50 protein-coding genes (1 of these 50 cut by a window edge) are annotated in these 54498 nt (G+C 45.0%); 31 read left to right on the forward strand and 19 right to left on the reverse strand.

Features of this window, described 5'->3' with window-relative positions:
• Positions 1-330: the 3' end of a S9 family peptidase gene (locus ACHA99_RS11025; protein ID WP_105250652.1), read on the forward strand. Its footprint begins 1608 nt before the window's first position; only the last 330 of its 1938 coding nucleotides appear in the window; the start codon falls outside the window, past its left edge; the stop codon is at positions 328-330.
• Between the two features lie 83 nt (positions 331-413).
• Here the strand turns inward: ACHA99_RS11025 and nfuA are convergent, their stop codons facing one another.
• Both nfuA and ACHA99_RS11035 read right to left on the reverse strand, forming a co-directional pair.
• Entirely contained in the window at positions 414-992 is a 579-nt protein-coding gene (gene nfuA, locus ACHA99_RS11030) for a Fe-S biogenesis protein NfuA (protein ID WP_006079591.1), read from the reverse strand.
• Positions 993-1233: 241 nt separating this feature from the next.
• The gene (locus ACHA99_RS11035; RefSeq protein ID WP_393942717.1) at positions 1234-2025 is read right to left on the reverse strand and encodes a ComF family protein; all 792 of its coding nucleotides are present in this window, start codon (positions 2023-2025) and stop codon (positions 1234-1236) included.
• A 32-nt stretch (positions 2026-2057) separates the two neighbouring features.
• Here ACHA99_RS11035 and bioH point away from each other — a divergent pair, with 32 nt between their 5' ends.
• Positions 2058-2852, forward strand: coding sequence for a pimeloyl-ACP methyl ester esterase BioH (gene bioH / locus ACHA99_RS11040; RefSeq protein ID WP_393942719.1), 795 nt, complete (start codon positions 2058-2060; stop codon positions 2850-2852).
• Between the two features lie 61 nt (positions 2853-2913).
• Positions 2914-3471, forward strand: a complete 558-nt coding sequence (locus tag ACHA99_RS11045; protein WP_393942721.1) for a hypothetical protein — start codon at positions 2914-2916, stop codon at positions 3469-3471.
• Positions 3472-3570: 99 nt separating this feature from the next.
• Here ACHA99_RS11045 and ACHA99_RS11050 read toward each other — a convergent pair whose 3' ends face one another.
• The 3 genes from ACHA99_RS11050 to greB form a co-directional block, all read right to left on the reverse strand.
• Complete coding sequence (locus ACHA99_RS11050; protein ID WP_393942723.1) at positions 3571-5535, reverse strand: LTA synthase family protein; 1965 nt, start codon at positions 5533-5535, stop codon at positions 3571-3573.
• 218 nt (positions 5536-5753) lie between these two features.
• Positions 5754-8117 carry a Tex family protein gene (locus ACHA99_RS11055; RefSeq protein ID WP_393942725.1) on the reverse strand — a complete coding sequence of 788 codons (2364 nt, stop codon included), beginning with the start codon at positions 8115-8117 and terminating at the stop codon, positions 5754-5756.
• Positions 8118-8279: 162 nt separating this feature from the next.
• Positions 8280-8783 (reverse strand): transcription elongation factor GreB, encoded by a 504-nt coding sequence (greB, locus tag ACHA99_RS11060; protein WP_113940239.1) that lies wholly within the window; start codon positions 8781-8783, stop codon positions 8280-8282.
• A 394-nt stretch (positions 8784-9177) separates the two neighbouring features.
• Between greB and ompR the strand changes: the two genes are divergently transcribed.
• The 3 genes from ompR (at position 9178) to ACHA99_RS11075 (ending at position 13361) form a co-directional block, all read left to right on the forward strand.
• A complete protein-coding gene (gene ompR / locus ACHA99_RS11065; protein WP_006079507.1) occupies positions 9178-9903 on the forward strand; it encodes a two-component system response regulator OmpR in 726 nt (241 codons plus the stop codon).
• Positions 9904-9945: 42 nt separating this feature from the next.
• Positions 9946-11262, forward strand: a complete 1317-nt coding sequence (gene envZ / locus ACHA99_RS11070; protein WP_393942728.1) for a two-component system sensor histidine kinase EnvZ — start codon at positions 9946-9948, stop codon at positions 11260-11262.
• Positions 11263-11390: 128 nt separating this feature from the next.
• Positions 11391-13361, forward strand: coding sequence for a methyl-accepting chemotaxis protein (locus ACHA99_RS11075; protein WP_393942730.1), 1971 nt, complete (start codon positions 11391-11393; stop codon positions 13359-13361).
• A 37-nt stretch (positions 13362-13398) separates the two neighbouring features.
• On the opposite strand, the gene ACHA99_RS11080 is transcribed toward ACHA99_RS11075, so the two are convergent.
• Complete coding sequence (locus tag ACHA99_RS11080; protein WP_393942732.1) at positions 13399-14691, reverse strand: DUF5666 domain-containing protein; 1293 nt, start codon at positions 14689-14691, stop codon at positions 13399-13401.
• An 86-nt stretch (positions 14692-14777) separates the two neighbouring features.
• Between ACHA99_RS11080 and ACHA99_RS11085 the strand changes: the two genes are divergently transcribed.
• The 3 genes from ACHA99_RS11085 to ACHA99_RS11095 all read left to right on the forward strand — a co-directional run bounded on the left by ACHA99_RS11085 (position 14778) and on the right by ACHA99_RS11095 (position 17227).
• Entirely contained in the window at positions 14778-15446 is a 669-nt protein-coding gene (locus tag ACHA99_RS11085) for a response regulator transcription factor (RefSeq protein ID WP_131525518.1), read from the forward strand.
• The gene (locus tag ACHA99_RS11090; protein ID WP_393942734.1) at positions 15418-16683 is read left to right on the forward strand and encodes a sensor histidine kinase; all 1266 of its coding nucleotides are present in this window, start codon (positions 15418-15420) and stop codon (positions 16681-16683) included. The genes ACHA99_RS11085 and ACHA99_RS11090 overlap by 29 nt, the downstream gene beginning before the upstream one ends.
• Positions 16684-16837: 154 nt before the next feature.
• A complete protein-coding gene (locus ACHA99_RS11095) occupies positions 16838-17227 on the forward strand; it encodes a YgiW/YdeI family stress tolerance OB fold protein (protein ID WP_113940229.1) in 390 nt (129 codons plus the stop codon).
• Positions 17228-17298: 71 nt separating this feature from the next.
• Here ACHA99_RS11095 and ACHA99_RS11100 read toward each other — a convergent pair whose 3' ends face one another.
• Entirely contained in the window at positions 17299-17772 is a 474-nt protein-coding gene (locus ACHA99_RS11100) for a peroxiredoxin (RefSeq protein ID WP_113940228.1), read from the reverse strand.
• Between the two features lie 80 nt (positions 17773-17852).
• Positions 17853-18797: a choice-of-anchor H family protein gene (locus ACHA99_RS11105; RefSeq protein WP_393942736.1), complete on the reverse strand. Its 945-nt coding sequence runs from the start codon at positions 18795-18797 to the stop codon at positions 17853-17855.
• Positions 18798-19164: 367 nt separating this feature from the next.
• On the opposite strand from ACHA99_RS11105, the gene ACHA99_RS11110 reads away from it, so the two are divergent.
• From ACHA99_RS11110 to ACHA99_RS11155, 10 genes are all read left to right on the forward strand, one after another.
• Positions 19165-19467: a PepSY domain-containing protein gene (locus tag ACHA99_RS11110; protein WP_105250671.1), complete on the forward strand. Its 303-nt coding sequence runs from the start codon at positions 19165-19167 to the stop codon at positions 19465-19467.
• A gap of 2 nt (positions 19468-19469) precedes the next feature.
• Positions 19470-20165: a response regulator transcription factor gene (locus ACHA99_RS11115; RefSeq protein WP_105250672.1), complete on the forward strand. Its 696-nt coding sequence runs from the start codon at positions 19470-19472 to the stop codon at positions 20163-20165.
• A complete protein-coding gene (locus tag ACHA99_RS11120; RefSeq protein WP_393942739.1) occupies positions 20158-21522 on the forward strand; it encodes an ATP-binding protein in 1365 nt (454 codons plus the stop codon). The genes ACHA99_RS11115 and ACHA99_RS11120 overlap by 8 nt, the downstream gene beginning before the upstream one ends.
• A 148-nt stretch (positions 21523-21670) precedes the next feature.
• Positions 21671-23173 carry a DUF3300 domain-containing protein gene (locus ACHA99_RS11125; protein WP_393942741.1) on the forward strand — a complete coding sequence of 501 codons (1503 nt, stop codon included), beginning with the start codon at positions 21671-21673 and terminating at the stop codon, positions 23171-23173.
• A 259-nt stretch (positions 23174-23432) separates the two neighbouring features.
• Positions 23433-24083, forward strand: a complete 651-nt coding sequence (locus ACHA99_RS11130; protein ID WP_393942742.1) for an alpha/beta hydrolase — start codon at positions 23433-23435, stop codon at positions 24081-24083.
• Between the two features lie 69 nt (positions 24084-24152).
• Positions 24153-24326, forward strand: a complete 174-nt coding sequence (locus ACHA99_RS11135; protein WP_393942743.1) for a YezD family protein — start codon at positions 24153-24155, stop codon at positions 24324-24326.
• Between the two features lie 89 nt (positions 24327-24415).
• Positions 24416-25429, forward strand: a complete 1014-nt coding sequence (locus ACHA99_RS11140) for a sulfate ABC transporter substrate-binding protein (RefSeq protein ID WP_393942745.1) — start codon at positions 24416-24418, stop codon at positions 25427-25429.
• A 68-nt stretch (positions 25430-25497) separates the two neighbouring features.
• Positions 25498-26322, forward strand: a complete 825-nt coding sequence (cysT, locus tag ACHA99_RS11145) for a sulfate ABC transporter permease subunit CysT (RefSeq protein WP_011790693.1) — start codon at positions 25498-25500, stop codon at positions 26320-26322.
• A gap of 4 nt (positions 26323-26326) precedes the next feature.
• Entirely contained in the window at positions 26327-27178 is an 852-nt protein-coding gene (gene cysW / locus ACHA99_RS11150) for a sulfate ABC transporter permease subunit CysW (RefSeq protein WP_105250678.1), read from the forward strand.
• Between the two features lie 27 nt (positions 27179-27205).
• Complete coding sequence (locus ACHA99_RS11155; RefSeq protein WP_173248327.1) at positions 27206-28270, forward strand: sulfate/molybdate ABC transporter ATP-binding protein; 1065 nt, start codon at positions 27206-27208, stop codon at positions 28268-28270.
• A gap of 24 nt (positions 28271-28294) precedes the next feature.
• Here the strand turns inward: ACHA99_RS11155 and ACHA99_RS11160 are convergent, their stop codons facing one another.
• Both ACHA99_RS11160 and ACHA99_RS11165 read right to left on the reverse strand, forming a co-directional pair.
• Positions 28295-28771 (reverse strand): cytoplasmic protein, encoded by a 477-nt coding sequence (locus ACHA99_RS11160; protein ID WP_131525512.1) that lies wholly within the window; start codon positions 28769-28771, stop codon positions 28295-28297.
• Positions 28772-28868: 97 nt separating this feature from the next.
• Positions 28869-32516, reverse strand: coding sequence for an EAL domain-containing protein (locus ACHA99_RS11165; RefSeq protein WP_219235628.1), 3648 nt, complete (start codon positions 32514-32516; stop codon positions 28869-28871).
• A gap of 615 nt (positions 32517-33131) precedes the next feature.
• Here ACHA99_RS11165 and ACHA99_RS11170 point away from each other — a divergent pair.
• The 6 genes from ACHA99_RS11170 to cyoE all read left to right on the forward strand — a co-directional run bounded on the left by ACHA99_RS11170 (position 33132) and on the right by cyoE (position 38704).
• Positions 33132-33521 carry a hypothetical protein gene (locus tag ACHA99_RS11170; RefSeq protein WP_393942748.1) on the forward strand — a complete coding sequence of 130 codons (390 nt, stop codon included), beginning with the start codon at positions 33132-33134 and terminating at the stop codon, positions 33519-33521.
• A 188-nt stretch (positions 33522-33709) separates the two neighbouring features.
• The gene (cyoA, locus tag ACHA99_RS11175; RefSeq protein ID WP_393942750.1) at positions 33710-34813 is read left to right on the forward strand and encodes a ubiquinol oxidase subunit II; all 1104 of its coding nucleotides are present in this window, start codon (positions 33710-33712) and stop codon (positions 34811-34813) included.
• A 2-nt stretch (positions 34814-34815) separates the two neighbouring features.
• Complete coding sequence (gene cyoB / locus ACHA99_RS11180; RefSeq protein WP_173248333.1) at positions 34816-36795, forward strand: cytochrome o ubiquinol oxidase subunit I; 1980 nt, start codon at positions 34816-34818, stop codon at positions 36793-36795.
• A gap of 1 nt (position 36796) precedes the next feature.
• Positions 36797-37417 carry a cytochrome o ubiquinol oxidase subunit III gene (gene cyoC, locus ACHA99_RS11185; protein WP_393942753.1) on the forward strand — a complete coding sequence of 207 codons (621 nt, stop codon included), beginning with the start codon at positions 36797-36799 and terminating at the stop codon, positions 37415-37417.
• Positions 37417-37758, forward strand: coding sequence for a cytochrome o ubiquinol oxidase subunit IV (gene cyoD, locus ACHA99_RS11190; RefSeq protein WP_263162517.1), 342 nt, complete (start codon positions 37417-37419; stop codon positions 37756-37758). Before cyoC ends, cyoD begins: the two co-directional genes overlap by 1 nt.
• A 13-nt stretch (positions 37759-37771) precedes the next feature.
• Positions 37772-38704: a heme o synthase gene (cyoE, locus tag ACHA99_RS11195; protein WP_259524424.1), complete on the forward strand. Its 933-nt coding sequence runs from the start codon at positions 37772-37774 to the stop codon at positions 38702-38704.
• Between the two features lie 110 nt (positions 38705-38814).
• Here the strand turns inward: cyoE and ACHA99_RS11200 are convergent, their stop codons facing one another.
• The 6 genes from ACHA99_RS11200 to ACHA99_RS11225 form a co-directional block, all read right to left on the reverse strand.
• Positions 38815-39339: a protein disulfide oxidoreductase gene (locus ACHA99_RS11200; RefSeq protein WP_263162522.1), complete on the reverse strand. Its 525-nt coding sequence runs from the start codon at positions 39337-39339 to the stop codon at positions 38815-38817.
• A gap of 25 nt (positions 39340-39364) precedes the next feature.
• A complete protein-coding gene (locus ACHA99_RS11205; RefSeq protein ID WP_198572442.1) occupies positions 39365-40249 on the reverse strand; it encodes a DsbA family protein in 885 nt (294 codons plus the stop codon).
• A gap of 136 nt (positions 40250-40385) precedes the next feature.
• Positions 40386-42497: a protein-disulfide reductase DsbD family protein gene (locus ACHA99_RS11210; RefSeq protein WP_393942757.1), complete on the reverse strand. Its 2112-nt coding sequence runs from the start codon at positions 42495-42497 to the stop codon at positions 40386-40388.
• Between the two features lie 400 nt (positions 42498-42897).
• Positions 42898-43326, reverse strand: a complete 429-nt coding sequence (locus ACHA99_RS11215; protein WP_393942758.1) for a hypothetical protein — start codon at positions 43324-43326, stop codon at positions 42898-42900.
• A 37-nt stretch (positions 43327-43363) separates the two neighbouring features.
• The gene (locus ACHA99_RS11220) at positions 43364-43696 is read right to left on the reverse strand and encodes a hypothetical protein (protein ID WP_393942760.1); all 333 of its coding nucleotides are present in this window, start codon (positions 43694-43696) and stop codon (positions 43364-43366) included.
• Between the two features lie 33 nt (positions 43697-43729).
• Positions 43730-44479 (reverse strand): 3-oxoacyl-ACP reductase family protein, encoded by a 750-nt coding sequence (locus tag ACHA99_RS11225; protein ID WP_393942762.1) that lies wholly within the window; start codon positions 44477-44479, stop codon positions 43730-43732.
• Positions 44480-44664: 185 nt separating this feature from the next.
• On the opposite strand from ACHA99_RS11225, the gene ACHA99_RS11230 reads away from it, so the two are divergent.
• Entirely contained in the window at positions 44665-45585 is a 921-nt protein-coding gene (locus ACHA99_RS11230) for a LysR family transcriptional regulator (protein WP_393942764.1), read from the forward strand.
• Positions 45586-45631: 46 nt separating this feature from the next.
• On the opposite strand, the gene ACHA99_RS11235 is transcribed toward ACHA99_RS11230, so the two are convergent.
• The 3 genes from ACHA99_RS11235 to ACHA99_RS11245 all read right to left on the reverse strand — a co-directional run bounded on the left by ACHA99_RS11235 (position 45632) and on the right by ACHA99_RS11245 (position 50283).
• Positions 45632-46279 (reverse strand): CatB-related O-acetyltransferase, encoded by a 648-nt coding sequence (locus ACHA99_RS11235; protein ID WP_393942766.1) that lies wholly within the window; start codon positions 46277-46279, stop codon positions 45632-45634.
• Between the two features lie 525 nt (positions 46280-46804).
• The gene (locus ACHA99_RS11240) at positions 46805-47797 is read right to left on the reverse strand and encodes a hypothetical protein (RefSeq protein WP_393942768.1); all 993 of its coding nucleotides are present in this window, start codon (positions 47795-47797) and stop codon (positions 46805-46807) included.
• On the reverse strand, positions 47794-50283 hold the full coding sequence (locus tag ACHA99_RS11245; RefSeq protein ID WP_393942770.1) for a hypothetical protein: 2490 nt from the start codon (positions 50281-50283) through the stop codon (positions 47794-47796). The genes ACHA99_RS11240 and ACHA99_RS11245 overlap by 4 nt, the downstream gene beginning before the upstream one ends.
• A gap of 661 nt (positions 50284-50944) precedes the next feature.
• Between ACHA99_RS11245 and ACHA99_RS11250 the strand changes: the two genes are divergently transcribed.
• The 5 genes from ACHA99_RS11250 to ACHA99_RS11270 all read left to right on the forward strand — a co-directional run.
• Positions 50945-51427, forward strand: a complete 483-nt coding sequence (locus tag ACHA99_RS11250) for a HEPN family nuclease (protein WP_393942772.1) — start codon at positions 50945-50947, stop codon at positions 51425-51427.
• 134 nt (positions 51428-51561) lie between these two features.
• Positions 51562-52449, forward strand: a complete 888-nt coding sequence (locus ACHA99_RS11255) for a hypothetical protein (protein WP_393942774.1) — start codon at positions 51562-51564, stop codon at positions 52447-52449.
• Positions 52450-52575: 126 nt separating this feature from the next.
• Positions 52576-53475: a nucleotidyltransferase gene (locus ACHA99_RS11260; protein ID WP_199355857.1), complete on the forward strand. Its 900-nt coding sequence runs from the start codon at positions 52576-52578 to the stop codon at positions 53473-53475.
• A complete protein-coding gene (locus ACHA99_RS11265) occupies positions 53475-54107 on the forward strand; it encodes a hypothetical protein (protein ID WP_069217128.1) in 633 nt (210 codons plus the stop codon). The genes ACHA99_RS11260 and ACHA99_RS11265 overlap by 1 nt, the downstream gene beginning before the upstream one ends.
• A 150-nt stretch (positions 54108-54257) precedes the next feature.
• Positions 54258-54498, forward strand: a 241-nt coding sequence (locus tag ACHA99_RS11270) for a DUF998 domain-containing protein (RefSeq protein WP_393942778.1), incomplete at its 3' end; no start/stop codon positions are given.

Consider the following 54498-nt stretch of genomic DNA (forward strand, 5'->3'; position numbering starts at 1 on the left):
TACCTAGTAAAATCAAGCCGCAGACATACCAACTATGAAGTGGTTAAAGAACAAATAGGAGATGATCTCGATGCCCTCTATGAGCGCTCACCTATCAGTAAAGCAGATAAAATTAACATCCCAGTATTACTGCTACATGGCGATAAGGACAGAGTCGTTAAGGTTCAACATAGCCGAGAAATGTATGACGAGCTCAAATCACTGAATAAACCAGTGGAGTATATTGAGTTGGAAAATGGTGATCATTACCTGAGCAATAACGACAACAGACTCGCGACGTTTAAAGCCTTAGATAAGTTCTTAGCTGATAATCTCAACCCTAAGTTATAACTTAACAGCTGCACTTAAAGCGAAAGCCAAATATAAAAAACGCGACTCAAGGTCGCGTTTTTCATTCAGCTCAACAAACAAGATTAAGCGTAAGAATGTTCACCGTGTTGGTGATCTGTCACGTCACGTACGCCAGTCAACTCACCTGGGAACATGTCTAACAATTGTTTTTCGATACCATCTTTCAGGGTGATATCAACTTGAGAACAACCGTTACAACCACCGCCGAACTGCAGTACAGCCACGCCTTCTTTAGTGATTTCAACCAGCATGATATTACCACCATGGCCAGCTAACTGAGGGTTGATTTCAGATTGGATCACGTATTCGATACGCTCGACTAAAGGTGCATCACCTGACACTTTACGCATTTTTGCGTTAGGTGCTTTGAGCGTGAGTTGTGAACCTAATTGGTCAGTCACAAAATCGATAGTGGCATCTTCAAGGAAGGGTGCACTCTTCTCATCGACCATAGCATTGAAACCAGTGAACTCGATTTCAATATCATCACTTTCTACTGCATCCGGTGGACAATAAGACACACCACACTCGGCTTGCGAGGTACCAGGACTGATCACAAATACGCGAATATGAGTGCCTTCAGGTTGATCTGCTAACAACTTAACAAAATGGGCTTGAGCCGCATCGGAAATGGTAATCATGAAAACCTGCTCCGTCAGGGGATACCTGAGTGTTTTAGTAAGAATTAGCCGTATGATACTCCGACTCACCTTCGCTTTGTAGTCCTTTGGATAGCAAGTTTATGGATTTTTGCCATAGCGATCACGATTTGACTTAGTCATTTGGACTAATTAAACGATAAAAACTCAACGCATCAAAATCGAATAATGCTACTAAGACAGTCACTTGAGCGGATATTATAAGACGTTATCAACATGCTTCTCATTCATTATCGTGATCATCCAACAAGCCTGGCGCCTCTGCCCTTGCCAAACACCATACTTGAACATGCACATAACGCGCTTCGAATAAGCGAGCAATTTCAGAGACTGTAGTGCCAGTGGTGACCACATCATCCACCAATGCAACACGCTGGAACGCAAAATCATCCGCTAACATAAAGGCATCATGTAAGTTGCGTCGTCGCTGTGCACCCGAAAGCCCCGCCTGCGATCGAGTGTCTTGTTGGCGCGTTAACCCTTCGCTCACTAACGGCAGTTGCAAGAGCTGTGATAACTCATAGGCAATTAACCAAGCCTGATTAAATCCCCGTTGTTGCAAACGTTTTGGATGTAATGGAACTGGCACTATCGCTTGAGGCAGCGAGATTAATCCTTGCTGTTCTAATACCTTAATGCGTGCCACTAAGGCGCTACACAGCACGGGCAAAGCGGCAAGTTGACCTTGATATTTAATCGCACCAACCCAAGCCCCCAAACCTTGATGATAACTACAAGGCGCAATAACTTTACGTGGCTGGCGCTTTTGGCATTCACCGCAATAATCAACTTCTATTTGCATCGACTTACCGCAACCTAAGCAAATAGGCCCATGATATAAGCCAGATTGAAGACAAACGGCGCAAATGCCAGTCTCGGGAAGTGATATGGATTGGTGGCACAGCAGGCAACGGTTAGGTAAACTGCCCGCCAACCACCTTGTACCGAGTTGATAGCCTAAACGCATTATCCGTAAAGCAGATTGCGGCCAAATCCTTTTGACAAAGTACGGCATACATTCACCTAATCCATTTTTGAGGCACTCAAGTGAGCCAAGTCACATCCACAAACCAAGCAAATTTGCATATTGAAATCAGCGGCCAAGGGCCAGATCTGGTGATGCTTCACGGTTGGGGAGTGAATAGCGCTGTGTTTACGCCATTAAATGAGTCACTGTCTCAGTATAGGGTGCACTATGTAGACTTGCCGGGCTTTGGCCATAGCCAAATGGTTGAAGGTGGCCTATCAACCTGGGTCGATACCTTAGTCGCTGCATTGCCTGAACACGCTATTTGGGCCGGCTGGTCACTCGGTGGGCTCGTTGCGACTCAGGCAGCGTTAAGTTATCCACAAAAAATCAAAGGCTTGATTACTATTGCCTCATCCCCTTGCTTTATGGCAAGGGAAGACGAAGCATGGCCGGGCATTCCGCCACAAGTCCTTCATCAATTTAGAGAACAACTCGGCCAAAATTTACCTAAAACTATAGAGAGATTTCTGGCGATTCAAGCCATGGGTAGCGAAACCGCCAAGGAAGACATCAAACAACTGCGCGATCTTGTCCTCGCACGTCCTTTACCCAATACCAGAGCCTTAACTCAAGGCCTAAATATGCTAACCGACGTCGACTTAAGGCAGCAACTGACAGAGTTGCAACAACCTTGGCTAAGGATCTGGGGCCGACTCGACGGGCTAGTGCCCAAACGCGTACCACCTAAAATGCCCATCACAGCTCAAAGTGAAGATGTGATGCTCGCCAAAGCTTCTCACGCGCCCTTTATTTCCCATCAACAGGAGTTTTTGCAGGTATTTATGCCTTGGTTAGCGTTACAGACACGTTAACGCTTTATCTTTGAGCGATTAATGTCTAGTATTTAACCATTAATGTGCCAAGGAATTTTCCATGTTAGTTGTCAGTAACTACCCCCAAGTCCCGCTAGCGACCAGTAATGTCGCGACGGACTCGGCTCGGGTCGACAACCAACTGAAACCTGTAGTCATCCCACCACAAGCGGCAACTAAAGGTCACGAAGAACGCGCCTTTAATCCACAGAATGAACGCACTGCGGATCAAGCTCAACAACAGGCAAAAACGCTCGAGCATAATCAGCAGCAAGTTCAAGAAAAACAGCAGCAACAGCAATCCTCACAGCAACAGAACCAACAACAGCAAGAGAAAAAAGCGCCCCTTGTAGTGGCTGAGCGTGTTTTACCTAAAACGCTAAAAATTGCAGCAAGAGGCCAAGCGGCACTGCAACGTAAAGATATACGCTTAAAGGTCAGTCAAGGTGCGGCAAATTATGCCAGCAGTAACGCCAAAGCGAATACCAGCAGTACAGCAAGGCAATCGCTTCAAGGCGAATCGAGTCAATTTTATCAACAACTTGGGCAGCGTATTGGTCAGTTTTATCAGCAGCAGACTCAGCCAGAGCAAGAATCTATTATGTCGACGTGGATTTAACCTATTCCAATCGTATGAATCCGTTTGCGCACAAAATTAACCTGAATGATAAACAAAAATGCCGCTAAAAATAGCGGCATTTTCCATTCTGTTTAACGCTTATTTAGGCAAACGATACAGCTCTTGCTGGTAGGCCAAACTGCCCCACAATGCCCAACTTAAGGCTTTCTTCTCTAGCGCTGCAGCGGCTGGCGCATAAGGCGTTAACTGCTCAGTTTTTTCATTGTATTCGAAACCTTGAGCCGCTTTTTCTGGCTGTAGGATCACTACATCTTTACCTTCCATCAGGGCAAAGTTTTTATCGTATTGCATTAACGCGCGCCCAGGCCAATCATCGCTGACTTGGGTCAAATCTCGGCCCAGCATAGGGTAAGAATCTGAAATACCAATCAATGATAACAGTGTTGGCGGTAAATCAATCTGGCTCACAATACGATGATCGCGTTTTGGTGCAACATTATCCCCAAGAATTAATCCCGGAATACGAAAACGTGATACTGGCACCAGATCCGCACCACCCACTCGACTGTCATGGTCGGCAACCACGATAAAAATCGTATCTTTCCAATAGTCCGCGTTTTTCGCCAATTTGAAAAACTCACCAACCGCATAGTCGGCATATTTCGCCGCATTATTGCGAGTTTGCTTAGGTTGTTCATAAAGTTCGATACGATCATCTGGGAATTCAAATGGATCATGGTTGCTCGAACTAAACACTAAACTAAAGAAAGGCTTACCTTCGCTATGCAGACGCTCAAACTCACTGTTCGCCTTGCGCATTAAATCTTCGTCTGACGCGCCCCACGAGCCCACGAAGGCCGGAGATTTGTAATCTTTCTGATCTATGATGTCACTAAAGCCGTTGCCCAAGAAGAAGCTACGCATATTGTCGAAATGGCTCTCACCACCATAAATAAACTGCGTTGTATAACCATGATTTTTAAGTAATTCAGCAATACTGAAAAAGCCAACTTGGCTCTTACCTAGCTTCACCACAGCGCGAGCTGGCGTTGGCGTAAAACCTGTTGTCACGGCTTCGATTCCGCGTACAGATCGTGTACCAGTAGCGTACAAGTTATCGAAATACCAACCTTCTTTAGACAAGGCATCGATATTCGGTGTCAGGGGTAACCCACCTAAACTACCGACAAAACGTGCGCCTAAGCTCTCTTGCAGTAGGATCACTAAGTTCTTTGGCTTACCAGTATAACTGGCTTGGTTAAAGCTCAGTGATGGGATATCCGTTGAAGTAAAGGCACTTTCAGGGCGACCACTTTCCTGCCGAATCGTTGCAATAACCTCCGCATTATCTAGCTTGCCATATACTTTAGAAGCGTCTTCTTCACTATCCATCTGCTTGATGGCAAACACCAAGGAATAAGCAGAGTTAATCACTAAAGAGTTCACTAATGGATCGTCAGCAAAAGCCACCAGAGCGGGGTTAAGCGGACGATGACCCAAGGTTGAACGGGCACCTAATATCGTAATTGCGATAACGATTAACGCTAATACTGGACGCCAATACCAGCGTGGAAAGCGCAGGTTTCTCGTCAGTTTACCGCTGAGAACCCAACCGCCCCAGAGTGTACCTATGGTTAATAATATTGAGAAAATAAGCTCAAGCTTACGACCCGCCCACAGCATAGAAAGCACTTCTTTCGGGTAGATCAGATATTCCACATACAAACGATTCGGACGAAAACCGTATTCTTCAATAAAAGCGGGGGTCGATGCTTCTAAAAACAGCATGATCCACAGACCGACGGTTAACCACACCCGTAAAATCGGCTGCCATAGACGGCCAATAAAATGATCACCTGAAAATAATGCAGTCCCTAAGGCAGCAATACCCCATAACCAGCACAGGGTAGCGATATCGACGCGTAAACCTTGGATTAAGAGATGCGACCAACCATCAACAGCGGCCACGCGATCGGCTTGCCACAGCCCTAAAGCGATACGGCTCGCGGTGGCAATGAAAAGCACTAATAACGAAAAAATAAAGATGGCGCGAAAAGGCCCATGGGCATTGTTTCGCCCGCGAGGTGATAAACCAGATTGCATGTGTTACCCCAAAACGTGTAAAAAGAGCCACTCTGCTTTGGAGTGTCAATTTGAAAAATCGGTGAATAAGCTGTGCTATGACAACCGATTTTGCTTAACGTTGCATTAAATGCCGACTTTATATTCCCTAAGACGACATTTATGCAACAATTTTGTGAGTAACAGGTTAAAAAGTCGACTCGGACATGACGTATGTCCGAGTATTAACATTACAGCGTCTACTTTTTCAGCTTAGCGAAGGCATCGGCAAAGGCATTGCCCATGGCCGCGTTTGCTGGCGCTTTAGGTGCTTGCTTTTGCGCAGGACGCGCAGCCGGTTTCGCTGACTGCGGTGTTTTACCATGATTAGTTCTGGTAGGATTGTGCGGTCTTTGCTGCGGCTTGATCTGATCGATAGCTTCATCCAAACGCATGCTCAAACCGATGCGGCGGCGCTCAACGTCAACTTCCATTACTTTGACTTTCACCACATCTCCCGCTTTCACCACAGTGTGCGGGTCGCTGATGAACTTGTCGGTTAGAGAAGAGATATGCACGAGCCCATCTTGATGTACGCCAATATCGACGAAGGCACCAAAATTAGTCACGTTGGTCACTACGCCTTCGAGTACCATTTCAGGTTTCAAGTGCTTAAGTTCTTCAACACCATCTTTAAACTTAGCGGTTTTGAACTCACCACGGGGATCGCGTCCTGGCTTATCCAGTTCGGCTAAAATATCCGTCACCGTCGGCAAGCCAAATTCCGCCGTAATAAACTCTTCAGCCTTGATGCTGCGAAGTAAATCAGAGTTACCCATCAGGCTCGCCAACTCTACTTGCTTAGTTTTAGCGATAGTTTCCACTAGTGAATAAGCCTCTGGATGCACAGACGAGGCATCGAGTGGATTGTCCCCTTCTCGAATACGCAAAAAGCCCGCCGCTTGCTCGTAGGCTTTAGGCCCTAAACGCGGTACTTTCAGCAGCTCTTTACGATTCTTAAACTGACCATTGGCATCGCGATAATCGACCACGTTTTTCGCTAACGTCTTATTTAAACCAGCCACTTGTGACAATAACGGCACTGAGGCCATGTTGAGATCTACACCCACGCCGTTTACACAGTCTTCCACCACGGCTTCCAACGAACCCGATAATTGGCTTTGACTCACGTCGTGTTGGTATTGACCGACACCGATAGACTTAGGCTCAATCTTCACTAATTCGGCTAATGGATCTTGCAAGCGACGGGCGATAGACACTGCACCACGAATCGACACATCAAGATCAGGAAACTCCAACGCCGCCAATTCCGATGCAGAATACACAGACGCACCCGCCTCACTGACCATCACTTTGGTCAAATGTGGATGGGTATCTTTCACTTCGGCAATCAGCTCAGCAGCCAGTTTGTCAGTTTCCCGTGATGCAGTGCCGTTACCAATCGCAATCAGCTCAACCTTATGCATTTTGACTAAGTTAGCCAAAGTACGGATCGACTTTTCCCACAGATTTTGCGGTGCGTGTGGGAAAATAGTCGCATGGCACAACAACTTACCCGTGTTATCGACCACAGCGACTTTAACACCGGTACGTAAACCAGGATCGAGTCCCATGGTGGCTTTAGCGCCCGCAGGAGCGGCCATCAATAAATCACCTAGATTACGGGCGAAAACTTTAATCGCTTCGGCTTCAGCGCGTTCGCGCATTTGCGAAATAAACTCGGTTTCCATCTGCAGGGCAATCTTAATACGCCATGTCGCCGTCACCACAGTTTTCAACCATTGATCAACGCTGCTATCGCCTAATTTCAGCCCTAAATGATCACAGATAATCACTTCGCAGTAACTACCTTGGCCCGCTTCAGCGGCTGGGTCGGCATTCATAGATAAGGTTAAGAAACCTTCATTACGCCCACGCAGCATAGCCAGCGCACGGTGTGATGGGATCTTAGCTAACTGCTCTGTATGCTCAAAATAATCGCGGAACTTCGCGCCGTCTTTTTCTTTGCCAGCAATTAAACGGCTTTCTAACACACTGTTTTGGCTTAAATGCTCACGCACTTTACGCAGTAATTCAGCGTCTTCGGCGTAGCGCTCCATCAGAATATAACGCGCGCCCTCGAGCACAGCCTTAACATCGGTAAAACCCGCTTCGCTATTGATATAGCCTACCGCTGTAGTCTCGACATCTACGCTACGATCAGCCAGTAATGCATCGGCTAATGGCTCAAGCCCAGCCTCGATAGCGATTTGGCCCTTAGTACGACGCTTAGGTTTGAAGGGCAGGTATAAATCTTCGAGGCGTGTCTTACTGTCTGCCTCGTCAATCGCCCATTGTAATTCTGGCGTTAACTTACCCTGAGCTTGGATGCTAGACAGGATCACTTGGCGTCTGTCGTTCAGCTCACGCAGGTAACCTAAACGCGTGTACAAGGTACGCAGTTGTGTATCGTCTAAACCGCCCGTGGCTTCTTTACGGTAGCGGGCAACGAAGGGAACTGTCGCACCATCGTCGAGCAGAGTGATGGTTGCGGCAACTTGTTGCTCACGAACATTCAGTTCTTGAGCGATAATCAGAGCGATGTTATGTGCATTAGTTTGCATAAATAAAGTGTCGTGCCTAACTGTAAAGTAAGTCGTTATTGCGCCAAAGATACCACAGGCGCCCCGTATGTTTCATGCTAAAGCCTAGGTCAAATCAGAGAGTTTGATCTTTCCCGCAATCCCGTGACTACCGCCGCTATTTTCACAGCAGTAACTCTGTGGTTAATTCGCCTCGCTGGCGAGAGTAGTTTCAAAAGGGGTATAACGGATCTGATTGATATACCACTCTTTTGGACCCGATGGCGTTTGCACTAGCACCTCATCATCCACTTGCTTGCCGATTAAGGCACGCGCCATGGGCGAGTCGATGGTGATATAGCCTAATTTTGTATCGAGCTCATCTTTACCGACGATCCGATAACGCACTCGATCACCGGCTTCATTTTCAAGCTCAAACCAAGCGCCAAAGAATATTTTGCCTTCCTGCTGCGGCGAGTAATCGACGATTTTTAATTCTTCTAACCGCTTAACCAAGTAACGAACACGGCTATCTATTTGACGTAAAAGCCTTTTATTGTATGTGTAGTCCGCGTTTTCACTTCGATCTCCCTGCGCCGCGGCCTCTTGGACTTTAAGGGTGATTTGCGGCCGATATTCCTTCCACAAATACTTCAATTCTTTATCTAAAGTTTGCCAACCCTGACGGGTGATCAAATGCGCTTTCATACTCATTACTCAATCGTTGGATTAAACGACCACAATTGATGCGGGATAATATATTGGACTGATGATACTCAGACTGGACGCTAAAGTTAACCCACTAAATCATCTCTGTGCATAATGGCTTTTAAATCACCTCTTTTGCTGATGCCAATTTAGTTACAATTTCAGCTATAGCGTGAATAAACGCGAGTATTCCCATGCAATTTCATTTGCTTAGTATTAACATTGGGCAATCAATGTCAGCATTTATCGCATTCAAGTTACTAAGGTGAGCTAGTCGCCTTGGTTGAATGCGGCTATATTAGGCAGATTCGTTTTCAATTTCAGCCAGTTGGTTAATCTTAACTGTTTCTCGTCAGTAGAATAAGCACCAACCTGAGCAATTAAAGGACATCCCATGGGACAAGAAACCTCGAAAATCCTCGTCGTCGATGATGATATGCGCCTGCGAGCGTTACTCGAGCGTTACCTGATGGAGCAAGGTTATCAGGTGCGCAGCGCGGCCAATGCCGAGCAGATGGACCGCCTATTAGAACGCGAAAACTTCCATTTACTCGTGCTCGACTTGATGTTGCCCGGTGAAGATGGCCTGTCTATCTGTCGCAGGCTGCGCCAGCAAGGTAACCCCATTCCGATCGTGATGCTGACGGCCAAGGGCGATGAAGTCGATCGTATTATTGGCCTAGAGTTAGGCGCCGACGATTATCTGCCAAAACCTTTCAATCCACGGGAATTACTCGCACGGATCAAAGCCGTGATGCGTCGCCAAACCCAAGATGTGCCCGGTGCGCCCGCCCAGCAAGAAGCACAGATTAGCTTCGGTGAGTTTTCGCTGGATTTAGCCACCCGTGAGATGTACCACGGCGACGAATCCATCGCACTCACTAGCGGTGAGTTTGCCGTACTTAAAGTGCTCGTCACCCATCCACGCGAGCCCTTGTCTCGGGATAAGTTGATGAACCTCGCCCGTGGCCGCGATTATTCAGCGCTAGAACGCTCCATCGACGTGCAAGTGTCACGTCTGCGCCGCTTAATCGAAAAAGATCCCGCGAATCCTCGCTACATTCAAACGGTTTGGGGTTTAGGTTATGTGTTTGTACCCGATGGTGCCGCGCGTCGATGAGCCGCGCTGCCATCTTAATCTCCTGCGGTTATTGAGCCCACGATGAAACCTAAGTTTTGGTGGCGGTTTGTTCCTCGCAGCGCATTTAGTCAAACCGTGATGCTGATTGGTTGTCTATTACTGATCAATCAGCTGGTGTCTTACGTCACGGTCGCCGTCTATGTACTCAAGCCAAGTTACCAACAAATCAATCAGTTAATCGCTCGCCAAGTCAAATTACTGTTTGTCGACGGCATAGATATTGGCCGCGAACACTTAACCATAGTCGATGCCCTTAATGCCAAAGTCCACGACGATGGCATGAAAATCTACAATCAACAGCAAGCGCATGAAGCGGGTATTGAGCAAGCCACTTACTATGGTTTCTGGTCATCGCAGATGTCGGAATATCTTGGTGGCGATGCTGAAGTCCGCGTCACCCATGGCAGCGTATTACAGATTTGGATCCGTCCACCACAGGCGCCCTCGATTTGGATAAAAGTGCCACTTATCGGCCAAAATGTTTCAGATCTTTCGCCACTCACCCTTTATTTAATGGTGATTGGCGCACTTAGTGTCGCTGGGGGATGGTGGTTTGCTCGCCAACAAAACCGCCCACTTAGGCGATTACAAAAAGCCGCGATTGCCGTTTCCCGCGGTGAATTTCCCGATCCCTTGCCGCTAAAAGGTTCGAGTGAAATCGTCGAAGTTACCAATGCTTTCAACCAGATGGCACACAGCATGAAGCAACTGGAGCAGGATAGAGCGCTATTGATGGCGGGGATCTCCCACGACTTGCGCACACCGCTCACCCGTATTCGCCTCGCCTCTGAGATGATGGTTGAGGAAGATCAATATCTTAAAGATGGCATAGTCAATGATATCGAAGATATGGACGCCATCATCAGCCAGTTTATTGCGTATATTCGCCAAGATCAGGAAACCAGCCGTGAGCTAGGCCAAATCAATAAACTTATTCAAGATGTCGCTCAAGCAGAAGCCAATCGCGCCGGTGAAATAGAAGTGGTGTTAACTGACTGCCCCGAAGCACAATTTCAAGCGATTGCCATTAAACGGGTACTGAGTAATTTAGTCGAAAATGCCTTTCGCTATGGCTCTGGCTGGATCCGCATTAGCTCGCAGTTCGATGGCAAGCGTATCGGTTTTAGTGTTGAAGATAATGGACCAGGGATCGATGAGTCGCAAATTACCAAACTATTTCAACCTTTTACCCAAGGTGATATCGCCCGTGGTAGTGTTGGTTCGGGCCTAGGCCTCGCCATTATCAAACGGATTATCGACAGACACCAAGGGCAAATTACCCTCTCCAACCGCGCCGAAGGCGGTTTAAAAGCCCAAGTGTGGCTGCCGCTGGAATAACGCGAGATCACATATTTGCAAATCAAATGACAACGCTGACATCCAAGTGAGCACTTGTCATATTAATGTCACCTTAAATTCATAAACTCAGCACAGTTACTGGCTCTGACCATTATGAAGATTGCAAAATGAAAATTTCAACGCTGTCGCTTTCTGCTTCTGCCCTGTTGTTATTGCTCGCGGGATTGCTAGCAGCCGTAGTGCTGTGGAGCAGTGATCAGCGGCAACAAATTGAGCAGCAAACACTTACATTACAAGCTATTCAGCAGGATTTCCTCGTCGGTGTACGCCGCGATCTCGATGGCTATTTAGCCAGTGGCAACGCTAGCCAACTTGAACAAGCGAAAACCAAACTCAGCGCCATTAAAAACCAGCTCACGCAGCTTAACCTCGCAGCCATGGGCGCTACTGACAATGACTTGCAAGCCAGCCTAAGCAACTTCATTCAAGATTTAGATACCAAGTACCGCGCCGCGGGTAAACTCGCTGGCAATCCTAGGCAACTGCTCGCCCACGCGGAATCTGAAATGCTCGACTACAACCGTCGTCTGGGCAGCTATGCCGATAAAGGCTTAGCCACAAATGCGGCGGTCGCCGAACAATATCTGCAATTGAGCCGCAATTTACCTTCTATCGTCTACCAACTTTCCCAACTGACCGATGGTTATCTGATCGGTAAAAATCAGCAGCTCAAGGGCATTTTAGACAGCACCAGCAAAGAGCTAAATACGTGGCACGACTCCCTCAGCGCACTGCCGTTAATCGGCGTATATGAACAGCAAGAAGCCGATGAGTTTGCCCTCGGTGCCAGCGAACCAGAACAGATTGAAGTCGGCGAAAGTGACCGCAGTGAACTGCTGAGTCTCGCCAATCGATACAACAAAGAAGTCGCCAATACGCACCAATTGCTGCAAACCAACCAAGAGATGCAAGATCAACTCATTCATGCGATTAGCAATGTGGAACAACAGCTTATTGGCTTAGGTGAGGCTCAGGCAGCAAAGAACCAGCAGCTGAAATATGAGTTACAGCTAATCCTCTACACTATGGTTTCCATCATGGCCTTGTTTGCCATTGGTTATTTAGTCCTGCAGCAAAATCGCGTCGTCAAACCGCTAAAACGTCTCAACCAAGCTTTTATGAAATTAAGCGAATCGAACAGCCGCGAGCGTTTAGATATTAATCGTCGCTGCGAGACGGGCCAAATCGCAGGTCATTTCAACCAGTTACTGCAAAGATTTGAACAGGAAGACGAGGCACAGCGCCAGCAAATCACTAAGGTTTCTCAATCATTAAGCCAACTGGTTGCGCGCATTACTCAGCTATCACAACACACAGAGCACACCCAAACGATTGTGGCCGATACGCAAACACAGACCGAGCATATCCGCAGCCTCGCCAATGAGGTGAGCCACACTTCGGCACTCGTGGAAGACAGCGCAGCCGAAACCATGCGCCAAATGCAGTCGAGTCAAGCACAAGCAGAGGCGGTATTGAGCGCAACCGAGCAAACACAAACCGCGGTAGGTCTGTGCCATTCGTCCCTTGAAAGCCTAAATAACTCAGTGACGGATGTATCGAAAATCATTGATGTGATTGGCAATATTGCCGAGCAAACTAACTTACTCGCCCTTAATGCTGCCATCGAAGCTGCGCGGGCTGGCGAGCAAGGTCGCGGCTTTGCCGTGGTGGCCGATGAAGTGCGTAATTTAAGCCAACGCACCCAAGTGTCTTTGAATGAGATCGTGAAAATTCTGCAACAACTTACCCAATCAAATCATGCCCTCAGTGAGAGTGTCGATGGCATAGCACAGGCCACCAGCAGCCAGAAACTGCGTGCTCAAAGCCTGTGGCAAGTGGCGCAAACAGTGCAAAACCAAGCAAGTGAAATGGCTAATACCGCCAAACAAGGCTCGCTCAATGCCAAAGAGCAAGTCGATTATCTCGATGAATTTGTTCGCACTATGGATAGTTTAAAAGAACAAGCGCAAACCAGTTCACAGCAGAGTGAGGTCATCGCCCAAGAAGTACAGCAGAGTGTAGAAGATATTGAAACCAGCTTGGGGATTGGACAAAGCCAAATAAACCGTGCGGCCTAAAACCGCACGTTTATTCACTTAATTTCTCTATTTGTGTTTAATCGTCGATTCGACAATTGTGGATATTGGAGCCATCGAACTGACATTCGACATCAACCCATTTGCCTTCAAATGGCGTTAATGAAGCATCAGTCGCTTGATAGCCCCACAAGGTCTTTTGCATCACTAAACCCGACAAATCAAGCTCATTGCTTCGCACTTCAAGATCAACTTCTTTCACTAACCACTGGTTGTCTGCGAGTTCAACACCTTCTATTTGAATCCATTTTTGGTCAAGTGTCGCTAAGGTTAAACCGTCATCGAATTGAGTTCTGGCATCAATATCAAATGTAAATCCATTAATTTGTAGCTGATTATTGGTGGTCAGTGTCGCCAGACCTTCTAGCTCGAACTTTTTACCTAAGGTTGGAGGTATTCCGCCATTATCATGTGATATTTCAAATTCAACTTCTCTGGCCCATAAACCCTGCGGCATAGATTGAATATCTACATCGACTAGCTTGCCTTCAACCAGGTTAGCTTGCTTGCCATCTTCAAATTGAGTATTTGTAGTGACATAGAGTCGAGTACGGGCATTAAGCTCAAACTGCGTTTTATCTTGGTTGACCCAAGTAATAGTCCCTTCTAGCTCCATATCATTAAAAGACGCCGTATCTTCCACCTCGACTTCAGAAGCCAAAAATGAAGCACCACTTTGCTGGCCTTCCACTTCAACCCATGCGCCTTCCTGTAAGCTGCCTTCTAAACGTGCGGTGGCATAATTAATCACTGCCGAACCGATATTGAATTGTTGCGTGGCCTTGTTTAATCCAGAGACACGTCCCTCTATTTCAGCAAACACAAAATTGGGGATAAGGTTTATAGAATTAACCTGCCATTCTCCCATTACCGTTGGATAACCATTCACCGCCACCCAATCGCCTACTTTATACTGGGTCGCGTCCGCTGGTTTAACGACTAAATTAATCCCATTAACGGCAATAGTATTTTGATTAACGGAACTGATTTCACCCACGAGGCTTGGATCTAATATGACATTTTTAGCCTGTTGGCCTTCATTATCAATTTTGACCCTCATCCCCATTTGAATGGCATTAACCTCTAACGGCTGTTGACCATAGTGAATCTTAGCATTAGCGATATTTACGTTATATCCGTTGACCGTAATCGAATTATTGTCAGAAGCAATATTTGTTACTGTACCGTTAATTTTTGCGGGTAACGTGGGTTGTGGAACGATAGGATCGGGTTTAGAGGTATCTGTTGATGAATCATTACCACCGCAACCTGCCAGCAAAATGGCCGTAATACAGACTAAGAGTTTATTCATTTTCTTCCCTATTATGTCTTGTTAAATCAGTGCTGGGCATCTTAGTATGAAGATCGTCAAGCAAATGTGAAGAAATGAATTAACCTATGAAAGTATTAATTGTTGATGATAATCATGATGTTATTGAAACAATCATGGATTATTTAACCCTAGAGGGTATTATTGCCGACTGTGCATATCACGGGGAAAGTGCAATCAATTTAATTCAACAAAACCATTACGATGTCATCATAATGGATATTATGATGCCCAAATTAGACGGTATTAATACGGTCAAAAAACTGCGTGAAGAAATTTATTGTAATACACCGATTATATTTTTAACCGCCAAAGATAGTCTGCAGGATAAAATTGATTCTTTTACATCAGGTGGGGATGATTTTTTAAATAAACCTTTCGCGATGGAAGAATTATGCTTACGACTGCATTCACTGCATAATCGTGGCCCACGTTTAGATGTGGGTATTTTGCGCTTCAGTGATATCAGTTTAAATTTGCAAACCCATCAAGTTACCCGTGCTGGTAAAGAAATTAAGCTCAGTAAAATTCAGCGCACCATTCTTTCACTGTTACTAAAACATGCGCCCGCTATCGTGAGTAAAGAGCAATTGGTAGATACAGTATGGGGAGATGATGCACCTTCGAGTGACTCACTTCGCAGCCACATATACAGCTTACGCAGTGCACTCGATAAAGGTTTTTCAGACTCAAAATTAGAGACTATCCATGGCCAAGGTTACCGACTTATCCCCTGAGCATTTTCCGAGTTTATATAAAAAAATCCGCCTCACTTTTTTAGTATTAACTAGCTTGATGTTTGCCATTTTTTGGAGCCTCATTTATATCGCCGAAGAACAAATTGAGAAGATTAGCCTCGAGCAAACGCTGGCCACAGAGACTCGCGAATATCTAAAGAATTATCAAAGGTTTGGTGATAAAGCACAGCTCCCCGATATCAATGAATTGAAAACATATTGGAGCAAAGAGTTTGTACCAGCTTGGCTGCAACCTTATGAAAATACCGGATTTTACGAACATCAACTGGGTGACGAAGATAAACACTTTTTAATATCCGCTCATCCTTCTGGGCAAGGGCTGTTGTATGTGGTTTATAAGGATGACGCGGACGATTTCCTTGATAGCTATGAAGATAGAATGCACATTTTGATCTCTATTATGGGGATCGGTTTGCTCCTGTTTATCATGGCGTATGGATTGTATTTTGTACGTCTGCTATCCAGTCCACTTGCTGAGATTGAAAATAAAATCAATCAACTATCACCAAAAAGACCAACATCAACACCGAGTACTTCATACCGTGAAACCCGCCAGATTGAGCAAACCCTATTAAGCAACAAAGCTAAAATTGCCGCCTACTTCACTCGGGAACAAGAATTTAGCCGTTTTGCCTCCCATGAACTACGCACGCCCATTATGGTGATCCAAGGTTCGGTAGAATTGCTCAAAAAAATCCCCAATGCGACAACCGAGGCTCAACAGTTAATGGTCAAAAAAGCCATTACACGTATTGATTACGCAGGGCATCAAATGAAAACGCTCACCGAAGCCTTTTTACTTCTCGGAAAAGAAGACATTGAATCCCAGCACTACAGCCAAATTGATTTAGCACCACGCCTTGAACACATTTTAGCTGAAATGGCGCAGCATTTTGCCAAGCAAGAAATCACCTACAGCTTAACGCTTAAAGATTGCTTGAGCATCAAGGCGCCACTGAGCTTTATTGACATAGTGATAGGTAATTTAATTAAAAATGCTTTCAATTACAGTGCCGGAAACATTGAAATTACGATGCAAAGCAACCAATTATGGATACTGAATCCACTAAGCACTCAAAGTACTGATACATCAGGCTATGGCTGCGGATTAATTATTATTGAACGTATTTGCGAGCGAATGGGCTGGGCATTTTCAACCCAAAACGATGGTGCTAGCTATCAGGCTTATGTTCAGTTTATAGATAATGCCCATTAACTGAAGTTAGCTTGGATAAATGACCTCGTTTTAGCAAATTCTGAGTTGCAAACCCAATCTTCACAACCGCTTCACGCTTGTCTTGGCACTATGCTCGCAACACTGTAATAGCCATTGAGGCTGAGTTACATAAAACCATAGAAAGGACAAACAGATGAATAAAATGACTCTTACCGTTTTCGCAATGGCACTTTCATTCACGACTATGGCCAGCCAAGCAGGCTTTCAACCTACAACGGGTGAACCTCAAATACAGGGTGGCTTCCAAGGGCCGAGCGCAAGACAAGTGATTCATGATGTGGTGAGCGCGCTCAATGCCAGTGATGACGCCCAAATTGAGTTAACGGGCCATATCATTTCTTCCATTGGACACGATGATTATATTTTCCGTGACGCTACGGGTGATATTAAGGTCGAAATTGATGATGATTTATGGCGCGGCAACACAGTAACACCTGAGACTCAGGTCATTATTCGTGGTGAAGTGGATAAAGATTGGTCTGAAGTGACCATAGATGCAGACAACATTCAAATCGTACAATAAATGGATTTAGTTAAAGCCAGCCAATGAATGGCTGGCTTTGGTCACATCCAAACTTCATGTCTTAAATACGCTTAGATAGCAGCCAAAACAACTTCAGCTTTACTGGCTTCAAAAGCCTTTGGCTCTTCTACATTCAGTAGAGTCACTACACCGTTATCGATGATCATGGCATAACGTTGTGAACGCACCCCACCAAAACCGGCAGTATCCATCTCCAAACCTAAGGCTTTAGTAAAGCTGGCATCGCCATCGGCTAACATCATTAATTCAGAGGCATTTTGTGCTTCGCCCCACGCTTTCATCACAAAGGCATCGTTCACAGCAACACAGGCAATCAAATCCACGCCTTTCGCTTTAAATTGATCGGCTAATACCACATAGCCAGGTAAATGCGCTTCAGAACACGTTGGAGTAAAAGCACCTGGCACTGCAAACAATACGACTTTTTTACCCGCGAACAATTCGGTAACTTGGTGATTCACCATGCCATCTTTAGTCAGTTGACCTAATGTGGCAGCAGGTAATGTTTGACCTTGAGCAATCATGTCTTTCTCCATTTAGTTAAAATAACTCATCCATACTAGCCCTATTTACCGCAGATAAACACCGAGAGAAATAAGGGCGATTAGACTCGAGTTCGATTCAACCGCAGCCCCGCACACAAACTAAGACATAACAAACCTAATACTGAGAAGGCGCCGCCACTTTCCTCAACAACGATAATGTCGGGCTCTCTGTCTCGATCGCTACTCTCCAATGGCAGCGCATACAAACTATCGGTCTCATCGGCGCTAATGGTCGCAACAATATCGCTGTAACCCACTTCATACACATCAATCAATACATCATAGTGATCCGTCGCATAACCTGTGTAGAGCGTGGTCAACACTTCGTAATCGTCCTGTGTCGAATCACCGTAAATGGTAAATACGTCGGTGGTGTAGTAATGCACCCAAGGGCCACCATCACGACTGAGATAAAGCTCGGCAAATAAATCAGCTCTTTCATTAAGATATGCACCATTGACATCAACGTCGAAGGTCACGCTAAACGTTTGATAAAACCCATCGTAGTCAAAATCTTCAAACAAACGACTGCTGGCATCAAAAATCGAAAAGCTGTGATACACAGGTGCCCGGTAGGGATCTTCACTGGTCGCGCTCGAACTCGGAATCCCTTGGCTCGCATGTTTCGCTGTCACTTGCTCACGCGTCATCGGCGAGGCGCCCATAAGTTGCACTCGGTTTGCCGTCGGCGCTTTGGATGATAAGGCTGGCGCCAAGGATTTCACGGCCGCAGCGGCGACTTCAGTGACATTTTTTGCGGGCGCGGCTTGCTGTAACAAAGCTAAGGCTTGCTGCTCCTGCTCAGCAGCTTGCTCGCTATTTTCTGCTTTTTTGGCAATACCAACACTGGCGGCAGTAAATGGCGTTAAGCTTTGCGATGACTCCAGTTCGCGGGGCTGAGCGCTAGCAACAGAGGACGCTAAAAACAACGCAGCAATAGCCGTTGCCATAAACAGCTTAACATTAACTGTGGCTGCCATATCTTGCTTATTGAGTGTGTTCATCTTGAATATCCTATGGATAACCCGTTCAAATTGGAGCTATTAAAGTGCAATGAAGGTGAACATAAGCTGAACATCAACGCCCACTGTTCTCAGCCAGAAGATACGTTCAGCCCGAGTTCATCTGGAATGGGTAACACTCACAAAACTTAAACGATACAAGCGCGAGCATAGAGATAGACTCGCCAACAGAACTTCAGTTCTGTCACGAATAACAAAATAACTGCCAGAGTTAATTTTGAAGGAATTGTGCCAACCAATTGGCTGATCTCTATGTGTTTGTTAAGGTGATGAGGTATTCTTAGTCGACTCGATAAGTTATCCATCTCACTCATTAACTTAAGATCGCTGAACATTGCGGGTACCCGATATGAAACTTGGTTTGACCTTGGCCCTAATCACTTGCTTATCAGCCTCCTTTGGTTGCATAGCAGGTAATGATAGACATGATGATCGCAATCAGCCTCGTAACCAAGGTGCGAAGAATGAGCAGCGCCGTCTAGCGGTCAATAGCCCTGATCAAGCGGTGGCAATGGCGCAACGACAATTTCAAGGCAAAGTATTGAGCGTACAATCCAGCGGATCGGGATATCGTATTAAAATCCTCAATAATGATGGCCAAGTATTTTCTGTTTCAGTAGATGCCGCAACGGGCCGAGTCTCGAGGAACTAACGATGCGATTGTTACTAGTTGAAGATGATATAGAACTACAGACTAACTTAAAGCAACATCTGCTCGATGCCCATTACAGTATCGATGTGGCGAGTGATGGTGAAGAAGGCTTATTTCAAGCGCTCGAATACAACTATGATGCAGCAATTATCGATGTCGGCTTGCCTAAACTCGATGGTATCGCCTTGATCCGTAGCGTGCGTGAACAAAAACGCGACTTTCCTATCCTGATTTTAACCGCAAGGGACAGTTGGCAAGATAAGGTTGAAGGACTCGACGCCGGTGCCGACGACTATCTGACGAAACCTTTCCATCCCCAAGAACTCATCGCACGACTAAAAGCCCTGATCCGTCGCTCTGCCGGTAAGGCCAGCCCCCTGATCTACAACGGCCCCTTTAGCCTTAACACCAGCAGTCTAGAAGTACGTAAAGGCGAAGAACTGGTTAATCTCAGTGGTTCTGAATACAAGCTATTCGAATTTTTTATGTTGCATCAAGGCGAAGTCAAATCAAAAACTGTACTCACAGAGCATATTTACGATCAGGATTTTGATTTAGATTCTAACGTCATCGAAGTCTTTATCCGCCGGTTACGCAAAAAACTCGACCCAGATAATCAATACAACTTAATTGAAACTCTGCGCGGCCAAGGTTATCGCCTAAAAGCGTTAACGTCCGGGCAAGCAGCCGATGAGTAAACGCGCCATGGCGTGGCAAGTGTTGAACTCCCTAAAAGCACGCTTAGTTGCCAGCGCGCTATTATTTATCTTAGTGTTATTACCTTTGATCGGCGTTGCCTTAAACGATGCCTTTACCGAACAAGTTAAAAGCGCAACCAAGAATGAACTCAGTGCCTATGTCTATTCGATTCTCGCGGTGACTGAAGTCGAAAACAAACAAATCTCCATCCCAGAGTTAGTGTTAGAGAATCGTTTTAACCTCATTCAATCAGGGCTGTATGCCATTGCAACCACTGAAGACGCCAGCGGCAAACAAGATATAGTGTGGCACTCGCAATCTTTTATGGGCATTACGCCACCGCCACATTTTACCATCCCAGCCACGGGTCAAAGCGCATTTGAGCAAATCGAGCTCGCCGATCAACTCTATTTGATTTATAGCTTTAGTGTCAGTTTTGCCAGCCAAAATCAAAACGTGCCTGTGACAATCCACATCATTAAAGACGAGCGGGAATTTCAGCAGCAAATTGATCAGTTTAATCAACAGCTTTGGACTTGGCTGCTGATCTTAATGTTAGTCATGTTGGTGTTTCAATTGAGTTGGTTACTGTGGACGTTGCGGCCTTTAGCACGCTTTACCCAAGAGCTACATTCCGTCGAGCAAGGTAAGTCGATGCAGCTAAGTAGCCAGTACCCCACTGAATTACAAGCGGTTGCTCGGCAGCTTAATATTTTGCTCAATACCGAACAAACCCAACGAAAACGCTATCGTAATGCCTTGGCCGACCTAGCCCATAGCCTCAAAACACCACTGGCGGTGATCAAGAGTCAGGCCGACTTAAGCGAATCCTCCAGTGAGCAAGTATCAGTGATCAGCAGGATCATTGGCCACCAGCTAAAACGCGCCCAAACCGCAGCGGCGGCCTCGTGGCATTTAGGTATTCGTGTCGATGAAGTCGCCGCTAAGTTATTACGCACATTAGCTAAAATTTATCGAGAGCCACAAATCAATCTCAGCGGCGAGATGGTAGAACACGCAGTATTCAAGGGGGATGAAGCAGATCTGACTGAAATTCTAGGCAATTTACTCGACAACGCCTGTAAAGCCGCGAAGTCTACGGTGACATTAACGGTCACAGGCGATGCCTATCAACTGCTAATCTGTATCGAAGATGATGGCCCAGGGATCAGTGAAGCCCTGCAAAATCAAATCTTTGAACGTGGTATTCGCGCAGACTCCTACCTTCAAGGTAATGGTATTGGGCTTGCTATCGTGCGCGATTTAGTCGACAGCTATAACGGCAGAATTTCTGTCTCTCGCTCAGAAACCTTAGGTGGTGCCAAATTTAGCATCAGCTTTGCACACTCAGTTTAAGTCTTTATTTTCAATGTGATAGATTTATTACTTCTCTTAAAACTTGGCTATAAATAAATATTTAACCGCAAAACACTTTCAGCTTATGTTCATATTCACACGCCTAATATGCCCATAACATCCTCGAACAGGATTATTGGAGCAAACCATGAACAGACTACATCGATGGAATTGGCTAGTGTTAACGGCGGCATTAGTGGCCTTGCCTTTCACTACCACAGCACAGGCTGCGGGCATATCTGCGAGCCAAGGATCGAGCACAGCGGCAAGCCAAGCCGAACTCGAACAAATGCTGGCGCCTATTGCCCTGTATCCCGATAGCTTATTGACCCACATACTTATCGCTTCAACTTATCCACTCGAATTAGTGCAGGCGCAGCGTTGGTTAACCCTGCGCCCCAAATCATCGATCGACCAAATTATGTCGCAAGCCGAAGATCAGGACTGGGACCCGAGCGTCAAAGCCTTGCTGGCCTTCCCGACTCTGCTGCAAAAAATGAGTGAAGATCTCGAATGGACTCAAAGACTCGGTGAAGCCTTCTTAGAAGATGAAGGCCAAGTGATGAACAGCATTCAGTCCCTAAGACAACAGGCTGATAAAGCGAATAGCTTAGCAGACATGGATAACATGGCAATTACCCGCGCCAACAATCAGATCATCATAGAACCCGCTAAGCGAGAAATCGTCTACGTCCCCTATTACGATCCACGCGTGGTTTACGGCACATGGCGTTGGGGTGTGGCTTATCCTCCTGTATATTGGGAATTTGGCGGCTATGCTGGCTATCCCTATCGTCCGAGTCATAACCATTTCTACTGGTCACCGGGCATCCATATTTCCTTTAACTACTTCTTCAGTTCGTTCCACTGGCACAACCATAAAGTGGTGGTGATCGACTATCGCCATTCACACCGATATCGCCCACGGGAAAGATACAGTGTTAGCCATGGCGCACAACCTTGGAAACATAAACCCGAACATAGACGCGGCGTGAGTTATCACAATCCAGTGGTGAAACAACGCTATTACCATGATGATAAATATCGCGGCAGAGATTCACACTCAAGCGGCAGTAAACAGCACTTCAATAGCCAATATTCGAAGTCTAAAGAACGCCAAGATACCCATAGTAATCTGGGTAATATGAGTAATCAGGGCAATAAAAGTCGTGATAATAGAGACTATCATAACGTCAGCCGTGAACGTGATAACCGCGCGCCGAGTTATCAGAAAACGCAAGCCGAGTTAAAGGAGCGTCGCGCAGCGACTATGGTACAAGCGCCGACTCACAAGGAGCGTAATGACATGCAATCAAGACCCGTGCAGTCAAAGCCAATGCCATCAAAGGAGCCGCAGCAAAGGCAATATCAAACTCGGGAGTCACAACCGCGTAATATCGATCAACAAAGGGCAATGTCACAAAGGCAAGAAAAACCAAGAACTATGACCCCAAGAGTTGAAACGCCACGGCCTGAAACAAGACGTACAGAACCACAACAGATTGAACAACCAAGACAAGTAGCGCCTAGACAACGCGAAGAAGTGAGAGTGAGACAAAGTGAGCCACGCCAAAATGCGCAAACCGCTCGCTCGGTAGAACATAACCAAGGTCGATCAACTCAAAGTCAAGAACGTCGTCATAGGGAATAACAAGATATAAACTGAAAACGAGTGCCCAGAAGACTCACCCTCTTACTGGGCATTTTTATGGATTATTTATCTGTAACATCACCTCACAAAGGCAACTTCCTCCAGAGTTAATACCCTAAATATATCTCATATTCCAAAATGAACTATAAATAACAATTTTAATAACCAAATTTGTAGATATAGTCAGAGTGCGAGTCAAACAGGCTTCATCCGGTCGTCATTTGGCTCTCTTATGAACTCACATCTTGGAGGATGAAATATGGCAACCTTATTAATTGTGCCAGGGTTTGGTGGTAGCGGCCCTTTACATTGGCAAAGTTGGATTGCACAAAAATATGAATCAGCTATATGGGTCAATGACTTACCACTATTGGAGCCTAAGATTCATATCTGGGCCAATGCCATTTACCGCGCAATCGATCAAATCGAAGGTGAAATCCTCATCCTCGCCCACAGTTTTGGCTGTTTAGCGACAAGTCTTGCTATCGCTCATCATCCACAGCGGGTAGCAGCAGCTATTTTAGTCGCGCCAGCATCACCAGCACGATTTTCTGAGAATGGACACATTCTGCCTGAACACGATGGCACTCAAACGATCAAACACTTGTTGCCAAAACATCCCTTAGGTGTCACTGGACTTGTCATTGCCAGTGAAAACGATCCTTGGATGCCCTTTAATCAAGCTGCAAAACTGGCAAAAAAATTTGGATTCCCAACAATCAACTTAGGGTTAAGTGGCCACATTAATGTCGATTCCGGACATGGACAGTGGCCCCTCATTGATGTGCTTATTGGTAATCTTATCTATCAAATAGAAAGTGCAACTCAGAGCCAGTCTAACGATCTCGTAAACTCAAACACACAAAAGACACACTTATTACATAAAAGAATATCAAATCACAAAATGTAACTTTTTAGTTATCAATATTTGATTATAATTCCAATTACGTTGTCAAAAACCACTTACATGAGGACTTATATGGTAACCAAAGAAGATCTACAAACCGTGATCCCCGTGCTCGTCAATAGTTTAGAAAAACTACTGGGTAGAATTGAGTTTGGGACAGTGGAATTAACCTTTCACCATGGGAAATTAGTGCAATTAGAAAAGAAAGAAAAAATTCGTTTAGGCCAAGTTACACCGTCAAAATAAAAACGAAATTTACCACCCAATCAACACAGTTAGACCACATCGCTGACCGGTCAACCGGAAGCCTTATTAAATAATATGAGGATTTCGGTATGAATATTTTATCTCACCTACAAAAAGCAACACTCACCTTAGTTTTGGCCTCTACTAGTTTTCTCGCACTCGCTGAAGATACGCTATTGAATGTTTCCTATGATCCAACCCGTGAATTCTATCGGGAATATAACCAAATCTTCAGCCAATACTGGCAAAAACAAGGCCATAAAGCCCCAACCATACGTCAATCTCACGGTGGTTCAGGCTCGCAAGCTCGCTCAGTTATCGATGGATTAGAAGCGGATGTGGTCACTCTGGCACTGGCCTATGACGTTGATGCATTAAGACAAAAAGCGGATTTAATTCCTGAAAATTGGCAAAGTCGCCTGCCACACAATAGCTCGCCCTATACCTCGACCATAGTGCTATTGGTTCGCAAGGGAAATCCCAAAAATATCCATGACTGGAATGACTTAGTTCGTGAAGGTGTAGAAGTCATTACCCCAAATCCTAAGACTTCAGGCGGGGCACGCTGGAACTATCTCGCTGCTTGGGGTTATGCACTGAAGCAATACGGCTCAGAAGAAAAAGCGTTAGAGTTTGTCACTCAGATTTATAAAAACGTACCTGTGCTGGACTCAGGCGCCCGTGGCGCAACCAATACCTTTGTACAGCGTAACATTGGCGATGTGTTCATCGCTTGGGAAAATGAAGCCATATTATCTGTTGAGCAGTTAGGAAAAGGTGAATTTGAAATTATTGTTCCAAGTGTCAGTATTCTTGCCGAGCCACCAGTGACAGTGGTAGATAAAAATGTCGATCGCAAAGGGACACGTAAGTTAGCAGAAGCTTACTTAGCACATCTCTATACTGATGAAGCACAACACCTAGCAGCAAAACACTTTTATCGCCCGACAAACCCAGACGTTGCGTTGCAATACAAAGACAAGTTTCCACAACTGACGCTCTTTACCATTGATGAGGTTTTTGGTGGCTGGAACAAAGCACAAAAAACTCATTTTAATGATGGTGGTCAATTCGATTCTATTTTAACCAAGATTAGCAAGTAATCTTTTACGCGGTTTCACTCATACGAAACCGCCCATGAGTTTCACTTATCTCGCGACGGAATAATGATATGAGCAAGGTTGTCATAAAATCTGTGCTACCTGGATTTGGTATTACCTTAGGCTTCTCAGTTTTATATTTAAGTTTGCTATTTCTTATTCCTGTAGCCGGATTAGTTCTGTTTACGCTGCAAATGAGTTGGGCTGACTTTTGGGTCGCCATTAGTCATCCTCAGGTTGTAGCCTCATACAAGCTGTCATTTACGGCGTCTTTTATTGGCGCCAGCATTAATGCCATTTTTGGGACTCTCGTCGCTTGGGTGTTAGTACGTTATCAATTTTTTGGTAAAAAAGTCGTCGATGCTTTAGTCGATCTGCCTTTTGCCTTACCGACGGCTGTCGCAGGTATCGCGCTCGTAACGCTTTATTCGACTACCGGGTGGGTAGGTCAATATTTACACTTATGGGGTATTAAAGTCGCCTACAGTCAAATTGGTGTTGTGATCGCCTTAACTTACATTGGATTGCCCTTTGTCGTACGAACAGTACAACCGGTTTTGGCTGATTTTTCGAAAGAACTGGAAGAAGCTTCTGCATCCCTCGGTGCTAATCGATTAACCACCATAAGAAGAGTGATCCTACCTGCGGTATTACCTGCATTATTAACGGGTTACGCCTTAGCCTTTGCACGTGCAGTAGGCGAATATGGTTCCGTCATTTTTATCTCGGGCAATTTGCCCTATCGCACCGAAATTACTCCGCTACTGATAGTGTCCAAAGCTGAGCAATATGACTATAACGGCGCTGCGGCTATCGGCGTGGTCATGCTCGCAGCAGCTTTCCTCTTATTGTTATTAATTAATAGCCTACAGTGGTGGGCGAGTAAAAGAGGTTAAGTCTATGGGCCAAATATCGACTGTAAATTATCAAGCTACCACTGAGGCACCTTGGATAAAGTGGAGTTTAATCGGGATCGCATTAAGCTTTCTCGCACTGTTTCTGGTTTTGCCATTAGCGGTTGTGCTCTACGGCGCCTTTGAAGCGGGTCTCAAGATCTGGTGGCAAGCCGTGACCGATCCCGATGCGCTCGCTTCCATTCGCCTCACCTTATTAGTGTTAATTATTGTTGTACCCACCAATGCTATTTTTGGTGTCGCCATCGCTTGGGCTATTGCTAAATTTGAGTTTAGAGGCAAAACCATACTGATCTCGATAATCGATATGCCCTTCGCCATTTCACCCGTCGTGGTCGGGCTGATTTTTGTGATCCTCTTTGGTGCCCAAGGCTGGTTTGGGCCTTGGCTTGCTGCCCATGATTTAAAAGTGATTTTTGCCGTTCCGGGCATAGTCATTGTCATCATGTTTGGCACTTTACCCTTTATTGCCCGTGAACTCATCCCACTGATGCAGCAACAGGGCAAAGATGAAGAAGAGGCCTCACTCACCTTAGGCGCCAGTGGTTTAAAGACCTTTTGGTACGTCACTTTACCGAATATTAAGTGGGGCTTACTCTACGGCGTGATCCTGTGTAATGCCCGCGCTATGGGCGAGTTTGGGGCAGTAGCAGTAGTCTCAGGGCGCATTCGAGGTGAGACCAATACTATGCCGCTACACATAGAAGTGCTTTATAACGAATACATGTTTACGGCCGCGTTTGCCGTGTCATCCCTACTCACAGGTTTAGCACTGGTCACTATCGTGCTGAAAAGCCTTGTGGAGTGGAAAGATGAGCGCAAACATCAAATTAACTAAACGCAAAGTCCTTAGGAACAGAGCATTATGAGCATACACATTCAACAAGTTAATAAGCGTTTTAGTGATTTTGTTGCCGTGGACTCGGTCAATTTAGAGATCAAAACCGGAGAGCTGACGGCCCTTTTAGGTCCATCCGGCTCAGGCAAAACAACTTTACTCAGGATTATTGCCGGACTCGAACAGGCCGACAGTGGCATAGTCAGATTTAATGGCGAAGACATTACCACACAGCATGTGAGTGAACGCGGTGTCGGTTTTGTATTCCAACATTACGCCCTATTTAAACATATGACTGTATTCGAAAATGTCGCCTATGGACTCACAGTCAGACCACGAAAAACACGTCCGAGTAAGGCAGACATTGCCGATAAGGTGCATTCATTACTCAAACTCGTCCAATTAGATTGGACTGCTAATCGCTATCCATCACAACTTTCAGGCGGTCAAAGGCAACGCATCGCACTCGCCCGCGCGCTTGCGGTCGAACCTAAGGTTCTACTGTTAGACGAACCCTTTGGCGCGCTCGATGCAAAAGTGCGCGCAGAATTACGCCGCTGGTTAAGACGCTTACACGATGAGATTAATGTCACTACCGTATTTGTGACCCATGATCAGGAAGAAGCACTCGAAGTCGCAGACAAAATCGTGGTGATGAATCAAGGCCGTATCGAGCAGCAAGGTACGCCAGAAGAAGTCTATGATAATCCAAGCAATCCTTTTGTGTACGAGTTTCTTGGCAATGTGAACCTATTTCATGCCCGAGTAAAACAAGGGCATAGCACTATAGGCAATATTCACATTCCCTCACCTGAGCACACGATTAACGAAGAGCAACAAGGCTTAGCCTATGTGCGCCCACACGAAATCGAAGTACTGACACAACCAACTGAAAATGCCCTTAAAGTCAGTTTAGACTTAGTGACCATAGTTGGCCCAGCAGTGAGATTAGAAGTCCTAACTGAGCTAGATAACCAACTGATCCATGTTGAATTATCTAAAGTGCAATTTAAACAGCTTGGCATAAACAAAGGTGATAGCGCTTGGATCCAGCCGCGCTATACCAAAGTCTTTTTAGGGGAAGGTATTTAGCCACTCACCGCCCTAATCAATAGATTAGAACTTCAAGGTCAAGGACTGACCTTCTCCCATTCCCTGCCACTCAACACTCAAATCCATAATCTCATTGAGAATATGATCAAAATCTGTTTGGTTAACAGTAGGAACGGCCAAGTCTCGACTGCTACAGGCTTGCTCTAACAGATAAATAAAGCCGTCATAGGTTGGCGTTTCACCCGACCACAGTAGCGACTGCAGGGTCTCAACTATGGATTCGGTTTGCCACACCTCCGTTTTATCAGCGATGCCGCGGGAGGTTTCATTATGCTCTAAGGTAAAGCTGATATCGGCGCCAGCTCTGATCTGCGAGAAGAAAGCGCCTTGAATATGCAGGCGTTTTTCAACCACATAGTGGATCATATCGTGAGGTGCTATACCTTGTTCTGGCATTTGGGTTTGTGTCGCACTACCGTCCATGCGCACACAACGCAACTGGCCATAACGCTGAGTACCTTTAGTGAAGATGACTTGCATAAAACCATCCTTAGTATTTTGATTAACGCATGCATAATGCAAACTCAAGTATAGTCCAACTCTGCGCCAGCATTAGAAAAACAACAACACTCTGCCGTTATAAATTACGCTGGATAAAGCGGAAACACTCTTCTGCCGCTAAGGGTTTACTAAAGTAAAACCCTTGCACTAAGTCGCACCCCATACTCGACAATAATACCAATTGCGCCTCGTTTTCAACCCCTTCAGCGACCACAGTTAACCCCAATTCATGGGACATAGAAATAGTTGCAGCGCTAATGGCTGCATCGTTCGAGTCGGTCTCAATATCCTTCACAAAGGATCGGTCGAGCTTTAACCTGTCTAAGGGCAAGAGTTTCAAATAGGATAAAGAGGAATATCCTGTACCAAAATCATCGATGGCGAGCTCGATACCATGTTGGCGCAATTCCGCTAATAGGCGCGCATTCTGCTCAGGATATTGCATCGCCACACTCTCGGTAATCTCCAGCTCCAGCGCTCCTTTGCCCAACTTATGCTTCACCAGCACATTGGTAATATCGGCGACTATCGTATCCTTACGGAGTTGATGTGCCGACAGATTCACCGCCATTCGTAACTCAGTGGCACCCGCAGCACGCCAGACAGCAAGCTGCGCCATCGCCGTTTCTAACACCCATTGACCAATTGGGATGATCATGTCGATCTCTTCGGCAATGGGAATAAAACGGTCAGGCGCTATCATGCCAAATTCGGGATGCTGCCAGCGCACAAGCGCTTCGACACTGACCACTTGCCCGCTTCTAATATCAATTTGTGGCTGATAATGCAGTCGTAATTCGTCATTTGCTAACACTTGCCTCAGGCCCGTTTCAATATGCTGGCGCTCAGTGATCAAGGTGTTCATTGCCGCAGTAAAGAATTGATAGTTATTGCGTCCAGCCGCTTTTGCGCGGTACATGGCCATATCGGCATTTTTCATCAAGGCTTCAACACTGTCACCATCATTGGGGAATAAACTGATCCCTATACTTGGCGATGAATGTAATGCTTGATTATTAATCACATAGGTTTGACTCAAACCACTGCGCAGCGCCTCGGCTAAACTGGCCACTTCATCATGGTTTGTATCGGACAAGGCAACCACAAACTCATCGCCCCCCAAACGCGCCACAGTATCATTATCACCAACGATGTATTTCAAACGTCGGGCAACTTCTAACAACAGTTGATCGCCCACATGATGGCCCAAGGTATCGTTGATATTTTTAAAGTGGTCCATGTCGATGAACATTACCGCTATTTGGCTGTGGGATACCAGAGCATCCTTAAACACCACTTCGAGGCGCGACTGCAAGCTCAGTCGATTAGGCAATAAGGTCAAAGAGTCATGATGGGCAAGGAAATGAATGCGTTCCTCACTGACTTTACGCTCACTGATATCGGTAAAGCTGCCAATATAGTGACTCACGGCACCAGAATCATCCCGCACCACAGACATCATCAACCATTTCGGGAAATCGTAGCCTTGTTTATGCCTGTCCCAGACTTCACCTTGCCAGAAACCCGTTTGCTCGAGGGCAGCACGGACTTGAGAATCGATACTTTTATCCGTTCGTTCAGCCTCTATAAAACGGCAGTTTTTACCAATAATGTCCTCTCGGGAATAACCCGTGATCTGAGAAAATGCACTATTCACATCCACAATGATATCGTTGGCATCCATAATCGTGATGCCTTCACCACTCTGCTGAAATACTTGCGCCAAGAGATTTACCCGCGCAACGGTACGCTCCTGCTCGGTAATATCTTCGACAATAAACAAAATTAGCTGTTCACCATTAGCACCAGTAACTAAAGCCCCGTTGAGGCGCACCGCCACTAATTGGCCATTTTTATGTAAATAATGCTTCTGATAGGGGCCGTAACGGCGCGTCTGCTTTAAGCGCTCTAATTGCTCTTCTTCACTTAATTGATAACGCTTTGGGGTAAGATCCCAAGGATCAAGTTGATTAAGCTCATCGAGCGAATAACCCGTAATCGCTTGAAAGGCGGGGTTAATCGCCACAAATTGACCATCGTCTAAACGTTTAAGCACATGCCCCACTGGGGCCTTATCAAATAGGTTTCGATATTTTTGCTCACTTTCGACCAAGGTAGCTTGAAAAGCCTGACGGCGGGCAATTTCCTTCGACAATGCCATGGTTTTTTCTGTCACTTTTTCGGCAATACGTTGACGCTCGCCGGAGGAAACCAGTGTCATGCCGCCCACGACCGCACAAGTGATAAATGCGAGCAGAAGCATCAGTAGCGATAAGCTAAAAGTATCGCCCATCAGCACCGCATAGGATTGATAAATCACTATATGCCAATGACGATCCGCTAACATCAGGTTTGCCTGAAAATACTGCCCAGTTTTATCGCTGAAGAGCTTACTGCTAAATTCGGGAAACGATTTTTGAGTATTGCTATAAAGTAAGGTACCGCCCGCACTCATATCTGTCAGTTGCCACTGCAACCCTTTTACACTATCAACATCATCAATAATACCTTGCAAATCAATTACAGCTGAACAAAACCCTGAGATCTTACCCAATCGGTCAAAAGCAGGTGCAATGAGTAAAGTGCCACCAGGACCATTGGGATCTTGTGCTAATTGAATCTTGGCTGTCATCACGGGTGCTAACGTCGCACGCACTTTTGCTATGGCAGCAGCTCGCGTCGGCTCACTATTGAGATCCAATCCCAAGGCCGCTTCGTTACCTATCTGCGGCTGAATATACATCACAGGGACTAGCCAACCATCAGTATTCGCCTGCCAGCCTTCGGGACGAGTCACTTTGTAGGAACCACCAACCACAGAACGAATGGATGCCTCAAAACTTTGCTGATCGGCTGCCGCCACAAGCGGTGACCAAGACCAAGCTCTAAAGCCATCCTTCATCAACATATTGCGTTTGCCAAACTGTACAAACTCATCCTCAGAAACCTGCTCGCTATTATCGAACAAGCTTGCTAAGGCAACAATTTGTTGGAGGTTAGCATCTTGAAAACTTTCAATATTGCTAATAATCGCATTAGATTGAACCAGAAACTTATCCCGTAACTGTTGGCGCTGATTCATATCTGAGTAGTAATAAATCCCCACGCAAAATAAAAAGCCCACCAGCAAAGGCACACCCGTCTGAATGCGGCGAGAACGCCAAATAACTCGCTTATCAAACAACAACATAGTCAGAGGGATAAATATCACGGCACCGAGCAAATCCCCAGTCCACCAATTTATTAAACTACCCAGTAAATCGGACTGTGGAATCGTACCGTTAATCACTAAGGAGAAATTGCCAAAAACAGTCGCTACAGTACAAGTTAAAGCTAAACTCAAGCAGGATTTAATGACGGCGTTAGGATTATCTAGGGTGAATAAATGATCGACCCGCCCAAGAACATAGGCAGAAAGCACTGCCTGTATAGATGAGCCAATTGAAATCGCAAAGGGCAACCACCCCCAATGGATATGTCCGCTGATGTTGAGATTAATCAACAAAGAACCAATGAACACGCCAATCCAAGGCGCATATTCCTTCCATAAAACACAAGCGGCAATGGCAATACCTGCGGCAGGCCAAATTGCAGCAGAATATCCAGGCGGCAAAGCAATCATCAAACCAATTTTACCTACAATAACGTAAGCTAAGGCGATGAAAATGTTTACCTTAAGGTATGGGATAAATGACTTTATGTGTAGTCCTTCATGCTGACGCACTTCGAGAATTGAGAAGCATCATGCCCTACTCACAGGCTCAATCTCAAGCACATATCAGGGGCGAGATAAGTTCACAGTTTAATAATCGGTTTATCTAATGTAAATAGCGTAAATGACTGACACAATCACTCATTTAACGTGATGTTTTTATTTGGGATGCCGATCTCAAATGCACTTAATCACACAGCTAAACTTGGCGAGCCCAATCTTGCGACAAACAAGCTAACCCATCAAGACAACTATCGGCAACATTAGCCCCGCCATAGAAGTTAAGCTTAGTCTTTTTGCGGGTAAAGCTAACATGTTTATAGGGGCTATAATCAACTCAATGACACCACAAGCAAATCAACTTTAGTCAAAATGAATAAATGAGAGGCTTCACAATTTTTTATTTTATGAGAACAAAATCAGTTTAAATACCGTTAATTTTGTAAAATTAATGATCCTATTTAGTTTTAATTAAGGTTTTTTTAATACTTAAGTCCTTTTACTACGGGGATCCGCTTTCATTCAATAGCCGCTTCTTGGTATCCTCCTGCCGCATAAAAAAGTTACATGCTGAATATTTTTTGTTCTGCCAACTGACTCCTTTTCCCGTTCAGCCGGACTCATTAATTGAAATTAGCTCTTAGCCAATTCATTGTTGAAAGATTGAACCTAACTATTCGGCTTTCAACCTTTAGCATGACAAATCTAACCCTGTTTTTCGGGTTATTGTTTGTGCTGCCTATTGCTGACGTTTTATCCGTGTTGATCGGCGGTTGTATCGATATTAGTGAATTAATCAGCCTCAGCAATGGCTTTTTAGCCGAGTTTATCGGCGCTAGTTTGCTCAGCCTGTTATTACTCAATCCCCTCGTTATTCTGCAGTTATGGCATTTAATCGACTGCTGCTTCAAATTTTTCAATCATCTCGATTTAACTAACGCTTCACTTTTTTTAGCCCCCACAAGGCTAAAATCCCTCGAACATACCGCCCACGGTTGTCGCGCTCCGCCATTTTAACACTCTGTTTTTAAATTCAAATTAAGCATTAAGCGCTGAAAGCGGATCTTCGATTTGCCTCGGGATGGCGGCACATTTTGTGTCATGCCTCTTGGGTCTCAGGATTTGCGCTCAGATAACGCCGCTTAGTGCGACTGCCGGTTAACGCTTGGCAGAGTTGTAAACCTTAGGGTTAGAGGAATCTTCCTTTGTTAATTCGAAAATTAAGTAAAGCAGCAATCGCGGCAGTAGCACTCATGCTCGCGGGTTGTGATGGCGGAGTATTGGACCCTAAGGGCCAAATCGGTATCGATGAAAAACACCTGATTATCGTCGCCACCCTACTCATGCTCATTGTCGTTATCCCTGTGATTGCCATGACATTGTACTTCGCGTGGAAATACCGCGATGGCCGTGATCAGGAAATCTATGCGCCTAAATGGGCACACTCAACGGCGATTGAAACCGTCGTGTGGATAGTACCGATTGTGATCGTGATAGTGCTAGGTGTGATCACTTGGGGTTCGACCCATGATCTTGATCCATACAAACCTTTAGATCACGAAGCTAAACCCGTCACGGTTGAAGTGGTGTCGCTGGACTGGAAATGGTTATTCATTTATCCAGAACAAGGCGTGGCATCGGTCAATGAGTTGGCGTTCCCTGCCAATGTGCCGGTGAACTTTAAGATCACCTCTGACACTGCGATGAACTCCTTCTTCATCCCTCAGTTAGGCAGCCAGATTTATTCTATGGCGGGCATGACCACTAAATTGCATTTGATCGCTAACGAGCCAGGCACCTTCGACGGTATCTCTGCTAACTACAGCGGCGCCGGATTTGCGGGCATGAAGTTTAAAGCGATTGCTACTCAAACACCTGCCGACTTCGATGCATGGGTTGCCAAGTTAAAACAACAGGGCAAGACATTGGACTCAGCGGCCTACGCCACACTGGCTAAACCGAGTGAATACAATCCGGTTGAATACTTTGGCTCAGTCAGCAAAGGGATGTTTGACCAAATCGTGATGCAATACATGCACATGGACTCACATGAGGGCATGAAAGGTCACGAAGGAATGGACATGCACGCAGGCATGGAACACATGGGCACTGAGCACACATCTGACATGGCAGACATGAAAGGTATGCACGACATGGCACATATGGCAGGCGAGCACGCGATGGAAAATACACAGAACATGGCCGACATGGATAGCTCAACACCTTCTGTACCGTCATCAACACAAGACTCATCCACAGAACCTTCATCCTTAGAGCACTCATCCACTCACAAAGTGGAGGCGGAGTAATCATGTCATTTCTCGGTAAATTAAGCTTAGATGCGATTCCGTATCACGAGCCCATCATCATGGTGACCCTAGCGGTCGTCGCTGTGGTAGGTTTGTATATCGCAGCCTTGATCACTAAACACAAAAAATGGAGCGTACTCTGGAATAATTGGTTAACCTCAGTTGACCATAAACGCCTCGGTATCATGTACATAGTGTTGGCTTTGGTGATGCTCATTCGTGGCTTCTCCGATGCCATTATGATGCGTACCCAGCAAGCACTCGCCACCAACGGCGCCGCAGGTTATCTGCCGCCAGAACATTACGACCAGATCTTCACCGCCCACGGCGTGATCATGATTATCTTTATGGCGATGCCATTTATGATAGGTCTAATGAACTTAGTGGTGCCGCTGCAGATTGGCGCCCGCGACGTTGCCTTCCCCTTCTTGAATAATCTCAGTTTCTGGCTGACCGCCTCTGGCGCTGTGCTGATCAATATTTCATTGGGTTTAGGTGAATTTGCTAAAACAGGTTGGGTGGCGTATCCCCCCCTCTCAGAACTGGCTTACAGTCCGGGGGTTGGAGTCGATTACTATATCTGGGCACTGCAAATTTCAGGCATAGGGACAACCTTAACCGGGGTGAACTTTATCGCCACCGTACTTAAGATGCGCGCCCCCGGCATGAAGCTGATGCAAATGCCAATCTTCACTTGGACTTGTACTTGGGCGAACATTTTGATCGTCGCGTCATTCCCTATCTTAACCGCCGTGTTAGCCATGTTAACGCTCGACCGTTATATGGATTTCCACTTTTTCACCAATGACGGTGGCGGTAACGCCATGATGTATATCAACCTATTTTGGGCGTGGGGACATCCTGAAGTTTACATCCTGATTTTGCCTGCTTTTGGTATTTTCTCCGAGGTGATCTCAACCTTTACGGCTAAGCGTTTGTTCGGTTACACCTCTATGGTGTGGGCGAGCGGTGCGATTTCAATTTTAGGTTTCATCGTTTGGTTACACCACTTCTTCACTATGGGCTCAAGTGCCAACGTCAACGCCTTCTTCGGGGTGATGACTATGGTGATTGCGGTTCCAACCGGGGTAAAACTGTTTAACTGGTTGTTCACTATCTACCGTGGCCGCCTACGGTTAACGGTACCTGTGTTGTGGACGCTAGGCTTTATGGTGACTTTCACCATAGGCGGTATGACAGGTGTGCTATTAGCCTTACCAGGAGCCGATTACGTTCTACATAACAGTTTGTTTTTAATCGCGCATTTCCATAACACTATTATTGGTGGTGCGGTATTTGGTTACTTAGCTGGCTTTGCTTACTGGTTCCCGAAAGCGACAGGTTTCCACTTGAATGAGCGTTTAGGTAAAGCGTCATTCTGGTGCTGGCAAATCGGTTTCTATGTAGCCTTTATGCCGCTGTACGTATTGGGCTTTATGGGTATGACGCGCCGAATTAGTCATACGGATAACCCAGCATGGAACCTGTGGATCTACTTAGCCGCCGTGGGTGCTTGCATCATCATGGTCGGTATCATTCTGCAGTTTATCCAACTCTACGTGAGTATCCGTGACCGCGACCAAAACCGCGATACCACGGGCGATCCATGGAATGGCCATACGTTAGAGTGGTCAACCGCTTCACCACCCCAGTTCTATAACTTCGCTAAGCTGCCACAGGTTGCTGATATCGATGCCTTTACCGATGCGAAAGAAAAAGGCTTGGCTTATCAAGGCCTCAAACACTATCAGCCAATCCATATGCCGAAAAATACCTCAAGCGGTATCTTAATGGCGCTGGGGATCACTGCAGCTGGTTTTGCCGCTATTTGGCACATTCTGTGGTTAGCCATTGTGGGCTTAGTGGGCGCGTTTATCGTGTTCTTATTCCGAGCCTATAACAATGACGTCGACTATTACGTGCAACCCGATGAAGTGGCCCGCATTGAAAATGCCCACTTAAACAATGTAGTAAGGGGCTGATATGAGTATTGCAATCCCAGCAGATTTAGAAGTAGCTCACGCAGAAGATCATCAAGAACACCATGATACGAGTGGCAACACTCTGTTTGGTTTTTGGATTTACCTGATGACCGACTGCATTTTGTTTGCCTCGGTTTTCGCAACCTATGCTGTGCTCTACATGAACACGGACGGTGGCGTTTCGGGTAAAGACATTTTCGAATTGGACTTTGTGCTGATCGAAACTGCCGCCCTGCTCGTTAGTAGTATTACCTATGGCATGGCGCTAATTTTTGCTAAGCGCCACAACAAAGCCGCGACCTTGGCTTGGTTACTCGTGACCTTCGCCCTCGGTTGTGTGTTTATCGGGATGGAAGTCTATGAGTTCCATCACCTGATTGAACATGGCAATGGCCCGCAGCGCAGCGCTTTCCTGTCGTCCTTCTTCACCCTTGTCGGTATGCACGGTTTGCACGTGACCGCAGGTCTGATTTGGATGGCGATCATGATGATTGAAGTGGCGAAAACCGGTTTAGGTCATCGCAGCATCACCCGCCTGAGCTGCTTAAGCCTGTTCTGGCATTTCCTCGACATAGTGTGGATTTGTGTATTCACGGTCGTGTATTTATTGGGAGCACTGTAATGAGCGCACATAGTCATACTGATAAGCATAGCCATGGCACTGACGATCTGGCCGCGAGCATTAAGTCATATCTAATGGGCTTTGTGCTGTCAGTGATATTAACCGCCATTCCATTTTGGGCCGTAATGACCCATCACTTCGAGAAAGCGACCACCCTTAGCTTAGTGCTAGTGATGGCGATAGTGCAGATAGTGGTACATCTTAAGTACTTCTTGCACTTAGATTTCTCGAAAGAAGGCAAAGTGAATACCTTCTCCTTCCTGTTTACCGCCCTGATTATTGTCATGGTCGTCGGCTTGTCGGTGTGGATCATACTCGAAGCCAACGCTTTGATGATGTAACGAGAAACAGTCTATGCAAACACAAGACAGATTTATGTCACCGCAATGGAAAGCACGCTTCAAAGGGTATGTGCAGGTCACTAAGCCTGGCATCATTTTCGGGAATCTGATTTCCGTTGCTGGCGGTTTTTTATTAGCCGCCAAAGGCGACGTAAATTTGGTCTTGATGCTGGCGAGCTTAGTGGGATTGTCCTTGGTCGTAGCCTCGGGTTGCGCAATCAATAACTGTATTGACCGTGATATCGACGCCAAGATGCAGCGCACCTGCAAACGCGTCACTGTCACGGGCGAAATTGCCGTGGGTAACGTACTCGCGTTTGGACTCGCCTTAGGTGTGTTAGGCTTTAGCATCTTAGCCTTGTTTACCAATGCATTAGCCCTGCTATTTGCCGTTATTGGTTACATCGTTTATGTGGGGGTTTATAGCCTCTACATGAAACGTAACTCAGTGTATGGCACTTTAGTTGGCAGCTTCTCGGGCGCAGTACCGCCCGTGGTTGGCTATTGCAGCGTGACAGGGCAAATGGACATGGGCGCGGCTATTTTGCTGTTGATGTTCAGCCTATGGCAGATGCCACATTCCTATGCCATCGCGATTTTCCGTTTTAATGACTATGCGGCAGCCAATATTCCTGTGCTACCGGTTGCAGAAGGCATGACCAAAGCAAAACTGCATATCGTGCTTTATATTGCCGTGTTCGCCTTAGTCAGTGCGCTGTTGCCACTCGCGGGTTACACAGGTATCGCCTTTATGGCGGTCACCTGCGCAACCAGCCTGTGGTGGCTTGCCATGGCATTAAAAGGTTATCGCCACGGCGTCGACATGCAACGCTGGGCTCGCCAAGTGTTTGGTTTTTCAATCATCACTATTACGGCGCTCAGTGTGACTATGGCGCTCGACTTCCAAGTTGTGAGTCAGGCACCACTACTCACTTTAGTGAAGTAAATCCTAAGCTTTCAGCTAGTTGTCTAGACCTGAAATAAGTTGATAATACAAAAGCGCTAACCAAGATTAGCGCTTTTTTCTCTCCTAAAACAGCCCTTGAAGCATCACGTCTAAGTGAACATCATTCGCCACCACATACCGGGTAGGCTAGTAAAGCCTGTCGTATAGTGTTTTAGCTCACCCTCTTTAAAGATCATAATGGTTGGCGTCGCCTGCAATGACCAATCACGGGCAATCTTGCTGTCACTATCATTAATAGTGTCAAAGCCATAGCCTTGATGCTGAAGATATTTTCTCAGTTTCTCATCCTCCCCCGAATTCATGGCAACCGTCACCACGGGGTAATAGGCCGACATTTGATTGACTGCCGGGCTGACAAAATTACACACAGGGCACCAAGTGCCCCAAAAGTATACCAATACCGCCTGATCTTGGCTTAACTTGGCAATATCAAGCGCTTCCCCAGCCAACGTCGTCCCTTGGAGCTGCGGCAAATTATCCCGCGGGATATCTTTGCCGCGCCAGATGTCCATCACGCTGGTCACGATAAGAGCAATGAGCAGCCAAAGTGCCAGCTGCTTAATCCAGCCCAATATGCGTTTAGATAAAGATGTCGAAACCTGTTCGGCGCTCATATTTTCAGTTTCCTTTGGCGGCATCTTAACTGCTCTTCTGCGTCTTATCTTTAGCGGCAATCGCGGCTTCAAGCTGCTCTTTTAACACTTCGTAAGGCACTAATCCAGGAATAAGCGTATCGGCCACTATCATACTTGGCGTGCCACCTATGCCTAACTCATTCATTAAATTAACATTGTCATCGACCATTTTAGCCACGCGCTCATCTGTGTTGCCAACCCAACGCTCGGTTGCCGTCAGTTTAGCGACCTTAGCGATGGCGGCGGCATCGAGTCCACGCGGACTCGACATCAACATATCCTTCACCTTGAGATACTTTTCAGGCTCGTTTAACCAAACCGTTTGGGCAAAATCGACTGCCATTTTGGAGCCTTCGCCCTGCAGCGGCACCATTTTAACTATGATTTTTAACTGCGGAAATTCTTCAATCAGCTGGTTCAGCGAAGGCTCGATTTTCTTGCAGTATGGGCAGTTAAAATCGGTGAAATACACCATCTCAATCTCAGGTGTCGCAGAGCCCTTCCACGGATCGCTTTTGGTCTCATACATGGCTTTATGATGGGTCACTAGGCTCGTTTGCATGGCTGTATTGGCCCCCTCTTGCTCCCTTGCTTGCCACGCAATAATTGCTTCTCTCATTAGGTCAGGATCATTGATCAAGGCATCTTTAAGAATCGCTCGCACCTCTTGCTGCTGGGCCGCCGATAAACTGCTGTCTTTGGCATAGGCCATGGTGCTCACCGAAGGCAAGGAAACCACCAGCATTGCCATGGCGACACCCGAGACAGCAAACATCTGCAACTTGCGATGTTTGAATAAAGAGCTAAATTTCGACATCTTAGTGCCTCCGATGACTTGAGTATTCTGCATTGATTCAGTGATGTTTTGTGCTTCAATTGTCTGTTTCATAATCGATTTCCATTGTCTTAAGTCAGAGTTATCCCTGACCTGAGTATTTGTTGAGTGCCACTCGACTCGCTATTGAATGAGACTCGCCAGTGATATTGCCGAATGACATGTCCGAGTGAATGGCTGTTCGTTAGCGTTATTTCTCTGCCGCTACTGATGACTTTTCAAGGGACGCTGAGGCCTGCTCAATCGCAGCGAGCACAAGGTCAGTCGATAGAATTTCCGGCAGCTCAATCCCCTGCGGTGCACCCGGGCCGTAAACCACGTTGAATGGCACCCCAAAACGATGATGGCTTTGCAGGTAGTGAGTAATGGGCTCAGAAGGCGTAGTCCAATCGCCCTTCATCGGCAAAATATGCGGCTGTTGCAACAGGCTATAAACAGGGTCTTGCAGGATCACGCCAACTTTATTGGCCTTACAGGTAATGCACCAATCGGCAGTGACATCGACAAATACTGTCTTGCCCTGGGCGACCTGCTGATTAATCAATGCTTGATCCAATGGCGTCCAAGCAAGATCCGCAGGTAAAGGTTTAGCCCACTGGTTCACCGTCATAAATGCAATAACCGCCGACAGTAAAATGCCGATACCTAAGCAGCTCACGATGGCAATCGCGCCATATTTTTTAGCCATAAACACCATAAATATCAGTGCAATGACACCCGATAAGGGCCAGAGGTAGAGCACATCAATAAAGCTAGCCAACAGGCTAATCAGCCACAAACTGGTGAGGAGCAACATGCCGGAGAAAAACACTTTGACTGTGTTCATCCAGCGACCGGGTTTAGGGAAATAACCCGCCACTTGCGGAAATGCCGCCACAATCAACCAAGGGAACGCCATACCCACGGCCAACGCAGTGAAGATGGCAAACAAGCTCAGTACATCGGCGCCCAAGGCGAAGGCGACCGCAGTACCCAAAAATGGTGCACTGCACGGTGTCGCCAGTAGCGTCGCAAACATGCCCTGTAAAAAGTGCCCGCTGTTATTATTGCCGCCCGTCGTCGCTAACTTGGTTTGCACGTTAGAGGGTAAGTTAATCTCAAATACACCTAACATATTGAATGCAAAAACTGTGGTCACCAGCGCCATAAAGCCGATAAACCAAGGGTTTTGGAACTGCACGCCCCAACCAATCGCCTGCCCTGTAAGCTTAAGCATTAAGATAAAGCCAGCGAGTAACCAGAATGAGGCCAATATCCCCAGCGCTGATGCGATGAACTGTTGGCGGATTTGATTGCGCTTAAGATCTGGCGCGGCCACCACTGAACTGAGCTTCATGCCAAGCACTGGTAACACGCAGGGCATGACGTTTAAGATCAAACCACCGATAAGCGCTAACAAAATCATGCCAAATATCGAGGTGCTTTCTTGGGTAATTACCACAGGCTTAACCTCGGCGCTGTATTCCAACGCCCGCTCGCTATCGGCGACAGTCATGTTCAGCGATTTACCTAAGACTTCGGGCTCACCCAGCCAACTTTTACCGCTAAAAATACCGACCAATTGCTTGCCGTTAACATCGCTTTCACTCGGTTTTAAGCTCACTAGCTTAAATGTGGTATCTGGCTCGCCATCGATAATCACTGTGGGTTGCTGCCAATTGGCATCATTGAGTCTGACTTCAAGTTGACCTTTGCCGGCATCCCAACCCATTGTCATGGCAGGATTTTGGCCCTCTTGGGTCAACACTTTTTGTGGCACAAGCGACACGGCCTTGTTGTAAGCCAACATAGCATCGGTATCCGCTTGCAGCGCATTAGGCGTGAAGTCGAGACTAATCTGATAATCCGTCAGTACACAGATGGTGGTACAGGTCGACAAGGTCACTTTGCCGCGCAGCTGAGTTGGAGCAGCGATATCATCGACTTTTAGGGTTAATGGGAAGGTAGTATTACCTTTGTACCCAAAGGTTTGTAACCCCAATAATGAGAATTCCTCTGGCGCTGGCCATCTCCAATCCACTTGCTGTAGATTGTGTGAGCCATCCCATTTTATCGTCGGCGCGATACCGCCTTCCCCAGGACTACGCCAATAGGTTTTCCAATCGCCCTCAAGTTGTACTTCAAGCACAGCGGGCAAAGTATTCGTTGCAGGATCAACCTCCCCCGTTAGCATAAAACGTACTTTGGCTGGAGGGTGATTATCATTAACCAACCACCCCGTCGATGCGGCCATTAGCGACGGACTCGTCACTATCAAGGCGAGTATCCAGAATCTGGTTAACATGGATTTTAATGTACTCATTTTGTCCCCCAAAATATGCATTAACTGTTTGTTATTCAATTGCATATTAATCTCTTCGATATATCGTCAGCATTTGCCATTGCAATACTTAAGCGCTGTTAGACCAAACTAAGTTAAACAAGACTCTGTGCTGCTGCGTGCATGCTTACCTTGCTTCTAGGCCATATAAATATTGGCTAACGCTATGTTCTGGTTACCAATATCGTTATGGCTTAAGAAACATCAGCGTGATAGCAGGCTTAAGTTCAAGCAGTCAGATAGGGAGGTGTGATGTGTAAAATCGGATGTTCTGCAGCCGCTTAACTTTCTTTTCTACCGGCAAACTGGCGAGAAAAGTCAAATATTGACTGAGAGAAAGCATGCCTAAACAAACCCACCTATCAAATTGATAAATAAGTTTTTATTCTTGAAAGCGACAATGTGTGAGATGTATTCGCCTAGGTTTAGCTTGATAACCTTGTATGGGTAACAGTGTTATCACGCGGGAGGCGCGGGGAAGTAACGGCAGTAGGAACAGCAGGATAAGAAATGGGATGGTACTCGGAGTGTCGATACAGGTTCGGATCGATTTCTCAGACAATTCACATTTTTTAGGTTCACTTTTGACCAGCTCAGTACCCGCCGCTTGAGCATCGGCGTGGCTAGCCATATTGTTTGAAGCTGAACTGCTGTTTAAAGCAGTACTTGAGTTTAAAACTGAGTTGGCGCTAAAACCAGCACCAGAAAAAGACGTAGCCGACATCGCTTGCGCGCTCGACTCCTTGAGCAACAAGTTAAGTATTCCACTATTTTGAGTCAAACAGAACAAGGTCAGAATGGTAAACACCATCACGCCCCATAGGTTGCCTGTTTGCTTAGTCGATAACTTAGAAATTTGGATTTCCCTTCGTCTTATTCTTTGATAATAAAGATAAAAAATGAGTGTCTTTCAACAGATAGCTGAAGATAAGACCGGCGGATTGTAACAATAGTTCATCAACAAGCAAATTATTTTGCCTTGCCTGAGTCAAGCCATAGTCCACCATTTCAATAAAACCGCGCTTTGCTGACGGATAATTTGAGTAACAACGACCTAAGTTCTTACCATCATACTTAACAAGTTTTAATGCTCTAACATATTGATTTTTCATAACTAGCCACAACTTAAGCAAAGCCCGCCAGAGTGACTCTTGTGCAGGCTTATTAATGACTGGAATCAAACTTTTTGCCTAAAAGATAAATACAGACAAAGCTTATGCAGAAAACCCACCATCAATCATCAAACTCGCACCAGTGATATAGCCCGCTTCTGGGCCAGCAATAAAAGCGACAAAGCTGGCGATCTCTTCGGCTTTACCATAACGCCCTAGGGCGCCCATCGCCTTAACGGGCTCGGATGAATCACCATTATCAGGGTTCATATCGGTATCCACAGGTCCAGGCTGAATATTGTTCACCGTAATAGCTCGTGGGCCTAAATCCCGCGCTAATCCCTTGGCCAAACCGACTAAGGCCGATTTACTCATGCCGTAAATCGCACCACCTACAAACGGAATACGCTCAGCGTTCGTGCTACCGATATTGATGATCCGGCCGCCGTCATTCATGTGCAGCGCGGCTTCTTGGCTCGCCACAAACACACTGCGCACATTAGTGTTAATGGTTCGCTCCCAGTCCTCTAACGTCAGGTTCTCGATGCTATCCCAAATCAACGTGCCCGCATTATTGACCACTATATCTAAGCCACCGAAATGCGCTTTGGTCTCGCGGATGGCACGACGAATCGCCTCCGGCTCTGTGCTGTCGGCCTTAATGGCAATGGCTTGACCGCCATGAGTGATAACTTCGTCCACCAGCAATTGCGACTGCGCCTCAGATGAAACATAGGTAAAGGCAACCGCTGCGCCGTCACTCGCTAAACGTTTAACAATGGCGGCACCGATACCACGACTACCACCTTGTACAAAAGCCACTTTACCTTGCAGATTATTCGACGATTTCATAGTTTGCTCACTCAATAGGAGGTTAAGGTTGATTGTATAGAAAAACCTTTTTAATCAATTACAAAATGACGTTCGCTTGTACGTTAACGCTCATTTTCATACTGTGGTAGTAGCTTACGCGATTCACCTACCATGATTAAGTCACTAAAATGACCTTCACTAAGTCCTATAAGGAATTAATTGCCGTGATAAATAATCAATTTGTTGAGATACGCCATTTCGTCACAGTTGCCCAGCTCGGCAGTTTTACCTTAGCGGCGCAGGCGTTAGGCATGACTGGTTCGGCGCTCAGTAAAAGCATAGTGCGATTAGAAACCCGCTTAGGCACTAAGCTACTGCACCGCACCACAAGGCGTGTAAGCTTAACCAATGATGGCGATTCGTATCTCACAGATTGCCAAAATGCCATGGCAATCCTAGACAATGCACAGAGCCGACTCGGCAGCGAACAGCAAATTCCCTCAGGTCGAGTGCGAGTGGATTTACCCGTCACTTTTGGGCGGCGATATATACTGCCAGCCCTATTATCACTATCGCAAAAATATCCCAAGCTCGAGTTATCCATTACCTTTAACGATAGAGCGACCGATTTGTTTAGTGACGGCATTGATTTGGCGGTGCGTGTCGGACAACTCGGCGACACTGTGGATTTAGTCGCCCGCAGATTAGGGGAACAACGCCGAGTGATCTGCGCGTCTCCCGCCTATTTCGCTCGACTTGGCACGCCACAAGACAAAGAAGATCTCAGCCAGCACCAATGCATTGTCGGCTGGCCGCTCGGGCAGCAACATCGATGGTTACTTAAAAATGAGGATGGGATCATCGAGGCCTATGATATTCCAGTGCGCCACGAAATCGCTGATTGCGAAGCCATTTTAGCGGCCACACTGGCGGGAGTAGGTTTAGCGCAAGTGCCTATATGGCTAGTTGAGGACTATCTTAAAACCGGTGAACTCATCTCGGTACTGGACGAACTCGCCAGTGACGACACACCTATCCACCTTATTTGGCTTAAAACCCCTTACCTCCAACCCAAGCTACGGGTGATCATCGAAGAACTGGCCGAATTAGCCAAAACTCCAAAAAGTAGATTTAAGGCAGAATAAGTGAAAGGACTCGACTGAGCGCGACCTTTCACTTTGGGACTAACGGTTATTTGCTTTGATGTATGGATTGGTCATAGAGAGTGATCGCTTTGCTGAGCGCGTCAAAATCCGCCGAACACAAATACCGCTTTAAGCTTTCAAACTTTTCGGCAGGCCAATCGTAGATTTTTAACGCCAGTAACTCAGTAATAACGTCTTTATCAAACCGATACTTGATTAATTTCGCGGGTGATCCCGCCACAATACTGTAGGGTTCGATATTTTGGGTGACAACACTATTTGCGGCAACAACCGCACCTTCACCTATCGTCACACCTGGCATCAACATACATCTCATGCCTAACCAAGCCCCATCACCAATATGAGTATCACCTTTGCCTACGTAGGCATCCTCGATGAAATCCATAAAGGGGTATAAACAAAACCAATCTGCTCTATGCGTATGATTTCCGCCCATTAAGATCACAACTTCGGCAGCGATACACACATAATTACCGATATAAAGTTTATCGATAGACCACTTAGGTTCCCACTCACGGCTCACTTCATCGCCATGAAGATATCTCACCACAGATCCCTCAAAGCCAGCATCCCAGCAATCACTGTAATAGCTATGCTGACCTTTGACTATGATATTGGGATTGATGACCACCTCGTGCAATAACTGAACTTTTGACCAATGCTTTTTCTGCATTGCAAATCCTCTTTATAAACAAAATTGTCAATACGAAACATAATGTTATGAGAAGCTTCACATTAGAATAGTCAGTGAATACGCGGCTGTTTTAGCAGAGGAATGAGTTTCATAAAAAAATCACAAGTGGGTATAAAAAAGAAAATAGCCCATAAAACTGAAATATCGGCATGGGCTAGCCGTTGTCACTGAAAGTGTCGCTGAAACCAAACTATGACATAGCAGTATACCCAGAAACAATTACTTAGCTAAATCATGTAACCATACATTGACATAAAATGTACCCATAGCCTGACAAATAGGAGAAACTGCAAAATAACTCAAGTGAAAAATGTAATTTTACTACAAGTGACTATTAAACCTTTGCAAACTGACAATTGCCCCATTCCGTTTTACCTAAGATTGTCGCCTCAGATGCACGAAGATAGAAATGCCTTAGATTTTTAATCTGGCTGTATCTACAAGTCGTGGGCCGTACGATACATTTAGACTAATTAATTTAGAAATGCTTCATTTAGAAGTCCTTTAACGTTCGTAGCAAAAATCAATGATGTCGCTGAAGTTAACTTTTTCTAGTGAAAGCTGCTCTTTCAATTTGTCCACTTCAGCGATATTAGGCAAAGCATTAGTAGGGGAGATTATAACCTTAAACTCAGGATTGTACTGCAGTCCCACTCTTGTAAGCTCTTTTCCTAATTGGAAAAGTATGTTATCACGCAGTATCAATTGGTTTCTTTTAAAACGGAGCAAACGATAACAATCGAAAAAATCTGAACGCTTTGATGAATCTTGTTTTCTGCCAGTCCAGCCTGTATCTCTTGTTGCTCTATACAGTGCTTTATCTTGCGTATCTACCCAATAGTTAAAGTCAAAATCGCTTCTTGGTATGGGGTTCTTATATGTGGCTTTGGGGAAAAATGCAGTGTTTTCATGTCGGTACTTGTCTAGGTCGTTCAATATCCTATTTTGCGCTAACAAAAGTTGCTTAGTGGCATTGGAAATATCAATTCGAATAAGTTTACTTGTGTCTAAGATTCGTAGCTCTGCTGGTAGTAACTCTCCATCGCTATTCCAATACTCTTTTTGTCGTTTTGGCAAAAGTTGGATGCATATATTCAAGAACTGGAACAGATTAACTGAACTTAAAGGCACTATATGTAGTTCCTCTTTTTCTGTGTTTTCATAAAGAAAATAGCGCGCGGTTTTCAAACGCACTAATTTTTGAGCTATTTCCTCCACCCACTCACGCACAGTATTGTCTAGACAATGTTGCCTATGTCTCAATTTTACATTTCCAAGCAATTTATTAGCTAGCACGTCATCATTAGACTTTATATTGAAAAGAGCTTCATTTTTTCGACTAAACGATTTAAAAATTTGAGAAAAATCTTGATTAAACATTCCTTGGTAGAAGCCCTCCCGTTCTCTCAAAGGACTAATGAAAAGTCTTTCTAGGAGCCCCATATTTTCTTTATCGAAATGAAAATGATGCTCTGGTTTCCCTTTAACAAACTTCATAGGTATCCCTCTTCACTGTCTTCAGTATCTTCTAAAGAACGTTTAAGTGAGTAAATATCATGACCTATTTCGAAATCAACAGAGCCAAGTTTCGGAAGGATGTGTAAGGCAATAAATAGATGAGAAGCATCCGAAAATGAGTTGCTAAGAAATACTCTAATTAATTTGTTTTTATGGTTTTTTCCTCTATTCATCGCCATGTGCTCTCCATATCCATCTTGCCTTGTACGCTCTTCAAAAGCTGATTTCCAGTTGAAACGAATCATATCTCTTGGGGATACGCTGGTGCTAAACGAACGAGGGTTTGAAAGCAGTAACATCCTCTCCAAATATTGTTTCTTGGTTGGAAACCTATCAATCCACTTATTGAACTCGCCAAGTGCCATTTCGGGTAGTCTCGTATTTTCGAAGTAAGCTCCATATAAAATAGCAAACCCTACAACTGACATTATATCGTTCAATACCGTTGAAATAAGATGTAATCGAAACTCATCATTTATATCGAGTTCAGGATCTACGAATTTAGAGTCGGAAGCCATAAAAGCTAGTAGCATGAACATTGGAATAGATTTACTTAACTTCTCCTCATCATTCTGCTCAAGTGCATCAATACAAGCTTCGGCGAGTTCGAAGTATATGTGCCCAAAATGATCTGGTAGTTCATCATTTTGTTCTCTCCTAAAAACATGCCCAATAATACTAGCTTCCCCCAGCATCGCTATTGCGTCATTTCGTGCTGTGGCGTGTTGCTTTCTAAAAGCATTAATATCTATTTCTGGAAATAAATACTGCTTTTCGGAGTAATGTTCAAACTCTCTGTATCTATTAATTAGTTGAGATATATCTTCGAACCAACTAGATAATTTCCAATAATTGTGAAGATTTGCCAAAATTACTTGAGTCGCAGCTTCCTTCATCTGTATTTCTGATAGCGTCTTTACAAAGTTAGGGATCGTAAACGCATAATAGTGGCTGATTTCCTGAAGCACCTTAGCGTAATGATTTAAAACCTTTTGAACTACCAGTTGTTGGACATACTTAGGTTTTGACAGTCGCTGACCTTCAATCCTTCGTTCAAAATTGATGCGTTCCACGACAACGTTTAACTCTACTTGTAGAAAAGAAGGTAGAGATTTTAGATGTTTACCTGTCCATATATCAGTATCAAAGAAGTGCTTTAGCTCTTCCTCGAATGTAAACATACGCTGCATTGTTTTAAGGCAAAGATTGCTTCCTAATACAGCCCATGTGTCAGCTATCCCAATCAATAGAACTAGTTCCTCTTGTTCTTTCTCAACTTTTTCTATTGAAGCAAAAGCAGTCGCTATAACTAACTGTATTTTTTTGATTTCTTGCATTCCTATTGCGAACTGAAATTGTTCTGAATAAGTTGATATTCGAGATGACAATTGACTTAGGAGGTTTAGTCCTAACATAAAATCATTGGTCGCAAATGCTAGCTCTACATGCTTAGCTAATCTATCAATAATCTCATTCTCTAACCATTGATAGTCTGCTTCATCTTCTGTTGCTAATTGGCTACTTGTTTGTAAAGCAGCATGGGTGGCTAAATCTCCGGCATAGAACCATTGCTGATGCTTTTTTCGCCTTGGGAACCAATAGCTTGTATGAGCAATACGATGTTTATTATTTAGGTAGTGTCGTAATACTACTGAATAATTATGACTAAGTTGAGGCAAGTTATCATTAAGCTTTTTTGTTTCACTTTTCATCTCGTCGTCGATATAGCATAGCTGTTTAAAGGCTAAACGAGCCCCTTTTGAATGATGGTTGGATAGAGAAACTGAATTGTTAGACTTAGCCGCATTCTCTATATGGTGAGCTATTCTAGGTAGTACTTCACTAGTAGCCAATTGATTGAGATTGAAGAAGTTGAACAGCCGTTGACCTAAAGGGAACAACGCAAGTGAGCTTATGGCTGTTAAAAATGTTCCTACAGTATAAACTGAAACGCCCAGCTCAATGCCATAGGATCCTAGTGTTGTGGCAATGAGACAAAAGATGGCCGAGAAGACCAAAACGCGTGAATATACATTACCAACCTGTTCAGTCGTAAGAAGCTGAATGATATCACGCCGAAGTTTAGTGTAGCCCGTACTTAATATAATACCTATTGATGCGAAGTATATTGAAAATATGGTGGTTAGCAGTTGTGCATACAATCTGAGCTGGTTGATATTAAATTCTATTTGTTCTTTACTAAGAGGCTCAAAAATATTTGTGTTTGCTCTAATATAACTCTCAAACAAGCCTAGAATAGTCAAAGCAAGAATCACTCCGCTTAGGCTCTTTAAACCTACAATTGTAATGGAACCTAAAATTGTAGTGTTGATCTTAGCTTTAGTAAAAGATGCTCGTTGTTTGTATAAAATCCGTTCTAGAAGAAACTCCATCCTTGCATACTTAGCTTTAGATTTCCAAAACCACGATTTAGAAGTCAGCCATATTTTTATTGAATCAACCAAAATGCACACCCTATCATAGGCTTACGAAGCTACTAGGCATCATAACACCTGAAACTTCTGCGTAGCAATTGTTCATATAAAACATACTTCAATCCAAGCTAAATGTTCCTATAATCACAAGGGTGGTAAGCTCGTTAATTTGTCATACTTCAAGTAATCAACCTTTATAAATTTACGTAACCATTCTGATAAACTTTTGTCCATGTACGTGTCAGAGGAATGAAGCTGACACGTTCGTGCCCCAAAGCTGGCTAGCATTCATTTAGTGAATTGAAAACTGACGAATGAGTTGCCCTACAAAATCTCATCCATTTACCTAATGTTTGGCCTTACCAGAAATCGACTAACACTAACAATGTATGGGTATACAGTCGTATTTAAATTTAGATGCTTTTGAGTGTTTTTACACTCATTAGTTTGCGCGTTTATCCAGCCTAAAATTTATAAAACCCTTAAAAATCATCCGCATAATCTTTCCCAAAATTAGTTAATAGGTTTGGAAAACGCGCATGCGCGTTTTTCCGGATGGTGTATTAGATAAAAAGCTGATAAGTTCTTTGGAATACAAACAGTTAGTGATGCGCGTTTTTACTGGTCTAATGAGGTAAACGCGCATGCGCACTAATAAAATGTTATGCCTATTCATTGAGTAAGGGTACACATGGGAAATTATAGAAACTTCGAGCAAGACTTTGTGGCTCGTACTATTGACTTAATTGAACAATATAATCAGCTGATCGTTGATGAACCATTTGAGAGACAGTTCAACTATACGTTGACGCTTAATTGCCTCTTAGGCTTAATCGTGATGCCTAAAGAACGAGCAATTAATACAATTCCAAATGAACGTTTAACAATGCAGTTTAAGCAGCATATGGGCATTATTCATTCTGAGTTGCCAGATGCACAAACTACATTGCGCCAGCTAATTGTTAAAATGAGGCATTCTATTGCCCACTTTGACATTGAAGTTGAATCAATCGACCAACACCACTTGGTAAATTTTGTTAACTTCAAAGATACGGATAATGGTCAAATTTATGCGCGTTTCCATGCCGAAGAAATTTTTCCATTTCTACGATCTTATGCTCAACTATTGGTGGATAGCATGCGGCGTCAACAACGTCATCGAGAACAGGCATAACAAACCGTTCAAGAGGGATTCGCAACGCGTGGCATTTTCACTATGCGTTGGTTTTAATGATTAAGGTGGTGTGCGGAGGCTTCGGTAATGCGTTGCTCACCCCTTAACAGGGCGTTAGCATTCTAGGAGAGTAAATGAACCTCAGAGATCAATTTAGGTTAAAGGTATTTCAATCAGAGGGTGCTGAATACGAAAAATTATTTAATGATTTAATGAAGCTAAGAAATCCTGGATTTAGAAGCGTAAAACCTCACGGGAATATTGGTGACAGAGGAAATGATGGATGGGTTCAGAGCGAAGGGAGGTATTACCAAGTTTATGCTCCTGAAGAGTTATTCAAAAACACAGATGAAGCAATAAAAAAGGTAAAGTCTGACTTCGTTAAACTTAAAGAATATTGGAATTCAATTTCACCTATTAAATCATTTTATTATGTTTTGAACGATAAGTTCAAAGGTGTCTCGCCTCATATTACAAAGGTTTTAGAGGAAATAAAGAATGAAAATGGCTTAGAAGATGCAGGTGTTTTTTGTAACGCTAGTATGCAAGAGCTCATCTTTACCTTGCCGCAAGATTCAATATGTTCATTGTTGGGAGTAAGTTGCTCTCAGACAGATCAGCTTTACGAAGATAAGAGAAAGGTGAGAGAGTTTTTGGATTGTTTGTCGTTTGTAACTGAGGAGCTTTTTTCATCTGGTCGTGAAGCTGGCTATTTTTTCCCATCAAATGTTTTCTACTTTATATCAGATTGGGCAAGCAAGGACTGGCAGTTCCAAAGATTACTGTCATCCAATCAAAATATAAATAATAATCAAGTAAATATGCGGCAGCAGCTTGTTTTGATGCACAATCAAGTAAGCGGGGATCAGTATTATGATGACATTGGTTTAAGCTTTAAGTATAAACCACCATATGACTTACCCAGCAGGAATGAGCTGATTGAATCTAGAAAGGATTCTATGGGTGTGTTCATACAGGAATTTGCCAATTCATATAAAGTTGTCCGTGATTACTCAGCGTAAAATGCTAACAAGCGGCAGCAGTCGGACACGGTGAAACTGTCACTCAATTTGCTGCGCAAATATGTGCCAGTTTCACCGTGCCGCTGTGCCGGGCGTTAGTTGCCTTAATAAAGTATGGAGAAATTCGTGAGTAGAGATTGGGAATCAGTATTTACAACTTGGTCGCAAGGACCAAGTAAAACAGAGCAAGAGAGAGCTGAAAATGCTGAGAGGCAAATAAGGCAAGCAATTCAAGCTAGCGATAAGTTAAAAAATAGAAATATCAGGGTGTTTACTCAAGGCTCATACAGAAACCGGGTCAATGTAAGGCAGGATAGCGATGTAGATATTGGAGTTCTCTGCTTTGATACCTATTTCCCTGAATATCCTGATGACAATGTTAAAATGGAGCTTGCAAAAAGTTTCATTCCAGCCACTTATGAATATGCGACATTTAAAAGTGAGCTAGAAGAAGCACTTGTAGCAAGATTTGGAAGAGCTGCCGTCACACGCGGTAGTAAAGCATTTGATATAAAGGCAAACACTTATCGCGTAGAGTCAGATGTGGCTGCATTTTTTGAGCATCGTAGATACGTTACCGCAAATTACCATCTTTCTGGGGTCGAAATGATACCGGATGACCTCGACCCGCCAAGAGTGAGAAATTGGCCAGAGCAACACTACCAAAATGGTGTTTCAAAAAATGACGCTACATCGAGAAGATATAAAAGAGTCGTTCGAGTATTAAAGAAGTTATCTAACGAAATGGCGTTAAATGGGATTCAGTCAGCACAAGATACGCCAAGCTTTCTCATTGAATGCTTAGTATTTAATGCGTCAAATTCATGTTTTGAGTATCAGTCTTTCAAGCCAATGGTAAGGCATGTGCTTGCAGAGCTTTTCAATAATACTTTGTCCTATGAAAAATGCTCTGATTGGGGTGAAGTAAATGAACTTAAATATCTTTTTAGGGGATCGCAGCCATGGACGCGAGAGAGTGCTCATCAGTTTATAAGTGACGCTTGGGACTACATAGGTTACGAATAATGCTAACTAGACTTCATATCTCATCATTTATTGGCCTCACGATTGCGGTTTGGTTGCTTGCTCTCTGGTTTCAAGGCATGCCTGTGCTCAGTGCGGACTTTGTAAAGCCATTTGGTACAGTGGTCGGCGTTATAACTCTATTTGTGACCATGTTTAATAAATACATGTGGTCATGGAAAATATTTAAAGGCTGGTATGTGAAAAGGCCGGACTTGAGGGGAACTTGGAAAGTTGAGCTGAAAAGTAGCTGGATAAACCCTGAAACTGGTGAAGGAATCGCACCAATCTATGGATATGCAGTCATCAGGCAGTCGTTAACATTTCTTAGTTTGAGGTTGATGACAAAGGAATCTAGATCTGTTTTGGTGGCCCACAGTATAGAACAGCAAGAAGATGAAGATCTGTTTAAGCTAGTTGGTGTCTATCGAAATGAACCCAAAATTGAATTACAAGGTGTAAGAAGCGAAATCCATCATGGCTCTTTCGCTCTGGAAATTCATGGTTCCCCAGTCGAAGAGCTTGAAGGGCACTATTGGACAGATAGGGCGACCAAAGGTGGAATGAAATTGGTTGGTCGTGTAGAAAAATTATATAGCACATATGAGCAGGCAGAGCGTGAAATCGGCAACTAACAAACGCTTCAAGAGGGACTTCCAACGCGTGGCATTTTTACTATGCGTTGGTTTCAGTGATTACGGTGTTATGCGGAAACTTGGTAGTAGCGTTGTCAGCCCCTTAAGCGGGCGTTTGTTTACAAAGGGAGCTTGGTTTTGTTTGATGGTATGTTTGTCTACTCAGGATTAATTTCCACAATTTGGATCATCGTCGGAATTTATGTGGCCAGTCGATTCTATGATGGCTATGACCACTCTAAACAATTTTGCAGTGAGCTGGGTGCTACAGGAAGCCCAACCGAGAAATTGTCACCTTTGATCAATAATTATCCATTAGGTTTTCTGTTTTGTTTTTTCGGTTGGTATGTAGCGCAACTTTCGAACGTGTCAGTTTTGGTTAACATTGCAG

This window comes from Shewanella sp. S23-S33, from assembly GCF_043359565.1.
In the GTDB taxonomy this organism is placed as follows: domain Bacteria; phylum Pseudomonadota; class Gammaproteobacteria; order Enterobacterales; family Shewanellaceae; genus Shewanella; species Shewanella oncorhynchi.

Coding starts and splice junctions, on each gene's coding strand:
- nfuA (WP_006079591.1), bottom strand. CDS start 992: ATGATTACCATTTCCGATGCGGCTCAAGCCCATTTTGTTAAGTTGTTA.
- ACHA99_RS11035 (WP_393942717.1), bottom strand. CDS start 2,025: ATGCCGTACTTTGTCAAAAGGATTTGGCCGCAATCTGCTTTACGGATA.
- ACHA99_RS11045 (WP_393942721.1), top strand. CDS start 2,914: ATGTTAGTTGTCAGTAACTACCCCCAAGTCCCGCTAGCGACCAGTAAT.
- ACHA99_RS11050 (WP_393942723.1), bottom strand. CDS start 5,535: ATGCAATCTGGTTTATCACCTCGCGGGCGAAACAATGCCCATGGGCCT.
- ACHA99_RS11055 (WP_393942725.1), bottom strand. CDS start 8,117: ATGCAAACTAATGCACATAACATCGCTCTGATTATCGCTCAAGAACTG.
- greB (WP_113940239.1), bottom strand. CDS start 8,783: ATGAAAGCGCATTTGATCACCCGTCAGGGTTGGCAAACTTTAGATAAA.
- ompR (WP_006079507.1), top strand. CDS start 9,178: ATGGGACAAGAAACCTCGAAAATCCTCGTCGTCGATGATGATATGCGC.
- envZ (WP_393942728.1), top strand. CDS start 9,946: ATGAAACCTAAGTTTTGGTGGCGGTTTGTTCCTCGCAGCGCATTTAGT.
- ACHA99_RS11075 (WP_393942730.1), top strand. CDS start 11,391: ATGAAAATTTCAACGCTGTCGCTTTCTGCTTCTGCCCTGTTGTTATTG.
- ACHA99_RS11080 (WP_393942732.1), bottom strand. CDS start 14,691: ATGAATAAACTCTTAGTCTGTATTACGGCCATTTTGCTGGCAGGTTGC.
- ACHA99_RS11085 (WP_131525518.1), top strand. CDS start 14,778: ATGAAAGTATTAATTGTTGATGATAATCATGATGTTATTGAAACAATC.
- ACHA99_RS11090 (WP_393942734.1), top strand. CDS start 15,418: ATGGCCAAGGTTACCGACTTATCCCCTGAGCATTTTCCGAGTTTATAT.
- ACHA99_RS11095 (WP_113940229.1), top strand. CDS start 16,838: ATGAATAAAATGACTCTTACCGTTTTCGCAATGGCACTTTCATTCACG.
- ACHA99_RS11100 (WP_113940228.1), bottom strand. CDS start 17,772: ATGATTGCTCAAGGTCAAACATTACCTGCTGCCACATTAGGTCAACTG.
- ACHA99_RS11105 (WP_393942736.1), bottom strand. CDS start 18,797: ATGAACACACTCAATAAGCAAGATATGGCAGCCACAGTTAATGTTAAG.
- ACHA99_RS11110 (WP_105250671.1), top strand. CDS start 19,165: ATGAAACTTGGTTTGACCTTGGCCCTAATCACTTGCTTATCAGCCTCC.
- ACHA99_RS11115 (WP_105250672.1), top strand. CDS start 19,470: ATGCGATTGTTACTAGTTGAAGATGATATAGAACTACAGACTAACTTA.
- ACHA99_RS11120 (WP_393942739.1), top strand. CDS start 20,158: ATGAGTAAACGCGCCATGGCGTGGCAAGTGTTGAACTCCCTAAAAGCA.
- ACHA99_RS11125 (WP_393942741.1), top strand. CDS start 21,671: ATGAACAGACTACATCGATGGAATTGGCTAGTGTTAACGGCGGCATTA.
- ACHA99_RS11130 (WP_393942742.1), top strand. CDS start 23,433: ATGGCAACCTTATTAATTGTGCCAGGGTTTGGTGGTAGCGGCCCTTTA.
- ACHA99_RS11135 (WP_393942743.1), top strand. CDS start 24,153: ATGGTAACCAAAGAAGATCTACAAACCGTGATCCCCGTGCTCGTCAAT.
- ACHA99_RS11140 (WP_393942745.1), top strand. CDS start 24,416: ATGAATATTTTATCTCACCTACAAAAAGCAACACTCACCTTAGTTTTG.
- cysT (WP_011790693.1), top strand. CDS start 25,498: ATGAGCAAGGTTGTCATAAAATCTGTGCTACCTGGATTTGGTATTACC.
- cysW (WP_105250678.1), top strand. CDS start 26,327: ATGGGCCAAATATCGACTGTAAATTATCAAGCTACCACTGAGGCACCT.
- ACHA99_RS11155 (WP_173248327.1), top strand. CDS start 27,206: ATGAGCATACACATTCAACAAGTTAATAAGCGTTTTAGTGATTTTGTT.
- ACHA99_RS11160 (WP_131525512.1), bottom strand. CDS start 28,771: ATGCAAGTCATCTTCACTAAAGGTACTCAGCGTTATGGCCAGTTGCGT.
- cyoB (WP_173248333.1), top strand. CDS start 34,816: ATGTCATTTCTCGGTAAATTAAGCTTAGATGCGATTCCGTATCACGAG.
- cyoC (WP_393942753.1), top strand. CDS start 36,797: ATGAGTATTGCAATCCCAGCAGATTTAGAAGTAGCTCACGCAGAAGAT.
- cyoD (WP_263162517.1), top strand. CDS start 37,417: ATGAGCGCACATAGTCATACTGATAAGCATAGCCATGGCACTGACGAT.
- cyoE (WP_259524424.1), top strand. CDS start 37,772: ATGCAAACACAAGACAGATTTATGTCACCGCAATGGAAAGCACGCTTC.
- ACHA99_RS11200 (WP_263162522.1), bottom strand. CDS start 39,339: ATGAGCGCCGAACAGGTTTCGACATCTTTATCTAAACGCATATTGGGC.
- ACHA99_RS11205 (WP_198572442.1), bottom strand. CDS start 40,249: ATGAAACAGACAATTGAAGCACAAAACATCACTGAATCAATGCAGAAT.
- ACHA99_RS11210 (WP_393942757.1), bottom strand. CDS start 42,497: ATGAGTACATTAAAATCCATGTTAACCAGATTCTGGATACTCGCCTTG.
- ACHA99_RS11215 (WP_393942758.1), bottom strand. CDS start 43,326: ATGGTGTTTACCATTCTGACCTTGTTCTGTTTGACTCAAAATAGTGGA.
- ACHA99_RS11225 (WP_393942762.1), bottom strand. CDS start 44,479: ATGAAATCGTCGAATAATCTGCAAGGTAAAGTGGCTTTTGTACAAGGT.
- ACHA99_RS11235 (WP_393942766.1), bottom strand. CDS start 46,279: ATGCAGAAAAAGCATTGGTCAAAAGTTCAGTTATTGCACGAGGTGGTC.
- ACHA99_RS11240 (WP_393942768.1), bottom strand. CDS start 47,797: ATGAAGTTTGTTAAAGGGAAACCAGAGCATCATTTTCATTTCGATAAA.
- ACHA99_RS11250 (WP_393942772.1), top strand. CDS start 50,945: ATGGGAAATTATAGAAACTTCGAGCAAGACTTTGTGGCTCGTACTATT.
- ACHA99_RS11255 (WP_393942774.1), top strand. CDS start 51,562: ATGAACCTCAGAGATCAATTTAGGTTAAAGGTATTTCAATCAGAGGGT.
- ACHA99_RS11265 (WP_069217128.1), top strand. CDS start 53,475: ATGCTAACTAGACTTCATATCTCATCATTTATTGGCCTCACGATTGCG.